The following is a 56445-nucleotide window of genomic DNA, read 5'->3' on the forward strand; positions in this document are numbered from 1 at the left end:
GACCTGCGCGATCTGGCACAACGACCACACCGGCCAGCCCGTCATGCGCTCGCTGACCGCCTACGACCACTAACCCTTCGCATCATTCATCTAGAGGGGGGCTCGCGCGTGAACGCTGGGTTGCGTGGACGGCGTGTGCGCCTCCGTGATCGCTCTACCTGCGGTTTCTTCGCCGAGCGTGGACGGTGTGAACGGCTTTCGCGGGGCTCTGCGCGGGAGACGGGCGTGGACGGTCCCGTGCACGGTCCACGCCCGGCGGCGTCTGGTGGCGGCGATGGTTTGCCCGTTCACCGGTGGCCGGGCACAACGGTCGGTGCTGTCCGCTGGCTCGTGCGGTCACCCCGGTCGGCCGGCGTGACCGCAGTGACCGGGAAGTCGGTCACTGCGGTCGGTCAGAACGACGGACTGACCGGGGACGCGGTCACTCGCGCTGTCCCGGTCACTCCGGTCGAGGTGGCGGTCAGGAGACCGCCGTGATGTGTCGGGCGGAGGGTCGGTAGCGGGCCTGCTGGCCGCCCCCGACACCACCAGCGGCCCCTTCGGCCTTCGCCGCCAGCCCGCTCTTGACCAGGCGGTCAAGATGGCGGCGGGCCTTCTCGATGTCGGCGCGGTCGGGGTTGGCTTCGCCGGTCAGGGCGGTCGCCAGGTCACGAGCGGTCAGACCGTCCGCGGCGGCGCGCAGGAGAGTGACCGGGTCCAGGGTCGGCTCGACGTAAGTCGTTCCGCGCTGGTGATCATGGACGACCGGCAGCGGGCCGATCTCACCGGTCACGGTCTTGAGGTGGTGAATGGTGACCGCCGGGTCGCTGGCTTCTCCGGCGATGAACAGGACACTGCCCGCTCCGGCGGTCAGCCAGGTCGAGCCGTACACCCGGTCCAGGGTGGGACGCTGGCCGCGTGGCGCGTCGGCGGTGGCCTTGCGCTGGTGGTGGAGCTCCATGATCTCGACGCCGGCGCGCAGGGCCCGCATGCGGGCGTTGTTGAAGGCGACGGCGAGGGAGTCGTCCACGAGGGTACTGACCGCGTCCTTGAGGCTGTCGATGACGATGGTGTCCGCGCGGTGGGCGGCGGCGAGTTCGGCGAGGAGGTCGGGTTCCTTGTCGAGGGTGGCGGGGAGCGGTCCCTGCCAGACGGCGAGGCGGTCGCGCAGGTGGGCCTCGTCGGCAGGCATGATGCGGCGGGCCATGGCTCGGGCGATCTGCTGGGGGCGGTCCATGGCGAGGTAGAGGACGCGTTCTCCCTCCGCGACGGGGAGGTCGAGGACGGCGGCCTGGAGACCGAGGCGGGCGAGGACGACCTGGTGGGCGATGGTGGTCTTGCCGACGCCCGGCGCGCCGACGATCATCAGGCTCTCGCCGGAGGCCCAGGCGGTCTGCTCCCGGGTGCCCCACAACGGTTCCTTGTCCGCGCCGGTCTTGGTGACGAAGTCCCAGCCGTTGACGATGTAGCGGGACAGACGGCTGCTGCCGGAGGCCAGCGCGCGTTCGCGCTCGGCACGGATCTCGGTCTCGACAGCCGTACGGATCTCGTCCGGGTCGGCGCCCGGAGCCAGCGCGTGCTGGACGGTGCGGATACCGGTGGCATGCAGAGTCCGCAGCTGGGCGGCTCGGCGCACGATCTGCGCGTAGTAGTCGGCGTTGTCCGTCGAGGGCGGCGCGACGGCGACCAGCGTGTGGAGGTAGGACGAGCCTCCGACGCGGGAGAGATCTCCCGCGCACTGCAGGTGATCGGTGAGGGCGATGGGGTCGGTGGGCGCGTCCTCGGCGCGCAGCGCGAGGATCGCGCGCCAGATGGTCTCGTGAGCGGGCCGGTAGAAGTCGCGTGCGTCCAACGTGCTGCGGACCTTCTCCACCGCCTGGTGGTTCACCATGCAGGCGCCGAGGACCGCCTGCTCGGCATCGATGTTGTGCGGCGGCTCCCCGGAGGGGCGGTCGGCGTGAGCATTCGACGCGTCGCTCTGCCGCTGGTCGTCGTGGGATGACGGCTTTGACGGCGGGGCCGTAGGCTTGTCCACAGCGGTGTCCTCACTCGGAGGCGCTGGGCGGCTACCCGGTTCCTCCGTTGTCGACTGTTCCAGGGATGGGCGGTTTTCGAGGTTCTGCTTCGGCCCTCGGCGTTCGTAGCGCCGGGGGCCTTTGTGTGTCGCGACGCCGGGTGGCTGGCCCGGCTCGATGCGGTTCGGCTTAGTTGCGTTTCATCTTGCATCACGTTAACGTCGTGCTCGGCGCATTGCAAATGGGGTTAACGACGATGCATGGAGGGTTGACCGTGGGTGGTGCGGATTCAAGACAGCGGCTGGAAGGGGAGGAGAACGTCGCTCGGCGCATCAAGATGGAGCGCGAGGCGCGCGGGTGGAGTACCGCCACGCTTGCCGAGCGCCTGACCGAGGCCGGCTATCCGCTCAACCAGTCGGCGGTGTGGCGCATCGAGAGCGGTGAACCGCGTCGCAGGGTGAACCTGGACGAGGCCATCGGCTTCGCCAAGGTCTTCGACATCTCCCTGGACAACCTGGTCGGACCGCCCGAGATCGCCGCCGATGCCCACGTGAAGCGGCTGCTGGCGGAGTTCGCTGAGAGCTGGCAGAAGGCCGTCGCCGCCCGCAAGGAGATGGACCGCGCCCGCGACGCGCTCGATGCCTATGGCGCCGCCCACCCGAACCTCGCCGAACTCATCAGCGCGATGATCACCCGGGTCGTCGCTGACGAGGCTGGCGGCGACTACGGCTTGCAGAGCCTTCCTCCTGGCTCGTCCGAGGCTCAAGGTCTCGCCGATCCAGGAGTCGCGACGTAACTCGTCGATCCTGAGTGCGGCCCTGGCCGCCCAGGGGCACCTGCTGCATGGTGCTGGGTCTGCACGCCGCTCCTGCCGCTGATCCGATGACGACCGGCATCATGCTGGATGTCCGGTGGTTTGGTGCGGCCGGAATCAACCGCTAACGTCCCCTCCCGCCAGTCGGACCACGGGCCTTGCCAGCCCATGGAGCTTCGACCAGCCATGCCTTCCGCAACCCCTCGGCGCTACGAACGCCGGAGGTCACAACGCGGACCCGTACAACCGAATCGCCCATCCCTGGAACATCGACAACGGCGGCGCATAGCCGAAAGCGCCGCTGGGATAGGACACGCATGTCCGAAACGCCGTTGGAGCTTGCCCGAGTGGCCCACGCCCTCGGCACCACAGAACCTGTCCTCCTGCGCCTGATCGCAGATCAGGGCGGTGCGGCGGACCCCACGCTCGTCGCCCTCACTGTCGAAGAGGCCGCTCGCCGCCTCGGCGTCGGCCGGACGACGATGTACGCCCTGGTCGCCTCCGGCGAAGTCCCGTCCATGACGATCGGCCGTCTCCGCCGAGTGCCCGCCGAGGCGCTCAAGGAGTACGTGGCCGCCCGGGCACAGGCCACCGCTCCGACCGTCGCGCTCGCGGCCTGAGGGGACCGATGTCGAAGACCCGCAAGCCCAACGGCGACTCCTCGATCTACGAGGGCAGCGACGGCCGCTGGCACGGCCGCGTCACCGTCGGGGTCAAGGACGACGGCACCCCCGACCGTCGCCACGTCAGCGCCAAGACCCGACCCGCGGTCACGACCAAGGTCCGCAAGCTGGAGAAGCTGCGCGACGATGGCGCCGTGCCCAAGGCCGGCCAGAAGTGGACGGTCGCCAAGTGGCTGACCCATTGGATCAAGGAGATCGTCCCCGGCGCCGTCGGCGAGAACACCTATGCCGGATACGAGGTGGCTGTCCGCGTGCATCTCGTTCCCGGCCTGGGCGCGCACCGCCTGGAGAAGCTGGAACCCGAGCACCTGGAGCGCTTCTACAAGAAGATGCAGGCCGCTGGCAGCGCCGCCGGAACCGCACACCAGGCCCACCGCACCATCCGTGTCGCCCTCGGCGAGGCTCTGCGGCGCGGTCACCTCACCCGCAACGTGGCCGCGATCGCCAAGGCCCCGAAGCTCGAAGAGGAGGAGGTAGAGCCGTTCGAGATCGAGGAGGTCCAGGCGCTCATGGACACGGCGCGCCAGCGCCGCAACTCCGCCCGCTGGATCTTCGCGCTCGCCCTCGGGCTGCGTCAGGGCGAGGTGCTCGGGCTCCAGTGGAAGGACGTCGACTTCGCCCGAGGCGTCGCCTGGGTGAAGCGCGGCCGGCTGCGGCCCAAGTACCGGCACGGCTGCGGCGACCGCTGCGGCAGGAAGCCCGGCTTCTGCCCACAGAGGGAGCCGATCCGACGCGAGACCAAGGACACCAAGTCCCGCGCCGGGCGCCGCGCGGTGCCGCTGCCCGAGCAGCTCGTCGTGATCCTCCGGCAGCACAAGGAGGAGCAGGATCGCGAGCGGGCCCTCGCTCGGGACCTCTGGACGGACAAGGGCTATGTCTTCACTTCGGAGACCGGAGCGCCGATCAACCCCAGCACCGACTACCACCACTGGAAGCGGCTCCTGCGCGAGGCCGGCATCCGGGACGGCCGCCTCCACGACGCCCGCCACACCGCCTCGACCGTCCTCCTCCTGCTCGGCGTGCCGGAGCGGATCGTCATGGCGATCATGGGCTGGTCCTCGACCTCGATGGCCCAGCGCTACCAGCACGTCACCGAACCGATGCTGAACGACGTCGGCAAGAAGATCGGCGGCCTGCTCTGGGGCGGAGCGGACATTGAGCATCGCGAGCCAGGCGAGGATGCCGCCTGAGCGGAAGCTCAGGTCGAGCCGATGGCTCCGACTGCGACGCCGTCGGAGCCATCCGCGATCAGGTCCTGGGTGGCCTCGGCCCGCAGAGCCGGGCGCGGCGCGGCCTCGGCGGCGGTTGGGCCAGCCGTGGCAGGCGCCCCTGGCAGTCGGGCGGGTTGAGCTCGCGAAACCCGCCCTGCGGACCTGGGGCTCAGCCGAGGGCGTGGGCCAGCACTCGCCCGACGTACTCGCCAAGGGAGGTCACACTGCCGGTCGCCAGCGCGACGGCCGCCACGTCGACCCAGCGGCGCCAGCGGCCCCAGGGGTCAGGTGCCGGGATGGCGATGGGGCCGGTGATGACGCGGACGGTGGCGTACGGGGCGAGGGTGAGCAGCACGAACACGCGCATGGTGAATCCCCATATGAGTGTGGGTGGTTGATCCCCGCGAGTGCGGGTTCAACGACGGTAGCGCCGACCGGGCGCAGCGCGCTTGCGGTCGGTCGGCGAAGTGTTTCTCTCGCGCGTTACGCGCGTGCACGCGCGACGCGCGCGTCACGCGCGAGGGTTTTGGGCTGTCGGCGACCTACTCCCGCCGCGAAAGTGTGATGTGAATCACTTAGACCCTCGGTGGGCTGATGGTGCCCCAATCCTGTTGCGCGTACCAGTGTTCGACGGTTCCTGGGCCGTAGCCGGTCGCCGCGGCGAACTCCTTGGAAGTGATGCCCACGAGGCGTCCCAGGATCGCGGCCCTCGCCGCGCGCTGAGCGGTGTTGCGTCCACCGGTGGCGGATGCCTTCCGGCGGCGGCCGATCAGTCGGAGTGCTCCCAGCGGGGATGCGAGGTCGGTGATCGTGGGGGCGTTCCGTCGGCGGTACCTCGCCCACTTTTCCACCGTGCTGAGCCCGTACCCGGTCTCCTTCACGATTACCGAGAAGGAGATGCCGCTGGCCGCCGCGAGACGGACCAACTCGCGGTGCTCGTCCAGGTCTTCTCGGTCTGCGTTCCTGCTGAGCGTGTGCTGCTCGCCGATGTTGGCCAGCGCCTCGCGGATGTGGGTCTCTGTCCGTACCCGCTCAGCCTCCGGGACGACTAGCTTTCCGGAGCCCGCACAGATCGGGGCGCGATCAGAGCCGGCGGGGTGGCGGGGCCTTGGTCCATGGGTGACGAAAGCCCAGACCCCGGGCAGGCGGAGGCCGATGGTGCGCCAGCCCGATCCATGGGTGCCGATTGGCCGCACAGCCACCTCGCGCCCGCATGTCTCGCAAAGGATGCGCGGGTATGGTCGCGCTGTCCGGCTCTGCTCTGGGTCCGTCACAGCACCTGCAGAGACCAGCGACCCGCTTCCCGAGCACAGAGATTCCGCTCCCGGAGCCTCGTGATAAACGATCGTGAAATTCCCTGTGCCGTCAGGGGCCACCGATACGTCCTGGTTGCATCCCCCGCATAGCGTGCGCGCCACTCTTGCCACCTATGCCTCCCTCCCAGCGGCTTCCGTTGTCACGGTAGCCGGAGGCCTGCGGCGGTCTCATCCGAACAGGGCGACCTGTGTCCGCGCCGGGGTGGATCAATGCCGACCCGGAGCGCTACGAAGGGCATCGGGGTCGACGGGTGACGCGTGCCCCTATTCAGCCTCTGGGCGGGGGAGAGCAGGCAGCACTCTGCGTTGCCGAAGGGCGGGCTGTGCTGCTGCACTCGGCAGTCCTCGTGATGCTGGCGGCCGGCTCTCAGGAGAGCACTGCTGGTGAGACTCGAGAACACCAGTAAAGGGCGGCTGGCCGGGCCCGAAATCGCAACTGAGACCAAAAATGAGACCACAGGACGACGAAGGCCCCGACTGCTGTGCAGTCGGGGCCTTCGTTATGGCTGGTCAGCCATGGCGGAGGATACGAGATTCGAACTCGTGAGGGGTTGCCCCCAACACGCTTTCCAAGCGTGCGCCCTAGGCCTCTAGGCGAATCCTCCGTGGGAGAGCTTAGTACATGTTTCGGGGTGCTCGCGACCAGCTATCCCGCAGGCCGAGGGGTGGGGGTGGCCTGTGGATCGTCGGGCCTGGGATCCGGTAGTGTGGGGGTCAGCCCCTCGTGTGGCGTCATCTCTCTGAACCCCCCCAGGGCCGGAAGGCAGCAAGGGTAGGAGGGCTCTGGCGGGTGCACGAGGGGTCTTTGCGTTCCCGGGGGCGTGCGGGCCGTGGGGAGAGTGGGGCCGGGGTGAAGGGGCGACGCGTTTGTCCGTCCGTCCCGATATCGTCGGTGGTGTGTCCCTAGCCCTGTACCGCCGCTACCGCCCCGAGACCTTCGCGGAGGTCATCGGGCAGGAGCACGTGACCGCTCCGCTCCAGCAGGCCCTGCGCAACAACAGGGTCAACCACGCGTACCTGTTCAGCGGGCCGCGCGGCTGTGGCAAGACGACGAGCGCGCGCATCCTGGCCCGTTGCCTGAACTGCGAACAGGGGCCGACGCCGACGCCCTGCGGGGAGTGCCAGTCCTGTCGGGACCTCGCGACCGGCGGGCCCGGCTCCATCGACGTGATCGAGATCGACGCCGCCTCGCACGGTGGTGTGGACGACGCGCGTGAGCTGCGCGAGCGGGCCTTCTTCGCGCCGGTGCACAGCCGGTACAAGATCTTCATCCTGGACGAGGCGCACATGGTGACCTCGGCCGGGTTCAACGCGCTGCTCAAGGTGGTCGAGGAGCCGCCGGAGCACCTCAAGTTCATCTTCGCGACCACCGAGCCGGAGAAGGTGATCGGGACGATCCGGTCCCGCACCCACCACTACCCGTTCCGGCTGGTCCCGCCCGGCACCCTGCGCGACTACCTGGCGGACGTCTGCGGCCGCGAGGGCATCCAGGTCGAGGACTCGGTGTTCCCGCTGGTCGTACGGTCCGGTGCGGGCTCGGTCCGGGACTCGATGTCGGTGATGGACCAGCTGCTGGCCGGTGCCGCCGAGGGCGGCGTGACCTACCAGATGGCGACGGCGCTGCTCGGGTACACCGACTCGGCGCTGCTGGACGAGGTGGTGGACGCCTTCGCGGCGCAGGACGGCGCGACGGTGTTCCAGGTGATCGACCGGGTGGTCGAGGGCGGGCACGACCCGCGCCGCTTCGTCACCGACCTGCTGGAGCGGCTGCGCGACCTGGTGATCCTCGCCACCGTGCCGGAGGCCGGGGAGAAGGGGCTGATCGACGCCCCGGCGGACCGGGTCGCGGTGATGCAGGCGCAGGCGGACGCCTTCGGCGCGGCCGAGCTGAGCCGGGCCGCGGACATCGTCAACACCGGGCTGACCGAGATGCGCGGCAATGCGGCGCCCCGGCTCCAGCTGGAGCTGATCTGCGCCCGGGTGATGCTGCCGGGCGCGTACAGCGACGAGCTGTCGTTGCAGGCGCGGCTGGACAAGCTGGAGCGCCGGGCCGCGGCGGGCGGTTTCGCGCCGCAGGCCGGGATGGCGCTGATGGCACCGATGGCCGGGACGGCACCGGCACCGGCACCGGCACCGGCACCGGCACCGGCGCCGGCGCCCGTGGCCGCCCCGGTGGCCCCGCAGGCGGCCCCGCCGGTCGAGGTGGCCGCGCCCGTCGCGGCGGCCCCGGCCCCCGCCCCCGTGCAGCCCCCGGCCCCGGCCGGGCCCGCCCCGGGCGCCTGGCCGATCGCGCGCAGCTTCCCGCCCGGCGGCGGCGCACCGGCCCCCGCCGCTGCTCCCGCCACCCCTGCCACCCCCGCGCCGCAGCCGCAGGCCGTCCCGCAGCCCGCGCCGACCCCGACCCCGCCCCCAACCCCGGCCCAGCCGGCCCCCGCCCCCGCCCCCGGCGGTCAGCCGTCCGCGGCCGCGCAGCAGGGTGCCGCGCAGGTCCGCCAGCTGTGGCCGCAGATCCTGGAGGCGGTGAAGAACCGCCGCCGCTTCACCTGGATCCTGCTCAGCCAGAACGGCCAGGTGGCCGGGTTCGACGGCAGCGTGCTCCAGGTCTCGTTCATCAATGCCGGTGCCCGGGACAGCTTCGTCGGCAGCAACAGCGACGACGTGCTGCGCCAGGCGCTGTCGGACGCGCTGGGCGTGGACTGGCGGATCGAGTGCATCGTCGACCCCTCCGGTGGCGCGGGCGCGCCGCCGGCGGCCCCGACCCCGGCCGGCGGCGGCTGGGGGGCCCCGGCCCGTCCGGCGGCCGCCCCGCCGGTGGCCGCTCCCGCCCCCGTGCAGGCCCCGCCGCAGGCGCAGGCCCCGGCCCCGGTCCCGGTCCAGGCGCCGCCCCGGCCGCCGGTGCAGGCGCCCGCGCCGGTGCAGGCCCCACCGCCGGTGGCGTCCCCGGCCCGCCCGGTGCAGTCGGTGCGGCCGGAGGACGACATCCCGGAGGAGGACGACCCGGACCTCAACGAGGAGACGTTCTCCGGCCAGGAGCTGATCATCCGCGAGCTGGGGGCCACGGTGCTGGAGGAGATCCACCACCGCGGCAACTGAGCACTCCCCGGGAGCGGGGCCACAGCGGCCGCCCCGGGCCCGTAGGCTCGACCGTGACGAACGACGAACCGTGTGACAGCAAGGAGTGAGCCGTGTTCCCCGGTGGTGGTCAGCCCAACATGCAGCAGCTGCTCAAGCAGGCGCAGAAGATGCAGGAGGAGCTCGCGAAGGCCCAGCAGGAGCTGGCCGAGGCGAAGGTGAACGGTACGGCGGGCGGCGGCCTGGTCGAGGCCACGGTGACGGGTTCGGGCGAGCTGGTGGCGCTGACCATCGCCCCGGCCGCCGTGGACCCGGAGGACACCGAGACCCTGGCCGACCTGGTCCTGGCGGCCGTGCGGGACGCCAACCAGGCGGCCCAGAAGATGCAGGCCGAGCGGATGGGCCCGCTGACCCAGGGCCTGGGCGGCGGCGGCATCCCCGGTCTGCCGTTCTAGGGAAACCCCAGGCAGGGACCCCGCCACGGGGGTCGACGGTCTGGAGTTCAGACGGTGGACCCATGTGATTTCTGTGGGAGTCGGGCGTCGGGCGGTGTGTCCGGCGCCCGATTCGTTGGATGATGGCACCGGGGCACCTCCGACCAGGAGCACCACCGGACCATCCGAGGGAAGGCGCGACGTTGTACGAGGGCGTGGTTCAGGACCTGATCGACGAACTGGGCAGGCTGCCCGGCGTCGGGCCCAAGAGCGCCCAGCGGATCGCCTTCCACGTGCTGCAGGCCGACCCGGTCGACGTGCGCCGCCTCGCGCACGCGCTGCTGGAGGTCAAGGACAAGGTCCGCTTCTGCGCGGTCTGCGGCAACGTCGCGGAGGCCGAGCAGTGCCGGGTCTGCCTGGACCCGCGGCGCGACCTCGGTGTCATCTGCGTGGTCGAGGAGCCCAAGGACGTCGTCGCCATCGAGCGCACCCGTGAGTTCCGCGGCCGCTACCACGTGCTGGGCGGCGCGATCAGCCCCATCGAGGGCGTCGGCCCGGACGACCTGCGCATCCGCGAGCTGCTCGCGCGCCTCGCGGACGGCACGGTCACCGAGCTGATCCTGGCCACCGACCCCAACCTGGAGGGGGAGGCGACCGCCACCTATCTGGCCCGGCTCTGCAAGCCGATGGGCTTGAAGGTGACCCGGCTGGCGAGCGGACTGCCCGTCGGCGGGGACCTGGAGTACGCGGACGAGGTCACCCTCGGTCGCGCCTTCGAAGGGAGACGACTGCTCGATGTCTGACCGGACGATCAACCAGCAGCCCCACGGCTCCCCGCAGCCGGAGGCCGGGGCGCCCGCCCCGCACATCCACGGCCACGGCTCCGAGCCGGACGACTTCGCCGTGCAGATCGCCGACTCGGTGGAGAGCTTCGTGCTCGCCGTCACCGAGGTCGCCAAGGGCGACGAACCGGGCAGCGCGGTTTCGCTGCTGCTCCTGGAGGTCTCACAGCTGCTGCTGGCCGGCGGCCGGCTGGGCGCGATCGAGGACGTCGTCCCCGAGGACCGCTTCGAGCCCGACGCCGGGCCGGAGCCGGACGGCGAGCAGCTGCGCGAGCGCCTCGCCGCGCTGCTCGCGCCGATCGACGTCTACCACGAGGTCTTCGACCCGTACGGTCCGCCGGAGAAGCCGAACGCCTTCCGGATCTCGGACGACCTGGCCGGCGTGGTCAGCGAGCTCCAGCACGGGCTGACCCACTACCGCGAGGGCCGGGTCAGCGAGGCGCTGTGGTGGTGGCAGTTCTCGTACCTCTCCAACTGGGGCACGACCTGCACGGCGGTGCTGCGGGCGCTGCAGTCGCTGATCGCCCACGTCCGGCTGGACAGCCCGATCGGTGCGGCGCCGGACGGCGCGGACACCGACGACGACGGGCTGACCGACGAGCAGCTGGAGCAGCAGGCGGGCGACCTGATGGCGGCCGAGCTCGGCCTCGGCCGGTAGGCGGCTCGGGCGGTCGGCGGTCCCTGGCGGTCGGCCACGAGGCCGCGAGCGAAGGCCGCCCACCCGAGCCGCGCACCAGAGCCGCCCACCCGGGCCGTAACCGGGGGTCGCGGCGGCCCATCCGTGATTGTGACGAATGCCTCAGCAATCCCCCCGGAAAAGAAATCCGGCCGGGGCACCCGGTATTCGTCCGAGGATTCTTCGGAACGGCGCCCGGTGCCCCGCAGACCTGCCGGTGGCACCGCCCGTACCGCCGCCCACGTGCTGAAACAGCCGTCTCATCATATGGAAAGCGCCGGTCAGGGCACCCCTGCTCGCTAGACTGGCGCGGACCGCACCCCCCTTTCCCCCGGGGGGTACGGGGGCCTGGCGCCCCCGGAAAACGACACTAGTCGAGGAGCGCACGTGGGCCTTGTCGTGCAGAAGTACGGCGGCTCATCCGTTGCGGATGCCGAAGGCATCAAGCGCGTTGCCCGCCGAATCGTTGACGCCAAGAAGGCCGGCCATGAGGTCGTCGTCGTGGTGTCCGCGATGGGCGACACGACGGACGAGCTCATCGAACTCGCGGAGCAGGTGTCACCGCTTCCTGCCGGCCGTGAGTTCGACATGCTGCTGACCGCTGGAGAGCGCATCTCCATGGCGCTGCTGGCCATGGCGATCAAATCCCTGGGGCACGAGGCCCAGTCCTTCACGGGGAGCCAGGCCGGTGTCATCACGGACTCCGTCCACAACAAGGCGCGCATCATCGACGTGACGCCGGGTCGCATCCGCACCGCCCTGGACGAGGGCAACATCGCGATCGTGGCCGGCTTCCAGGGCGTGTCCCAGAGCAGCAAGGACATCACCACGCTGGGCCGTGGCGGCTCGGACACCACCGCCGTCGCGCTGGCCGCCGCGCTCAAGGCCGAGGTCTGCGAGATCTACACCGACGTGGACGGCGTGTTCACCGCCGACCCGCGCGTGGTGAAGAAGGCGCGCAAGATCGACTGGATCGCGTACGAGGACATGCTGGAGCTGGCCTCGTCCGGCTCCAAGGTGCTGCTCGACCGCTGTGTCGAGTACGCGCGGCGCTACAACATCCCGATTCACGTACGCTCGTCCTTCTCGGGTCTTCCCGGGACGATCGTCAGCAACGACAACCCGAACAAGCCCGAAGGGGGCGAGATGGAGCAGGCCATCATCTCCGGAGTCGCCCACGACACCTCCGAAGCCAAGGTCACGGTCGTCGGCGTGCCCGACAAGCCGGGCGAGGCGGCGCGCATCTTCCGCGCCATCGCCGACGCCGAGGTCAACATCGACATGGTGGTGCAGAACGTCTCCGCCGCGTCGACCGGCCTGACCGACATCTCCTTCACCCTGCCGAAGACCGAGGGCCAGAAGGCCATCGACGCGCTCGGCCGGGTCAAGGAGGGCATCGGCTACGAGTCGCTGCGCTACGACGACGCCATCGGCAAGATCTCGCTGGTCGGCGCCGGCATGCGCTCCAACCCGGGCGTCACCGCGACCTTCTTCGAGGCGCTCTCCGCCGCGGGCGTGAACATCGAGCTGATCTCCACCTCGGAGATCCGCATCTCGGTGGTCACCCGCGCCGACGACGTGCCGGAGGCGGTCCGCGCCGTGCACAGCGCCTTCGGGCTGGACAGCGAGAGCGACGAGGCCGTCGTCTACGGCGGCACCGGTCGATGACCCGGGAGCCGGGCGGGGGCACCGGGCGGTGACCCGGCGGCCCAACCTCGCCGTCGTCGGCGCCACCGGCGCGGTCGGCGAGGTGCTGCTCGGCCTGCTCTCGCTCCGTCAGGACGTCTGGGGCGAGGTCCGACTCGTCGCCTCCCCGCGCTCGGCCGGCCGTACGCCGGTCGTACGCGGGGTGCCGGTCGAGGTGGTTCCGCTGACCGAGGAGGCCTTCGCCGGGATCGACGTCGCCGTGTTCGCCGTCCCCGACGAGGTCTCCGCCCAGTGGGCGCCGATCGCGGCGGCCAAGGGCGTCGTGGTGGTCGACGACTCGGCCGCCTTCCGCACCGTCGGGGACGTGCCGCTGGTCGTCCCCGAGGTGAACGCGGCCGCTCTGCGGATCCGTCCGCGCGGGATCGTGGCCAGTCCGGCCGGTCCCACGCTGGCGCTGGTCACGGCGGTCGGCGCGCTGCACGCCGAGTACGGGCTGGAGCAACTGGTGGTGGCCACCTACCAGGCCGCCAGCGGCGAGGGCCGGGCCGGCACCGCGGCGCTGCGCGAGCAGACCGCCCTGGTGGCCGGCACCGAGGTCGGCCGGCAGACCGGCGACCTGCGCGCGGTGATCGCCGACGAAGGGCCGTTCGCCGCCCCGCTCGCCCTGAACGCGGTGCCCTGGACCGGCGGTCTCCAGGACGGCGGCTGGTCCGCCCAGGAGCTCGGCCTGCGCGACGAGGCCCGCAAGGTCCTCGGCCTGCCCGCGCTCAAGGTCTCCGCGACCTGCGTGCGCATCCCGGTGGTGCGCACCCACGCGCTGGCCGTGCACGCCCGCTTCGAACGCGAGGTCAGCCAGGAGCACGCCCAGGACATCCTGCGCGAGACGCCCGGCGTGGTCCTCTACGACGACCCGGCGGCCGGGGAGTTCCCCACCCCGAACGACGCGGTCGGCACCGACCCGGTCTGGGTCGGGCGGGTGCGCCGGGCGCTGGACGAGCCGGACGCGCTCGACCTCTTCCTGTGCGGCGACAACCTGCGCAAGGGGGCCGCGCTTAACCTGGTGCAGATCGCCGAGCTGGTGGCCGCCGAGCTCACCGTCGCGCCGGACTGACGGCGGGACGGGCCAGGGGTAGGCCCAACTGACGGTGGGGGAGGCTCAGGATCCGTCATCGGCCCGGTTCTGCGGGTCCCTTGTGCCCGAGGACGTCCGGACCTGTGTCCGCTCCTCGACACAATCTGTCCGGAATCCCGTGGGAATCCCCTGGAGGCCGCTTCCGCCGATGCGGAAGAATGGCCCCCGGGCTGGGCAACCATGACAGGGGATCGAGTGTCCAACGGGCGTGGCGAACGCGATGGTGGGGGCAAGGGCGGGCATCGGGGCGAGAGCCGTGGTGGCCTTCCCGGCGCGTTCCCCGCGGCCTTCGAGTAGGCCGGAAGACGACCAGATGACGGCGGCCGCACCCGGTGCGGCGGACTCCGGCGCGGGTACCGACGCGGGTACCAGCGAGGACCTGCTCACCGAGACCTACCAGGCGCACTACCGCTCGCTGCTGCGCCTTGCCGCGCTGCTCCTGGACGACCTCTCCACCTGTGAGGACGTCGTGCAGGAGGCCTTCATCCGGGTGCACGCCGCCCGGCGCAGGGTGCGCGAGCCCGAGAAGACCCTGGCCTACCTGCGGCAGACGGTGGTCAACCTGTCGCGCTCCACGCTGCGGCGGCGGATCCTCGGCCTGCGACTGCTGCCCAAGCCGATGCCTGACATGGCCAGTGCAGAAGAAGGTGCCTACGATGCCTTGGAGCGCGACCAGCTGAAGGCCGCGCTGAAGGGTCTGCAACGCCGTCAGCGGGAGGTTCTGGTGCTGCGTTACTTCGTGGACATGACGGAGGCGCAGGTGGCCGAGACCCTGGGCATCTCGCTCGGTTCGGTGAAGGCGTACGGCTCCCGCGGACTCGCCGCCCTCCGGACCCAGATGGAGGCCGGCCATGGCTGACGGTGCCCGGCAGCGGCCCGGGGACGACCACCTCCCGGACCTCTCCGTCGAGGAACGGGCGCTGCGCGAGCTCATGCACCACGCGGTGGACCGGATCCAGCCCGGAGTCGGCGCCCTGCCGCGGATCCGTCAGGCCGTACCCCGGCGGCGGGCCGCCCGGCGCGGGGCCTGGACGGGCGCGGCGGCGCTGGCCCTGGCGGTCGCGATCGCGCTGCCCGTCCTGCACGAGGGCGACCACCTCGGCCTGTCCGGCGGGCCCGGCTCGGCGAACACCGGCGGCGCGACCCTCGCCGCCCCCACCGGCAGCGCGGTCGGCGGCAGCACCACCGGCGGGGGCGCGCGGTCCGGCCCCGGCGGGGTGGGCAGCAGCTCCCCGACGGGCTCCGGCAGCGCCTCGCCGAGCCCCGGCGCGGACGCCACCCGCACCGGTCCCGCCACCCCCACCGGGGCCCCCGGCACCGGGGACGGCGGGATCGTCCCGCTGTGCACCCGTGCCGACCTCGGCCAGGGCACCGCCCAGGTCGGCCCGGCGGACACCCAGGGCCGGATCTACGGCTCCTTCACCGTGTACAACGTCTCCGGCCGCAGCTGCCGCCTCGGCGGGCCGGGCGCGGTGGCCGTCACCGACGTCAACGGCACCGACCGCACCCGGGTCCGCTCCGCCGACCACACCCCCGGTGACCCGGCCGGCAACCTGCCCGCGATGGACGCCGAACCGCCGCTGCTCGCACCGCAGGCCGGGTACAAGGTGCCGTTCGCCTGGATCCCGGACCAGGGCTGTGGCTCCTCCGGCGGCGCCACCACCGCGCCGACCTCCGGCACCAACCAGGCGGCCCTGACCACCCAGGGCCCCGCCGGCTCCTCCGGCGCGGCCCCGAACTCCGGCACCGGCGCCTCGGTGGCGCCTAGCTCCAACCCGCAGGCCAGCCCCTCGGCCACCTCCGGGCCCACCGCGGCGCCGAGCCCGACCGCCACCCCGAGCGGCAACCCGACCGGCGCCCCGCCCACCGCGACCATCGCCCACACCCCGGCCCCCGGCAGCCCGGCGGTCGCCACGGTCTCGCTGCCGGTCGGGTGCGGGGGGACGCTCTACCGGGGCGGGGTCCAGCCGTCCGGCGGCGGGTCGGCGGCCCGGCCCTCGGGGACGCCCGCGGCGGGCTGACCGGGGGCCGGAGCGGGTGTCGTCGGCGTGGGGCTCGGGTTCGGCGCGGGCCGTCGCCGGCGTACGACTCGGGCTCGGCACGGCCGTCGATGGGGTGTTCCCGGGACGGGCGCGGCCGTCGTCGGCGTGGCGTTCCCGGGGCCGATCCGGCGGGCGGGGGCGGACCCTGTGGTCCGGCGCGGTGTGAGGAGTGGTTACCGTGGGGGGTGTGTACCGGTTCCTCCTGACTCCGCGCTGGCTGGGCGGCACCGCCCTGGCCGTGGCGGCCGTGGCGGTCTGCGTCTGGCTGGGTTCCTGGCAGCTCGGCCGGTTCGAGGACCGCGTCTCCACCCATCAGGAGACCAAGCAGTCGCTCACCGCTTCGGGTGAAGCCCGCCCGATCGACGCGCTGCTCGGCCCGGCCAGCCCGCAGGTGACCACGGAGACCGTCGGCAAGCCCGTCACGGTCGCCGGGGAGTACGACACCGAGCACCAACTCCTCGTCCCCAACCGGGTGTTGGACGGCAAACAGGGCTACTACGTGCTCACCCCGCTGCGCACCGCCGACGGACACGCCGTCGCCGTGGTGCGGGGCTGGGCACCCGGCAACCCGCCCGCCGACCCGGCCGGCGCCGCCCACGCGGCCGAGCCGGCCCCCACCGGACCGGTCACGGTGACCGGGCGGCTCCAGGCCAACGAGTCGGTCGGCAGCAACGGCGCGGTCGCGGGCGGCCTGCCCGCCGGGCAACTCGGCATGATCAACCGGGCCTCGCTGCTGAACGTGCTGGCGTACGACGGCTGGTACGACGGCTGGGTCTCCGCCGACCAGGTGCCCGCCGGGCTGACCGTCGTACCGACCGTGCAGCCGCAGGGCGGGGACGGGCTCACGCTGCGGGCCTTCCAGAACCTGGGCTACACGCTGGAGTGGTTCGTCTTCGGCGGGTTCGTGGTCTTCATGTGGTTCCGCCTGATGCGCCGGGAGGCGGAGGCGGAGCAGGACCGGGCCCTCGGGCTGGACCCGGTCCTGGACTGAGCCGCCGGTCAGCGGGTCGGCTTGCCGGGGGCCGGGGTGGTTGCCGGCGTGGTCGCCGGGGTCGGCTTGGGTGGTGCGGTCGGCGCCGCTGGGTTGGTCGGTGCCGGGGCGGTCGGGGTCCCCGACGGGGTCGACGAGCTGCCTCCGCTGCCTTCGTTGGCTCCGCTGCCGAACGGCGTCGCGGTGTCCTCGTCCACCGGCGCGCTCCCGCCGCGGCAGTGGCCGCGGCCGGCCGACCCGTTGTTCGAGCCGTAGTGGTCGATCTGGTGGTGTGTGGTGCGCCCGTTGCCCTTTGAACCGCTGGTGCCGCTCGAACCGGACGAGCCCTGGGAGCCGCTCGACCCGCCGGAGCCGTGCGACCCGCTGGACCCGCTCGACCCGCCGGAGCTGCCCGAACCGCTGGACCCGCTGGACCCGCGGGAGCCGTGCGAACCAGTGGACCCGCTCGACCCGCCGCGCTCGGCCACGTCCTCCTCCGCGCCCCGTTCGTCGGACGCCCGGAAGACCGTCGACCCGGCCACCGGCGCGCTCGCCCGGGTCGCCGAGCCGCTGGGCGCGGGCACCGAGGGCGCGGCGGCGGGTGCCGGGGGCGTGGCCGGAGCGGTCGACGACCCACCCGCCCCCGGCGTGGCCGTGGCCGTGGCTGTGGCCGAGGCCGAGGCCGGAGCCGGGGCAAGGGGCGGGCAGGCTGCCTCGCCCCCGTGCGAGCCCGAGCAGCCGCTCAGCACCAGCACCCCGGCCACCGCCGCCCCCGCGACCGTCAGCAGACGTCTCACCCAGCCGCTCCGGCCCCGCCGTCGGGGATCCCGAGGTGCCGCCGGACGAAGTCGATCTCCAGCCGCAGCTGCCGGATCCGCTCCTCCACCACCAGCGAGCCGTGCCCGGCGTCGTAGCGGTACACCTCGTGCGGCTTGTCGAGCTGCTCCAGCCGCTCGACGTAGTTCTCGATCTGCCGGATCGGGCAGCGCGGGTCGTTGACCCCGGCGCTGATGTACACCGGCACCCGCACCTGCTCGACGTAGGTCAGCGGCGAGGAGGCGGTGAAGCGCTCGGGCACCTCCTCGGGGGTGCCGCCGAAGAGGGTGCGGTCGAGCGACTTGAGCGCCTCCATCTCGTCGGCGTACGCGGTGTGGTAGTCCGCGACCGGTACCGCGGCGACGCCTAGCGACCAGCTGTCGGGCTGCACGCCCAGGCCGAGCAGGGTGAGGTAGCCGCCCCAGCTGCCGCCGGTGAGCACCAGCCGCTGCGGGTCAGCGAGGCCGCTGGAGACGGCCCACTCCCGGACCGCCGCGATGTCCTCCAGCTCGATCAGGCCGACCCGCTCGTGCAGCGCGTCCGTCCAGGCCTGGCCGTAGCCGGTCGAGCCGCGGTAGTTGACCCGGACCACCGCGAAGCCGTGGTCCAGCCAGGCGGCCGGCCCGGCCGCGAAGGAGTCGCTGTCGTGGTGGGTCGGGCCGCCGTGGACCTCGAAGACCGTCGGGTACGGCCCCGGGCCCCCCGTCCGCGGACGCTGCACCAGGGCGTGCACCCGCCCGCCGGGCCCGTCCACCCAGACGTCCTCGACCGGGACGGAGCCGGGCGGCACCGGGCCGGGCGCCCGCAGCACGACCGTGCCCGCGGTGGAGCGGACGGCGGAGGGCTCGGCGGCCGAGGACCACAGGTACTCGACGGTGCCGTCCGGGCGGGCGGTGGCGCCGCCGACCGTGCCGCGCGGCGTCTCCAGGCGGGTCAGCCGGCCGTCCGCGAGGTCGTACGTGAACAGCTCGCTGCGCGCCTCGTACTCGTGCTCGACCAGCAGCGCCGCGGCGCCGGGGCGCCACTGCGCGGAGACGTCGCCGGGCAGCTCGCGGCCCTGCTCGTCGCGGAGCGGGAGGGCGGTCTCGGCGCCGGTGGCGACGTCCCAGATCATCGGCTCCCAGCGCCCGGTGCGCTGGTGGGCGACCAGCAGCCGGGTGTCGCCCTCGACCGGGGCGAAGCCCAGGCAGGCGACGCCGCGCGGCTCGTCCCGGCCGGTGACCTCGTCCAGTTCGGCGACGGTCTCGATGCCGTCCCCGGTGAGCCGGACCACCCGGATGGCGGAGTGCATCGCGTCGCCGTGCTCGGTGTGGTCGATGGCCAGCAGGGTGGCGTCGTGGCTGAGGTCGCCGACGCCGCCGTACTCCTCGTGCCGGTAGATCTCGACCGGCTCGGCCGCGCCCGGGCGGCGCAGGTGCAGGGTGGTGCCGTCCTCGTCGGTGGAACGGCCGACGACCACCGTGCCGTCCCGGCCCAGCGCCAGGCCGGCCGAGTAGGAGGCGGCGAGGCCGGGCACGGCCTCCTCGTCCGGGCCGCCCGCGAAGGGCTGGCGGCGCCAGACGCCGAACTCGTCACCGTCGTGGTCGTCGAACCACCAGATCCAGGCGCCGTCCGGGGACAGCTCGGCGTCGGTGGTGCCGTTCGGCCGGTCGGTGACCTGGCGGTGGGTGCCGGTGGCACGGTCCCAGGCGTAGACCTCGTAGGCGCCGGTCGCGTTGGACACGTACAGCGCCCGGTCGGGGGCCTCCTCGGCCCAGTCGGGCAGCGACACCCGGGCCGCCCTGAACCGCTGCTCCCACGCCGGTACCGCGCTCTTCTCCTCGCTCATCCGACCATCCAACCCGATCGGGGGGACGGAACGGAACGGGCGGGCGGGGATCGCCCCGCCCGCCCGGCTTCCTCCGGCGGCTCGCCCGGCCGTGCTTGTACGGCGTTCACGGACGGCGCGGCACCAGCCGGACCAGGCCCACCAGCACCAGCTCCAGCACCGCGAGCACCACGGTGCTGCGGACGAAGGCCGCGGTAGGGTCGCCGGCGCCGTAGTAGACCAGGCCGATCAGTGCGACCCCGACGGCGCCGCCGACCTGCTGCACGGTGGCCACCGCGCCGGCCGCCGCACCGGCCAGCCCCGGCTCCACGACCGCCAGGGCGACGGTGGTGACCGGCGCGATCACCAGGCCCATGCCGAGGCCGTCCACGAACAGCCCGGGCGCCAGCCACCAGACGCTGCCGTCCGCGCCGGCCTCGGCGGCGAGCGCGAGCAGGACCAGCCCGACGGCCATCAGCAGCCCGCCGACGGTGATCGTGCGCGGCTCGCCGAGGCGCGAGGTGACCCGGTGGGTGGAGTGCGAGGTCAGCAGGTAGCCGAGGCCGATCGCGGTGAACACCAGCCCGGCGCCGAGCGCGTCCAGCCCGCGGCCCAGCTGCAGGTGCAGGGCGAGCACCAGGAAGAACGAGGCCTGGCCGAGCCAGAAGACCAGCTGTGCGAGCAGCCCGGTGCCGAAGGCGCGGCCGCGGAACAGCCGGGTGTCCACCAGTGGGGTGCCCCGGCCGGTGCTGCGGTGCTGGTGGACGGCGAACGCCACCAGCACGGCGACCGCCGCGCCGAGGCAGAGCACCGTCCACAGCGGCCAGCCGAGGCCGGGCCCCTGGATCAGCGGCAGCACCAGGGCGGTCAGCCCGACCGTCACCAGGACCACCCCGACCGGGTCCAGGCCCGGCCGCTGCGGCGCCCGCGATTCCGGGAGGCAGCGCCGGACGGCGGCCAACGCTGCCAGGCCGATCGGCAGGTTGATCAGGAAGCAGCTGCGCCAGCCCAGGCCGAGCAGGTCCGCGCGGATCAGCAGCCCGCCGATCAGCTGGCCGAACACCGCGCCGACGCCCATCGTCAGTCCGTACCGGGCGAAGGCCCGGGCCTGCGCGGCGCCGCTGAACGCCGTCCGCAGGATCGCCAGCACCTGCGGGCCCATCAGCGCGGCCGCCAGGCCCTGCGCCACCCGGGCGCCGACCAGCGCGGCCGCCGTGGGGGCGAGGCCGCAGCCCGCCGAGGCGAGGGTGAACAGCGCCAGGCCGAGCGCGAACACCCGGCGGCGGCCGTACCGGTCGCCGAGCCGGCCGGCGGTGACCAGTCCGACGGCGAGGGCCAGACCGAACCCGGCCACCACCCACTGGACGACCGCCGGGCCGGCACCCAGATCGGCCTGGACGGAGGGGACCGCGACGTTGACGACGAAGGTGTCGACGGCGGTCATGAAGGTGGCGGTCAGGATCACCGGCAGCAGACCCCGGGGAGCGGATGCGGCCGGGGCTGACGGGGTGGCCGGGGCAGCGGGGGTGGCCGGGGCAGCGGGGATGGGGGCTTCGGCGGGGGCTTCGGTGGGGGCTTTCAGCGCGGTGCCCAACTCGGGTCTCCTCTCGCGGGCGCCCCGCGTTCAGGGGGCGGGGCGGGGCGGGGCGCCGCCGTGGGGGTGCGGCGCCCCTGGGGCCGGTCCGCCGGACATTCGGACGGGCGTCTGGCACGGACGTACGTATGAGTTGAACGTCCGTCTGGGTCGGACGTACGTCTTGCTCGTACGTCCGTCCTGCCAGGCCATTCGCCTGGCTCGGTGTCCGTCTGAGTCGTACGTCCGTCCGACCCGGACGCTCGCGCCCGGCTCGTCCGTCCGTCCCGGGCTCAGGCGCCCGGCACGCGGTCCAGGAACCCGTGCACGGTGCCGATCCGGCCCTCCGGGGTGGCCGCCAGCACGTCGAAGCCGATCACCACCGGCTCGGCGCCGGCCGGGCCGAGGTTCCAGGTGAACCGGGCGATGTCGTGGTGGGCGTCCACCGGGCCGAGGGTGAACTCCAGCCCCGGGAACTGGGCCTGGGCCGCGCCGATCAGCGCGTCGATCGCGTCCCGGCCGGCCACGGCGGCCAGCGGGTCGGTGTAGCGGCCGTCCTCGGCCCACACCTCGTCGATCAGCTTGCGCCGGGCGGCCGGGTCGGTCTCGTTCCAGACCGCCAGGTAGCGCTCGGCGAGCTGCTGGAGAGCGGCGGTGGTGATCGCGGTGGTGATCTCGGGCATGGTCATCTCCCGTGTTCCGGTGGGCCGTTGGCGGGTCGTTCCCGCTGCTCACAAAGGTACGGACGGGCCGCCGCGGGCGAATCGGTCACGGATAGGCATGGGGGTGCGTAGGTATTCGTACACCCCTACGTAGCCGTTGTGTCGGAGCGTCGGCGGCCGGCTCGGTAGGGTCGGGGCATGCTCTACGGGAGGGAACACGAACAGGCCGCCGTGGACGGCCTGTTGGCGCGGGCGCGGGACGGCGGCGCCGGGGCGCTGCTGCTCCGTGGCGAGGCGGGCATCGGAAAGACCGCCCTGCTGGACGACGCAGTGGCCCGGGCCGGGACGGCCTTCCGGGTGATCCGGGCGGCCGGCGTCGAGTACGAGGCCGAACTGCCCTTCGCCGGGCTGAGCCTGCTGCTGGCCCCCGGCCTGGACCGGCTGGACGTCCTGCCCGGGCCGCAACGGCGCGCCCTGGAGGCGGCGTTCGGCCTCGGCGACGCACCCGTAGACCCGGCCGCGGCACTGCCCGCTGCCCCCGCCCCTGCCACCACCCCTGCCCCCGCCGACCGGCTGCTGGTCGGCCTCGCCACCCTCGGACTGCTCGCCGAACTCGCCGCCGACCAGCCGCTGCTGTGCGTGCTCGACGACGTCCAGTGGCTGGACCGGGCTTCCCTGGACGCCCTGCTGCTCGCCGCCCGTCGCCTCCAGGCCGAAGGGGTGGCCCTGCTGCTCGCCGCCCGCACCGAGCCCGGCGCCTCCGCCGAGCGCCAACTCGGTCTGCCCGAGGTGCGGGTGACCGGCCTCGCCGAGGCCGATGCCACCCGGCTGCTGACCGAGCGGGCCGGCCCCGACCTGCCCGCCGCCGTCCGCGACCGTCTGCTCGCCGAAGCCGCCGGGAACCCACTCGCCCTCACCGAACTCCCCGTCACCACCGGCCCGCAGGTGCACACCACGGGCGGGCTGCCGCTCACCAGCCGCCTGCTGATCGCCTTCCACGGCCAGGTCACCGGCCTGCCGCCGGCCACCCAGACCCTGCTGCTGGTCGCCGCCGCCGAGGAGAGCGGCGAACTGGACGTCCTGCTGCCCGCCGCGGCCGCGCTCGGCGTCGGCGCCGAACACCTCACCCCCGCCGAGGAATCCGGCCTGGTCACCGTCACCCCCGACCGCCGGATCGCCTTCCGCCACCCGCTGCTGCGCTCCGCGATTCTGCAGCGCGCCCCGCACCACCAGCGGCTGACCGTCCACCGCGCCGTCGCCGGGGCGCTCCCGGACGGCGACCGCCGCACCTGGCACCTCGCCCTCGCCGCCACCGCCCCCGACGCCGCCCTTGCCGACGCGCTGGAACGCACCGCCGTCCGCACCGGCCGGCGTGGCGGCCACGGCGGCGCGGCCGCGTACGAACGCGCCGCCCGGCTCACCCCCGACCGCGACGCGGCCACCCGCCGCCTCGTGCTGGCCGCCGAAGCCGCCACCGAGGAAGGCGAGTTGGCGCGCGCCGAGACCCTCGCCGACGAGGCCGCCGCCCGCACCGACAGCGTCCTCGCGCACGCCCTGCTGGACCATGTCCGGGCCACCGCGCACTTCTGGCGCGGCTCCTACCCGACCGCGTACCGGCTGCTGCTGGACGCCGCCCTCGCGCTCGCCACCGACGAAACGGCCGCCACCGCCGAGGCCACCCACGAAACCGCCGCCGAGGTCGTCGAACCCGCCCACGCCGCCCGGATGCTGTTCCAGGCCTTCCACGCCGCCTGGTACGTGGGTGAGGAGCCGGTGGCCGAGGTGCTCGACCGGCTCGCCGCCCTTCCACTCGCCGCCGACGACCCCGTCGCCCCGCTCGCCCGCTACCTCCCCGCCGCCGTCCTCCCGGCCCTCGGCCGACCTGCTGCCGCCCCGCCGTCCCCGGCACCGCCATCCCCGGTACCGCCATCCCCGGCACCGGCACCCGCCGTCCTTCCCCCGGCCCGGGAGGCCGTCGAAGCCGCGCGCCGGGCCGGCGCCGAGAGCCCCGCCGACCTGGTCCAACTCTGCGGCGCCACCCTCGTCCTGGGCCGTGACGAGGAGACCGTCGACCTCGGCGGCGAACTCGTCGCCGAGGCCCGCGCCAAGGGCGCCCTCGGCGTGATGCCCACCCTGCAGTTCTTCCTCGCCGAGGCCGAGCTCTTCCACGGCCGCCACGCCGACGCCGAACTCACCGCCACCGAGGCCCTCGACCTCGCCCGGGACACCGGCCAGCACCAGTGGGTCAGCCAACTCAGCGCCGTGCTCGCCTACCTGGCCGCCCTCGACGGCCGCACCGAACGCTGCACCGAACTGGCCACCACCGCGCTCGCCACCACCGGCCCGCAGACCGCCGCCCCCGCCGCCGGCCGCCCCTGGGCGCACTGGGCCCTCGCCCTGCTCGACCTCGGCCAGGGCCGCGCCGCAGGCGCCGCCGACCGCCTCCACGCCCTCACCACCGGCCCGCACCGGCACCACGTCAGTGCCACCCGCGCCGTCCCCGACCTGGTCGAAGCCGCCGTCCGCCTCGGCACCCCGGACCGCGCCGCCGAGGCCTACGAACGCTTCGCCCGCTGGACCACCGCCGCCGGCCGCCCCTGGGCCGAGGCACTACGCCTGCGCTGCCAGGCCCTGCTCGGCCCCGACGAACTCGCCGAACCCGCCTACCGCGCCGCCCTCGGCCTGCACGCCACCACCCACCGCCCCTTCGAACAGGCCCGCACCGCCCTGCTCTACGGCGAATGGCTCCGCCGCACCCGCCGCCGCACCGACGCCCGCCCCCACCTCACCGCCGCCCTGGAAGTCTTCGACCGCCTCGCCGCCCACCCCTGGTCCACCCGCGCCCGCACCGAACTCTCCGCCACCGGCGCCCCGGCCCCCACACCCCAGCCCTCCCGGGCCCTCCCGAACCCCCTGACCCCTCAGGAACTCCAGATCGCCCGCCTCGCCGCCCAGGGCCTCACCAACCGCGACATCGCCGCCCAACTCTTCCTCAGCCCCCGGACCGTCGCCCACCACCTCTACAAGGCCTACCCCAAACTCGGCATCACCTCCCGCACCGCCCTCCCCACCACACTCTGACCCAGGACCTGCAGCAGTCGTCGCGGCCCGACCCGGCCGCCCCGTCTCCGGCAGGGCCCGGACGAACACGGGCAGCGGGCGGGGTTCCGGAGCTCCTCCGGACACAACGTCAGAGGGCCCACCGGATCTCTCCGGTGGGCCCTCTGTACTGGGTCGGGGTGGCGGGATTTGAACCCACGGCCTCTTCGTCCCGGCCGGGCGGTGGTCGACCTGCACATACGAACGAATGCCCAGGTCAGGGCATCGGCTGCGCTTCGGCACCGCCAAGGTCACCAAGGCCCAGCGAAGCTGTGTCGCCCTGACCCGCGCGGCAGAACGATCAGTGGTCCGGCGCCCTGCGACGCTCGGTGGCGAGTGGGGCGGCGCCCCGGTCGACGGCCCACCGAGCCGCCGTTCTGCCAGAACCACTTCCCCGAGCAGCGCAAAAGCCCAGCAGCAGCTGGCAGACCTTGCTGGAAAAGCGGCTGCTGCGGGGTCCATTCGATCCCCTCGCAGCGACCGGAGGAATCCAGCATGCCCCGGCTCACCGATGGCACGCTCGTCATCGTCGACGACATGGCCGACCGGGAGGAAGCGAGTGACGGCCGCTCCCGTTTCGCCGCCCACCTCACCCACGGCTTCCAGTCCGACGGTGCCCCGCTCACCGCCGCCGAGTTCGCCGTCGCCTCCTGGACGACCGTGACCGGCCCCGTCAGGAGCTTCGCCTACGCCGTCGTGTGTCCCGACCTCGTCGCCGTAGTCCGCCGGCAGCCGGCGCCTGAACGATGCTTGCCCTAGGCGGGCGCGCACCGTCGCGCTGCGGCGGCCACCGGAGATGGCCTGTTCCTCCCTGGACCGACCGCCCTCCACAGCCGGCCGCGCGCTTTCGACGCGTGCTGCGGCGAGCCGGGCATCCCGGCCCGCGCCCGGCCGGCTACAAGGACGAGCGGATGGGCACGACGACGGCTCTGTCCAGGCCCGCTACTCCCACATCACGCCGGAGATCCGCCGGGACCTCGGAGAAGGGCCGACCCGGATGTGGTGCGTGTCACTCGAAGTGTTCAGGGGCGATGCGCCGGCTGGGTATCGGCCCTCAACTGAAAATCCTGCGAGCTGTGCAGTCAGGCTCAGATGGGGAAAGGGCAGGTGGCCGAAATGCCTTGAGTGTTCGTGGCTAAGCCTCTGATTTCGCATGCTTGATGGTGGGTGCCACAACAGGTTCGTCACCTGCCGACCAAAGGGCGTAGCGAATCCCGTTGATCAAGGTAGCCTTGCGCGGGCTGTCGTCGTCAACCACGCTGAGCCTGGCCGAGACCCAGGTTCCCTGGTCCGGGATCGGTAGCCCCAGGTCTGCGGCAATGTCAGGATCGGGCCGACGGTAGCCGAGGATAACTATGCCGCTCTTTCGTAGATGCTTCCGGGCGTCGCGTACACGCTTTGGGCTGTCATGTTGCGTTGCCACGGTTACGACGGTTGTCCGGTCGACCAGCCGACCTGTAACCTGCCTGAACAGCTCGTTGACTCGCAACTGTCCGCCATTGCCTCTTCCACGGTAGCCGTCGGATGCACGGAATATTGCTTCAACTTTCTCCGGCGATCTGTCCCGCAGGCGGAGAAGGAAGTTCTCGGGAAGCTCGCCGTGCTCGACGATCCAGCGAGTTCCGCTTCGGCTGGCAGCAGACGTCCCGCGCTTCTGGTCGCCGTTCAATCCGTTGTTCAGGACATCCGGGGTGATGCGAAGAAGACCGACCTGGAAGGTTTCGGTTCGGTCATCCGCCCGCATCACGAGGCAGATATGACCATCAGCCTCCTTCGGGATCGTCCATGATTTTCCCATCGTGAATTTGGCGTCCACGTGCTGGCCGCAAATCACGTAGTCCATTGGACTTCCATGGCCGAGATCGAATTCTGCGCGGGTGACGATCTCCACCTTGGTTCCGAGGTAGGTCTTCTCTGTCTTCTCGACTCTTCCTTCGCCCTCTTTGATGTAGAGGTCGAAACGAGCTGTCCGCTGACCGTCGAGTACTTCGTCGATGGACTTGCGGAAAACCTGCCCGAATCGAGCAGCAAGGTTTTCTTGACTCCGAAACCAGGACTCGACGGCATCGAGTCCTGGGTCTGGGCTCCGGCCGGCGAGCGGCGATGGGTTGGTCGTCATCTCGAACAGGGGTGGCTCGTCAGTCACGCCTTCACCCTATGAGCCATGGAATCGTTCACGCCAGGCCTCCTGGCCACTGAACCAGCGCGGTCATTCCATCCGCCTGTCCCGGTTCAGGCTGCCGGCGGGAATCTTCTGACGCACCCTCGAGGTCTGATGGGTTGGTCGGCGACAACGTCTGAGCCGCGACGGTGGTGCGATCGCGCTTGAAGTCTTATGCGTCCTGGCAAGTCTCGTCAGCCGACTGCTGACTCGTGGAGGTCCACGTGCTCAAGCTCTGAAGCTTCTCCTCGGTCGGCGTCGCCCATCCGAACGCAGCACTGAGGATGTGCATGGCCAGCCGCGGTGGCACTGCGTTGCCGATCTGCTGACCGATGTCACGTCCGGACCACGGGTAATTCGTCGGGAAGGTTTGGAGTCGACCTGCTTCGGAGGGGGAGAAGCGGTCGAGTTCGGAGCCGTCCGGGCCGACCACGCGATTGCGCGAGATCTTGCCGGTGACCGTGGCGGAGGGCTCCCCGGATCCCCTTCGTCCACGGGCCCTCGGATCGCCACCGGTTCCGTAGTTGGAGATGACCTCGAAGGCGGTCGGGCGGCTGACGACGTCGGCCATCGCCCTCCACGGCAGCAGGCTCATGTCCCCGGAGTCTCGAGCAACGCCCTTGCGGTAGATGCGGTGGGTCGCAGATGGCAGACTCACCGGATCCTTGCCGTGCCGAGCGACCAGGACGGCCCGCCGGCGGGTCTGCGGGACGCCGAACGCCTCGGTGTGCAGGATGCCGCAGTCCACCTGGTAGCCCTCATCCACCAGGGCCTTCGCGTATGCCTCCCAAACGGGAAGTACAGCGGGCACCTGCTCAAGAACGATCGCCCGGTAGGGGCGGTCGAGCTTGTCGATGGCGTCGAGCGCCCACATGAGAGGTTGCAACACGAGCCCGGTGCGTTCGTCGTCCAGCTTGGAGAGATCCTTCTCGATCTCCTCGCGGTCCTCGCGGGCGACAAGCCGTTCGACGAACCTCAGGACCTCGTCGAGTGCTTTGCGGCCGACGCCCGTACCTGCGACGGTGAAGGTCTGGCACGGGGGGCCTCCGGCCAGCACGTCGGCTTCGGGGAAGTCGGACGGCCCGTACAAGCGAACGTCGCCCTCGACGGTCTCCAGGCCCGCGGCACGGCGGGTGGTGCAAGCGGCGGAGTCCCATTCGACACCCACAGTGGGGATGCCGAGCTTCTCCGCTGCCACATCGAGCCCACCGGGGCCGGCGAACAGGTCCACGATCTTGGTGGGCTGCACTTGGATCTCCTGGTTGTCTAACGGGGCGACGGTGCGAGGGCTTGCTGAACCCGGGTGCCCGCTCTGACGGCCGCCTGCCAGCGACCATGCAGCGTACCGCGGCGCACTGACAGGGGAAGTTGTCCGCCCCGTGGCGCGGCGTCGCGCAGTGCGTGGCTGCCCCGCGCTGCTGTCGCGTATGAGGCTCTGCCAACCCACTGGTCCGGCTGCCAGTGATGGGTGGCCGATGGGATGGAGACGCCCAAAGCCAAGATTTTCTCTCAGGATTCCCCCGAGAGCGGTGTGAGAACCAGTCAGGGCCGGTCTCCCTTGCGGGATACCGGCCCTGAGCTGGTGTTACTGGGTCGGGGTGGCGGGATTTGAACCCACGGCCTCTTCGTCCCGAACGAAGCGCGCTACCAAGCTGCGCCACACCCCGGTCTTTCTGTTTGTCGCTCCGTCTCCTTCGCGACGAGTAGAACTCTACCGGACGCTCGCCGAGACACGAAATCCGGTTTCGGCGGGCGTCCGGTCGGGGTCAGCGGGGGCTGGGGTGAGGGTGAGGAGGGTGGCTTCCGGGGGGCAGGCGAAGCGGACCGGGGTGTAGCGGTTGGTGCCGCAGCCGGCGGAGACGTGGAGGTAGGAGTGGTGGCCGCCGGCCTTGTGGGTGGAGAGGCCCTTGACCCGGCGGGTGTCGAGGTCGCAGTTGGTGACCAGGGCGCCGTAGAAGGGGATGCAGAGCTGGCCGCCGTGGGTGTGGCCGGCCAGGATCAGGGGGTAGCGGTCGGCGGTGAAGGCGTCGAGGACGCGCAGGTAGGGGGCGTGCACGACGGCGAGCGAGAGGTCGGCGTCGGCGGAGGGGCCGCCGGCGACGGCGGCGTAGCGGTCGCGGCGGATGTGCGGGTCGTCGAGGCCGGTGAACTCGAGGTCGAGGCCGTTGACGGTGAGGCGGCCGCGGGTGTTGGTCAGGTCGAGCCAGCCGGCCGCGTCGAAGCCGTCGCGGAGCTTCTCCCAGGGGTTGTGGACGGCGCCGCTGATGCCGCGGTTGCCGGTGCCGTCGGGGTTGTTCATGCCGTGGACGCCGCTGCGCATGGCCTGGAGGTAGCGGGCGGGGTTCTTGCGGGCCGGCCCGTAGTAGTCGTTGGAGCCGAAGACGTAGACGCCGGGGAAGTCCATCAGCGGCCCGAGGGCGTCGAGGGTGGCGGGGACGCCGAGCGGGTCGGAGAGGTTGTCGCCGGTGTTGACCACGAGGTCGGGGCGCAGGCCGGCGAGGCTCTGCAGCCAGCGCTGCTTCTTGCCCTGCCCGGCCACCATGTGGATGTCGGACACCTGGAGGACCCGGATGGGCTTGGCGCCGTGGGGCAGGACGGGGACCTCGACACGGCGGAGCCGGAAGGCACGTACCTCGTACCCGACGGAGTAGGCGAGGCAGGCGGCGCCGGCGGCGGCGACACCGAGGGGGACGGAGTACAGCGGTCGCATCAGCCCATGCTCTCAGACGGTGGATCAGCTGGTGAACGTCCGGTGGCGCGGTGCGGACACGGCCTCCGTGACCTGCATCGCGTCGACCGGGTCGGTAGAGGTGTTCGGGGCGGAAGAGGTGCTCAGGGCGGCCGGGGCGACCGGATCGGTCGGGTCGGCCGGGTCGGCCGGGTCGGGGTCCCGGCGGGCGCGCAGGGCCCGGACCTTGTTGCGGTTGCCGCAGCGTTCCATCGAGCACCAGCGCCGCCGTCCGGGCCGCGAGGTGTCGACGAAGAGCAGCCGGCAGTCGTGCGCCCGGCATTCCCGGATCCGGTCGGCGTGCGGGCCGGTGAGCAGGGCGATGGCGTCCCGGGCGAGGGTGGAGACGAGCTGGGTGCCGTCGGCGGGCAGCGGGGCGGCCGCGGTGCCGTCCGGGGCGATCTGGGGGACGAGCGGGGGGTGGGCGGCGGCCCGGTTGAGGGCGGCGCGGTCCGCGGGGTCGCCGGGGCGGCCGTGGGCACGGTCGGCGGCCAGGCGCCAGAGGGCGTCGCGCAGGGTGCGGGCGGCGCCGAGCTGGTCGTCGGTGATCCGTACGGTGCCGACGGGCAGCCGCAGCCGGGAGCGCCGGAGCCAGTCGGTGAGGTCGGACGGGCGGTGCAGCACCTCGTACCGGGCGTACGGGCCGGGGCCGCCGGTGGTGAGCAGTTCCAGGCAGAGGGCGCCGGGGTCGAAGTGGAAGCGGGTGCCGGTGGCGGTGGTGAGGACCAGGCCGGTCGGGTGTTCCGCTGCGCCGTCTCCGTCGGTCATGTAACCAGGGTAGGCGGTTACGGATCCGGCGTTGGCGGCCGACCACTGACGGCAGCCGTTGACAGCGACCGCCGACGGCAACCGTTAATGGCAAGCGACGGAACGCCCCAGGTGGGAGACTCGGGCCCATGACGACGCTCAAGGCGCAGCTGCAGGAGGACCTCACGGCTGCCATCAAGGACCGGGACGAGCTGCGCTCGTCCACCATCCGGCTCACGCTGTCCGCCGTCACCAGCGAGGAGGTGGCGGGTAACGAGAAGCGCGAGCTGTCCGACGACGAGGTGCAGCGGGTGATCGCCCGCGAGGCGAAGAAGCGCCGGGAGGCGGCCGAGGCCTTCGACAAGGCTGACCGGGTCGAGCAGGCCGCGCGCGAGCGCGCCGAGGGCGAGGTGCTGGCGGGCTACCTGCCGAAGCAGCTCTCGGACGAGGAGCTGGCCGCGATCGTGGCCGCCGCCGTGGCCGAGAGCGGAGCGAGCGGTCCGCAGGCGATGGGCGCCGTGATGAAGCTGGTGAAGCCGAAGGTGGACGGACTGGCCGAGGGCGGCCGGGTGGCCGCCGCGGTGAAGGCCGCGCTGCGCTGAGCCGCACGCCGGCGCGATGACGGCCGCGCTGCGCTGAGCTGCACGCCGCCGCCGTGAAGGCCACGCTGCTCCGACGCGGCACACCGCCGCCGTGACGGCCGTACCGCCGGCACGGCGAAGGGGCGCCCTCCGGAAGATCCGGAGGGCGCCCCTTCGCCGTCGTACCGGGGTCGGGTCGGTCAGCCGTGCCTGCCGCCGTTGCCGTTCCCGTTGCCATTGCCGTTACCGCCCCCGCCGATCATGCCCGGCGGAAGGGTGAACCCTCCTCCTATCACCCCACCGGGGTTACCGGGGTTCCCGCCGCCCGGTGCGGGCGGCGGCGGGTTCTGGGCGCCCGGCTGCTGGGCGTTCGGGTCCGGCGTCGGGCCGGTGCCCGCCGGCGGGGTGGCCGGCTGGGGGTCCGGGATGTTGGTGGTCTGGATGGGCTCCAGCGGCGAGCCCTTGAGCGCCTGGTTCATGGCCATCTGCCAGATCGGGCCGGGGCCGTCGGCGCCGAACACCTCGTCGAAGTGCTTGCCGCCGATGTTGATGTTCTTCATCTTGACGCCGCCGGCGGGGCCGCCGAGCCAGACCGCGGTGGCCAGCGACGGGGTGTAGCCGTCGAACCAGGCGGCCTTCTTCTCGTCGGTGGTACCGGTCTTGCCCGCGATCTTGCGGCCGTCGTCGAGGCCGAGGGCGGCCGCGGTGCCCTTCTCGGTCACGTTGAGCAGGACGGTGTTGAGCGAGTCCGCGGTCGACTCGGAGAAGGCCTGGCTGCACTGGGACTGCGGGACCTTGAGGTCCTTGCCGTCCACCGTGGTGATCTTGTTGATCGCGATCGGGGTGCAGTACTTGCCGCGGGCGGCGAAGGTCGCGTAGACGTTCGCCATGGTCAGCGGGGAGAGCTCCAGGGTGCCGAGGACCATCGAGGGCACCTCCTGGAACTGGTCGCCCTTCGCCGACTGGGTGATGCCCAGCTTGTTGGCCATCTGCTTCATCGCGCAGAGGCCGACCTGCTGCTCCATCTGCACGAAGTAGGTGTTGACCGACAGCGCCATGGCCTGCTTGAGCTCGTACGGGCCGACCTCGCCGGTCGACTCGTTCTTCACCGTGGCCTTGGGCTTGTCGGTGTTCTTCCAGGTGCCGTTGCAGGTCGACATCTGGGGGTAGTCGATCTTGTTCTCGGACGGGAACGACTGGGTGTTCGACATGCCCGCCTCCAGCGCCGCCGCGGCGAGGATCGGCTTGAAGGTCGAACCGGTCTGGAACCCGTTGCCGCCGCCCATCGAGGCGTCGACGTTGAGGTTGACGACGGTCTGGTTCTTGTTCGGGTCCAGGCCGTACGGGCGGGTCTGGGCCATCGCCAGGATCTTGCCGGTGCCGGGCTCCATCATGGTCGCCGCGGCCGACACCTGGTCGGTCACGTTGACCTTCTTGGTGACGGCGTTCTGGGCGGCGGCCTGCTTGTCCGGGTCCAGCGTGGTGTAGATGTTCAGACCGCCGGTGTCCCACAGCTTCTTGCGGTCGTCGGCGTTCTTGCCGAAGGCCGGGTCCTGCTTGACCACGTGGCGGACGTAGTCGCAGAAGAAGCCCATGCCCGCCTGGGCGGTGATGCAGCCGTTCTGCGGGTCCTTGTACTTGAGGCCCAGCGGGGCGGCCTTGGCCTCGGCCGCCTGCTGGGGGGTGATGTGCTTGTTCTCCAGCATCTTGTCGATGACGACGTTGCGGCGCTTCACCGTGTTGTCGGGGTAGCGCACCGGGTCGTACTGCGACGGGTTCTGGACCACGCCGGCGAGGGTGGCGGCCTCGGCGACGGTCAGGTCCTTGTTGCTCTTGCTGAAGTAGCGCTGGGACGCGGCCTCGACCCCGTAGGCCTGGTGGCCGTAGAAGGTGATGTTGAGGTAGTTGGTGAGGATCTGATCCTTGGTCAGGTCCTCCTCCAGCTTGATCGCGACCTTGAGCTCCTGGATCTTGCGACCCAGGGTCTTGCGCTGGGCCTCCAGGACGGCCGCCTGGTCGTCGCCGGCCTTCTCCACGTTGACGTTCTTGACGTACTGCTGGGTCAGCGTGGAGGCGCCCTGGGAGGCGGTGCCGCTCTCCGCGTTCTTGCCGACGGCGCGCAGGATGCCCTTGAGGTCGACGGCGCCGTGCTCGTAGAAGCGGGCGTCCTCGATGTCCACCTGGGCGTGCCGCATGAAGGGCGACATCTGGTCGGCGGTGAGGACGGTGCGGTCGCGCTCGTAGACCTTGGCGATCAGACCGCCCTTGGCGTCGAAGATCTGGGTCGCCTGGGTGAGCGGCGGGGTCTTGAAGTCGTCGGGGATGTTCTGAAAGCTCTCCGCCGTGTCCTTGGCGGTCAGGCCCATGGCGCCGACGGCGGGCAGGGCGAGGCCTGCCAGCAGGACTCCGGAGAGCACGCTGACGCCCAGGAACTTCACGCCGTTGCCGACGTGGTCCATTGGTGATCCGCCGCTCTTGCGTCGCGGAGCTCCGGGGTTGCCTGGGGGCTGGGGTGCCAGTGGGCGCTTCGGTGCCATGGGGAGAACCCTACGTCCCCGATTCCCGTACACCGGGGCAGGTGTTCGCCTAGGCTTGTCACAAGCTTGCGACAGCTTCGGTGCGTCAACATCACTCACTCTTGTGAGTGCGGAGACTTGCCCGAATTGCTCACCCTTGTCCGGGTTTTGAGGCGGCTGTGGCCTGTTGTGTTCGAGTAGACGGTTGCGCTGCGTGACGGCGCCTGCGGCGAGAGTGGGGGCCTCGCGGCTCGCAAGTGCCGCGACCTGCGATCACTCCAACGAGTGAGATGACCGATACCCATAGTCCGATCGGGTCATTCGAGATTGAGCCCGAAGGGGCTGTTGCAAGCAGTCCTTCTTCCGTAACGTCCTCAACTGGCAACGGTGAATATGCCGTTGCCGCCGTGGGGGAGCCTCGAATCATCGGGAGAGGACGGCGCCGGCATGGGCTGGGTTGACGACTGGAGTGCGCAGGCCGCCTGCCGCACGAGTGATCCGGACGAACTGTTCGTCCAGGGGGCGGCACAGAACCGGGCGAAGGCGGTGTGCAGCGGGTGCCCCGTCCGGACGGAGTGCCTGGCGGACGCGCTGGACAACCGGGTGGAGTTCGGGGTGTGGGGCGGGATGACGGAACGCGAGCGCCGAGCGCTGCTGCGCCGCCGCCCGACGGTCATGTCGTGGCGGAGGCTGCTGGAGACCGCCCGCACCGAGTACGAGGAGTCCCTCGCTACCGGCGTGATACTGACGGACTACGCCCAGGCGGGCTGACCCCGGCCGCACCTCGCGGTCCGGGGCTCCCCCCGTTCCGGCCCGGACCACCCGGCCGGAGTGCCCGGGCCACTCGGCCCCGTTCCGGCCCGGACCACTGACTCGTATCGGCCCCCACCCGGCTCGGAACACCGGCCCCCACCTGGCCCGGACTACGCCGCGCGGCCCGGACTACGCCGCGCCGCTGAGCCGCCCCCCGATGGCCCGCAGCCCGTCCAGGTCGTGGACGTCCCCCGGCAGCGCGGCCACCTCCACGATCGGCACGTCCGGGTACACCGAGACGAACCGGTCCCGGGTGCGCCGTTCGCGCCCCATGATCTGCATCCGCTCGGCGTGCAGCCGCAGCAGTCCGGCCGCCAGCAGCTCCGCCTCCGGCGAGGAGTGCTCCGAGCCGTTCTCCTCCAGGGCCTCGGCCGCCGCCAGCGCCCGCTCCGCGGTGAGCTGCGGCGCGCCCGTGCTGTGCACCCGGTTGAGCACCAGTCCGGCCAGCGGCATCCGGTCCGCGGCGAGCCGGTCCACGAAGTACGCCGCCTCGCGCAGCGCGTCCCGCTCCGGCGCCGCCACCACCAGGAACGCCGTACCCGGCGCCTTCAACAGCTGGTAGGTGCGGTCGGCGCGCTCGCGGAAGCCGCCGAACATCGAGTCCATCGCGCTGACGAAGGTCTGCACGTCGGTGAGCAGCTGGGCGCCGAAGATCTTGCCCAGGGTGCCGGTGAGCAGGCCCATCCCGGCGTTGAGGAAGCGCATCGCGCTGCGGCCGCCGACCTTGGCGGGCGCGGTCAGGATCCGGATCACCCGGCCGTCCAGGAAGGACCCGAGCCGGTTGGGGGCGTCCAGGAAGTCCAGCGCCGAGCGGGACGGCGGGGTGTCCACGACGATGAGGTCCCACTCCTCGGCGGCGCGCAACTGCCCGAGCTTCTCCATCGCCATGTACTCCTGCGTGCCCGCGAAGCCGGCCGACAGGGACTGGTAGAACGGGTTCTCCATGATCGCCCTGGCCCGCTCGGGCTCGGCGTGGGCCAGCACGACCTCGTCGAAGGTCCGCTTCATGTCGAGCATCATGGCGTGGAGCCGGCCCTCCCCGTCCACCCCCTTGACGACCCGGGGGGTGTTGTCCAGCTCGGTCAGACCCATGGACTGGGCCAGCCGCCGGGCCGGGTCGATGGTCAGCACCACGACCTTGCGGCCGCGCTCGGCGGCCCGCAGGCCGATCGCCGCGGCGGTGGTGGTCTTGCCGACGCCGCCGGAGCCGCAGCAGACGATGATCCGGGTCTTCGGGTCGTCGATCAGCTCGTCCACCGCGAGCCGGCTGCCGTTGCCGCTGCCACCGCGGCCGACGCCACCGCCACCACTAACGCCACCGCCACCGCCACCGCCACCGCTGCCGCCGTTCGCCGGAGTCACGCCGCCCCCTGCCGCTTGAGTTCGCCCGCCAGCCGGTACAGCCCGCCGAGGTCCACGCCCTCGCCCAGCAACGGGAGTTCGTACGTCGGGAGCCGCAGCTGTTGCAGGTCGGCACGCTGCGCGCGCTCCAGCTCGACCCGCTCGGCGTGCTCCCTGGCCTGCTCCAGCAGCGGGTCGATCAGCGGCTCGACCGCCGCCCGTACCGTCTCCGCCTTGCGCGAGCGCCCGCCCAGCCCGGCCTCGCCGAGGGCCAGCGCGACCTCCTCGCGGTGGTCCCCGTCCACCGCGGCCACCGCGGCCGCGTCCAGCAGCGGGGGCCGGACCATGTTGACCATCACCCCGCCCACCGGGAGCTTCGCCTCGCGCAGCTCCGTGAAGCCGTCGACCGTCTCCTGCACCGGCATCTCCTCCAGCAGGGTGACCAGGTGCACCGCGGTCTCCGGGGACCGCAGCACCCGCATCACGGCCTGCGCCTGGGTGTGTATCGGGCCGATCCGGGCCAGCCCGGCGACCTCGGAGTTGACGTTCAGGAACCGGGTGATCCGCCCGGTCGGCGGCGCGTCCATCACCACCGCGTCGTAGCGCCGCCGCCCGTCCGGGCCCTTGCGGCGGGCCGCCTCGCAGGCCTTGCCGGTGAGCAGCACGTCCCGTACGCCGGGGGCGACGGTGGTGGCGAAGTCGACGAAGCCGACCTTCTGCAGTGCCTTGCCGGCCCGGCCGAGCTTGTAGAACATCTCCAGGTACTCGAGCAGCGCCTGCTCGGTGTCGATCGCCAGCGCGAGCACCTCCCCCGGCCCGCCCTCGCCGGCCGGCAGCCCCAGTTGGGGGCGGGAGACCGAGGCGATCCGGCGCTCCTCGTACGGGAGGGCGGCGATCCCGAACAGTTCGGCGATGCCCTGCCGCCCCTCGACCTCGATCAGCAGCACCCGGCCGCCGTCGGCGGCCAGGGCCAGGGCCAGCGCGGCGGCCAGCGTGGTCTTCCCGGTGCCGCCCTTGCCGCTGACCACGTGCAGCCGGACCCCCTCCCAGTCGGGGTCGCGCCGGGTCGCCTGGCCGGGGGTGCGTGCCACGCTGCGTCTCCGTCCGTCTCCGTCCCTGCGGGCGCCCCTCCTGCGGGGTGCCCCTGCCGAGGGGGCCGCTCGCGGACGAGGGCGCCCCTCCACGAGGATGCCGCTCCGTACGGACGCCCCTCCCTGCGGGTGCCCCCTCGCGAGGACGCCCTCTCGCGAGGGTAACCAGGGAGCGCTCCCGATGCCCGGAGCACCTGGGGCGCCAGGACTGAATCATGCCCCCTTTGTGCCCCACCTCACACGCCGGTCGGCGAGGGCCGGTACGGCTGCGCGTGCAGGGCCCGCACGGCGGCCCGGGCGGCGGCGATCGCCGGGACACCTCGTCTAGAGTCTGGCCATGACCAAGTGGGAATACATGACGGCGCCCCTGCTGGTGCACGCCACCAAGCAGATCCTGGACAACTTCGGCGAGGACGGCTGGGAGCTCGTCCAGGTCGTGCCCGGCCCGAACACCGAGCAGCTGGTGGCCTACTTCAAGCGGGAGAAGAACGCATGAGCAAGGTCGAGTCGAAGCTCGCCGAGCTGGGCCTGACCCTGCCGCCGGTGGCCGCCCCGGTCGCCGCCTACGTGCCGGCCGTCCGGTCCGGTGAGTTCGTGTTCACCTCCGGCCAGCTGCCGGTCGTCGGCGGCAAGCTGGTGAGCACCGGCAAGGTCGGTGCCGAGGTGTCCCCGGAGGAGGCCAAGGAGCTCGCGCAGACCTGCGCGCTGAACGCCCTGGCCGCCGTGAAGTCGGTGATCGGCGACCTGGACCTGATCGAGCAGGTCGTGAAGGTGGTCGGCTTCGTCGCCTCCGCCCCCGACTTCATCGGCCAGCCCGCCGTGATCAACGGTGCCAGCGAGCTGCTCGGCACGGTGCTGGGCGAGGCCGGCGTGCACGCCCGCAGCGCGGTCGGCGTCGCGGTGCTGCCGCTGGACGCCCCGGTCGAGGTCGAGCTCCAGGTGCGCGTCAAGAGCGCCTGAGTCCGAGCGTGATCACGAAGGCGGGGTCGGGCCTGTCCAACCCCGCCTTCGTGCGCTTAGCATCCGGGCATGGACCATCGAGCAACGACGCTCCCGATGCCGCCCGGCTGGCCCGCCCGGATCCGGGCGGTCGACTCCGGCCTGCTCACCCCGGCGGTGGCCAGACCCGCCGCGACGGTCGTGCTGCTGCGCGACGCCGCCGACGGGCCGGAGGCCTACCTGCTGCGCCGTCGCACCTCGATGGCCTTCGCGGCCGGGATGTACGCCTACCCGGGTGGCGGGGTGGACCCGCGGGACGCCGAGGTCGAGACCGGCTGGGCCGGGCCGTCGCCCGAGGAGTGGGCGCAGCGGCTCGGGGTGGACGCCCGGACGGCGCGGGCGGTGGTCTGCGCGGCGGTGCGCGAGACCTTCGAGGAGGCCGGCGTGCTGCTGGCCGGGCCGGACCCGGAGAGCGTCGCCGCACCGCGTGACTGGTCCGCGGAGCGGGCCGCGCTGGAGGCCCACGAGCTGTCCTTCGCCGAGTTCCTGCGGGACCACGGCCTGGTGCTGCGCAGTGACCTGCTGGGCGGCTGGGCCCGCTGGATCACCCCGGAGTTCGAGGAGCGGCGCTACGACACCTGGTTCTTCGTCGCCGCCCTGCCGGCCGGGCAGCGCGCGGCGCTGGAGGTCGGCGAGGCCGACCGGGTCGCCTGGCTGACGCCCGCCGAGGCGGTCCGGGGCCACCGGGAGGGCCGGTTCGGCATGCTGCCGCCGACGGTCACGGTGCTGCGCGAGCTGTCGTCGGTGCGGACCGCCGCCGAGGCGCTGGCCGCGGCCGCCGACCGGGTGCTGGAGCCGGTGCTGGGCCGGGCCGAGGTCCGCGGCGACCGGATGACGGTCCGCTGGCCCGGGTACGACGAACTGACCATCGACGGGGAGTTCCCCGCCGAGGAATCCTGACCTCCTCCGTACGAGGACCCCTCCGTGCGGAGACCCCGTCGTACGAACACCCTCCGTGCGAGGACCCGTCGTACGAACCCCCCTCGTACGAACCCCCCTCGTGCGAACCCGTTGCACGACGACTTCGAGAGATGCCGACCGGAAAGGACCGACGACCGATGGACCACGACGATGTGGCTCGCCGGACGGCCCCCGAGCTGCCCGCCCGCCGAGTGATCCCCCGTTCCGCGGCCTGTGACGGTCCGGTCCCGTTCGTCGAGGTCGCCCAGCGCGCCCTCGTCCGGGTCCTGCCCCTGCGGGCCCTGCACCGCGAACTGGAGGGTGGCCGGTGAGCGGGCGAACCGTCGAGAGGTGGGTGGGCGCATGAGCGGAGTCCTGCCGGGCGACCCCGCCGCGGCGGTGGGCGGGGAGGCCACCGCGCGGGCGCTGTGCGTGCTGGCGCCGAACCCGTCGCCGATGACCCTGGACGGCACCAACACCTGGCTGCTCTCCGAGCCCGGCTCGGACCTCGCGGTGGTGGTCGACCCCGGCCCGCTGCACGAGGGCCACCTGCGCCGGGTGCTCGACCTGGCCGAGGAGCGCGGCAAGCGGATCGCGCTCACCCTGCTGACCCACGGCCACGCCGACCACGCCGAGGGCGCGGCCCGCTTCGCCGAGCTGACCGGCACCGAGGTACGGGCCCTGGACCCGGCGCACCGGCTGGGCTCCGAGGGCCTGGTCGGCGGCCAGCGGCTGGACGTCGGCGGCCTCGACCTGCGGGTGGTCGCCACCCCCGGCCACACCTCGGACTCGCTGACCTTCCACCTGCCGGACGACGGCGCGGTCCTCACCGGGGACACCGTGCTCGGCCGCGGCACCACCATGGTCGCCCACCCGGACGGCCGGCTCGGGGACTACCTGGACTCGCTGCGCCACCTGCACACGATGGCCTCCGCGCACGGCGTGCGGACGGTGCTGCCCGGCCACGGCCCGGTGCTCGCGGACGCGCTGGGCGCGGTCGACTACTACCTGGCGCACCGGGCCACCCGGCTCGCCCAGGTGGAGACCGCGGTCGAGGCGGGCTGCCGGACGGCCGCCGAGGTGGTCGCCCGGGTCTACGCGGACGTGGACCGGGCGCTCTGGCCGGCCGCCGAGCTGTCGGTGCGGGCCCAGCTGGAGTACCTGGAGGATCACGGGCTGATCCCTGACCAGGGCTGATCCTGGGCCGATCCGCCCGGGAACGCCGAAGGGCCCGTCCGGCTGACGGGCCCTTCGCGGTGCTCGGAGCGTCAGCGCGAGCGGCGCGACAGCCGCTCGACGTCCAGCAGGACCACCGCGCGTGCCTCCAGCTTCAGCCAGCCGCGGCCGGCGAAGTCGGCGAGCGCCTTGTTGACCGTCTCGCGGGAGGCGCCGACCAGCTGGGCCAGCTCCTCCTGGGTGAGGTCGTGGGCGACGTGGATGCCCTCCTCGGACTGCACGCCGAAGCGGCGGGAGAGGTCCAGCAGGGCCTTGGCGACGCGGCCGGGCACGTCGGAGAAGACCAGGTCGGACATCACGTCGTTGGTCCGGCGCAGTCGGCGGGCGATGGCCCGCAGCAGCGCGATGGAGACCTCGGGGCGGGCGTGCAGCCAGGGCTGCAGGTCGCCGTGGCCGAGGCCGAGCAGCTTGACCTCGGTCAGCGCGCTGGCGGTGGCGGTGCGCGGGCCCGGGTCGAACAGCGACAGCTCGCCGATCATCTCGCTGGGGCCGAGCACGGCCAGCATGTTCTCGCGGCCGTCCGGCGAGGCGCGGTGCAGCTTGACCTTGCCCTCCGCGACGACGTACAGCCGGTCGCCCGGGTCGCCCTCGTGGAACAGCGACTCACCACGGGCGAGGGTGACCTCGGTCATGGAAGCGCGCAGCTCGCCGGCCTGTTCGTCGTCGAGTGCCGCGAAGAGTGCGGCGCGCCGCAGAACGTCGTCCACGTGCTTCCTCCTTCTCGGCCGTCCGGCGGGTGGGCCGTCCGGCGCAAGTTTCCGTTCAGTGTTCTGCATCACCAAGCATGGCGCATGTCGCTCCGATCATATGAGGAGGGGGTGTGTCCGGGTGTGCCGTGCGGGGCCATTCGCACCGGCGGGTCACGGGGCGGGGCGCCCGGCGGCGGCCGCCCGGCCGAACTTCCGTCCGTCCGGATCGAACAGGGAGTCGCCCACGGCGGTGCGGGCGGAGAGGACGGCGTGCCCGGCCCGGTGGGCGCTGGTCAGGCCCGCCGTACGCAGGGCGGTGAGGTGCTGGGAGACGGCGGCGGGGGACAGCCCCGTCCGGCGGGCCAGCTCGGTGGTCGAGGCCGGGGAGTCCAGCTCGGCCAGCAACTGGGCCCGGGACCGGCCGAGGACGGCGGCCAGCGCGTCGGTGCGCGCGGCCGAGCCCGGGCGCTCCTCCCAGAGCGCGGCCGTGCCGCGCGCCGGGTAGACCAGCTGCGGCGGGTCCGGCGGCAGCACCCGGGTGAGCACCCGCGGCCAGGCGAAGGCCGAGGGGATCAGCAGCAGTCCGGCCGCGGTGTTCAGCCGGTTCACCGCGCAGTGGCGGTGCTCCAGGCGCAGTGCGGTGCCGTCCCAGCGGATCGTCTCGTGCAGGTCGTCCAGCATCCGCGCGCTGCCGTGTTCGGCGGCCTGCCGGGAGCGGTGGAAGACGTCCGCGGCCAGCAGCGCGCTGATCCGGGCCCAGTACGGGGCGAGCGCCAGCTCCCAGTACGCCTCGATCTCGGCGGCCAGCCGGGGCAGCTGGCCGGCCGGGTCGCGGTGCAGCGGTTCCAGGGCGGCGGGCAGCCGGCCGCCGGCCTCGGCGGCCAGGATGTCGAGGTCGGCGCGGACCTGCTCGTCACCGGTCGCGGTGATCGCGGACAGCTCCTCGGCGAGCGTGGTCGAGCAGCCCGCCGGGGCGGGGTTGAGGAAGTCGGGCAGGTGGCCCTCGGGCGGGACCATCGCGGCCAGTCGGCCCCGGTCCAGTCCGGCGGCGGCCAGCCGCTCGCGCACCTGGTCGGCCCAGCGGCGGTGCAGCGCCGGGACGGGGGAGCGGGCCAGCGCGCGCAGGCTGGTCACCACCTCCTGCATCGGGCTGACCGCGAACCGGGTCAGCGCCAAGTCCTGGGTGGAGAAGTGGAGTTCCGTCCGCATGCCGCGGCCCCCTTCGGAAGATTCGGCCCCAGCTTAATCACTGGTGGTCGGCCCGGAGCGGGGCGCAGGATGCCTGCGTTCCCACCGTTCCGTACGAAAGCCGGTGACCCACCATGTCCACCACCCCCGAGGCCCGCGAGCGGGCGCTGCGGCTGCGCGAACTCCTCGCGGAGGGCGTGCTCGTCCTGCCCAACGCCTGGGACGCGGGCAGCGCCGCGGTGATCGCCTCGGCCGGCGCCCGGGCCATCGCCACCACCAGCGGCGGCGTCTCCTGGTCGCTCGGGCACGGCGACGGCCAGCGGATGGACCGGGCGGCGGCGGTCGCGGCGGCCCGCCGGGTCGTCGCCGCGGTGGACCTGCCGGTCACCGTCGACGCCGAGGGCGGCTACGGGCCGCTGCCCGCCGACGTGGCCGAGACCGTCACCGAACTGGTCGGCGCCGGCGCGGCCGGGGTCAACCTGGAGGACTCGACGGCCGTCGGCGGGCCGCTGTTCCCGGTGGCCGAGCAGGCCGAGCGGCTGCGCGCGGCCCGTACGGCGGCCGCGGCGGCCGGACTGCCCGAGCTGCTGGTCAACGCCCGGACCGACGTCTTCCTGTTCGGGCTGGGCGGGCTCGATGACGTGCTGGTCCGGGCCGAGGCCTACGCCGAGGCGGGCGCCGACGGCCTGTTCGTCCCGGGCCTGCTGGACCTCGACCTGCTCGCCGAGCTGTGCCGGCGCTCCCCGCTGCCGGTGAACGCGATGGCCGGGGCGGGCGGGCCGAGCGTCGCCGAACTCGCCGCCACGGGGGTGCGGCGAGTCAGCGTCGGCACCGGCCTCGCCCAGGCCGCGTACACCACGGCCCACCGGGCCGCCGTCGAGCTGCTCGGCGCCGGGACGCTGACGGAGCTCGACGGGGCGCTCGGCTTCGGGGAGCTGAACGGGCTGTACTGACGCGGGGTTCCGGAGGCGTCAGCCGGTGAAGCCCAGCTCGGCCAGGCTCTGCTCGATCCGGGCGTGGTGGGCGGCCTCCCAGTCGTCCAGGGTCTCGGCGGACTCCTTGGCCAGCTTCGCCCGGGCCGCCTCCAGGGCCCTCGCCCGCTCGGCGGCGGGCACCACCACGACGCCCTCCTCGTCGGCCACCACGATGTCGCCGGCGGCCACCAGCACGCCGCCGCAGCGCACCGGTGCGCCGTGGGTGCCCAACTGCTTCTTGGCCCCGGGGATCGGGATGACGCCCCGGGCGACCACCGGGAAGCCCAACTCCCGTACCTCACCGAGGTCGCGGATCAGCCCGTCGGCCACGAAGGCGGCGACGCCCCGGCGCTGCGCCACGGCACAGACGTTGCCGCCGGCCAGCGCGTAGTCCAGGTCGCCGGACTCCACCACGATCACCGAGCCGGGCTCGGCCCGGTAGATCGCCGCGTGCAGCATCAGGTTGTCGCCGGGCGGGCACTGCACGGTGAAGGCCGGTCCGGCCACCCGGGGCATGCCCGCCCAGAGCGGGCGCAGGCCGATGTCCATGACCTGGGCACGGCCCAGGACATCGGCCAGGGTGGTGGTGGGAATGTCCGCGAAGTCCTTGAAGTCCCCGTGCATGCTTCCTCTTTCCTCGATCTTCTCGACGGTCGGCCCGTGGGAAGACTAGGACGCGGAGGTGGACGGGGGTTCAGGGGGCGCGGGCCGGGGCCCGCCGCAGAACTCATCGCTCCGGGGAAACACATTTGCCCGGTCCCACGAGCATATGTTTCACGGGTAAATTACCTGCTAATCTTTTTTCATGGCCACACCCGCCCAGTTCCGGCAGGCCCTCCGGGTCGGCCCGCCCGGGGACATCTGGCACAAGCCCGCGCTCAGCGCCGTGGTGACCCTCGGCCTCCTCAACCTCACCCTGCTCGCCCTCGGCCGACTCGACCTCGCGCTCTACACCTCGGCCGGCGGCCTCGGCGCGCTGTACGGCCACGGCCTGCCCTACCGGGCCCGGGCCCGCACCCTGGCCGGCGTGCTGCTCGGCACCCTGCTCAGCACCGCCGCCGCCCTCACCGCCGCCGCGCTGACCCGCGACGCCGTGGTGCTGGTCGCGGTCGCGGCCGTGCTCGCCGCGCTGCACAAGCTGGGCTGCGACGCCGCCCGGATCGGCCCGCCCGGCAGTCTGATCATCACCTTCACCACCGCCAGCTGCGCGTTCGTCCCGCAGCACCCCACCGACCTCCCGCCGCACCTGGCGCTCACCGCGCTCGGCGCCGCACTGGCCTGGCTGGTCGGCATGGCCCCCGCGCTGCTGCGCCCGTACGGGCCCGAGCGGATCGCCACCGCCCGCGCACTGGAGGCCGCCGCCCGGCTGGCCCGCACCGCGCCCGGCACCCCGGACGCGGCCGCCCGCACCGCACTGGTCGGCGCGGTCGCCGCGGCCCGGCAGAGCCTCGCCCTCTCCTCCCCGGCACGGTGGCGCACCCTCGGCGACGCGCCCGAGCGGCTGCTCGTCCGCGCGGAATCGGCCCTGGCCGCGCCCGCCGGGCGGGCCGACGACTCCGCTGCCGCCGCCGTCGCCGTCGCCGAGCGGTACGAGGCCTGGGCCCGTGACCTGCGCCGGGGCCGCCGGTTGCCGCTGCTCGACCTCACCGAGGCCGAGGCCGCCGAACTCCGCGCCCACCGCCCCGGCTCCCGCCCTGGCCCCCGCCCTGGCTCCCGCCCTGGCTCCCGCCCTGGCCCCCGCCCGCCGCTGCGCCGGGCACTGCGTCGGGCACTGTTTCGGGCGTTGGGGCCGGGCTCGGCGCTGTTGCCGATCGCCCTGCGGGTCGCGGTGGGCTGCGCCGCCGCCGGGTGGCTCTCGCTGGCCCTCGGCGTCGGCCGCCCCTACTGGGCGGTGGTCACCGCGGCCTCGGTGTTCCAGGCCAACAGCACGCTCTCCTGGCAGCGCGCGCTGCAGCGGGTGCTGGGCAACCTGATCGGCCTGGTGCTGTTCACCGCCGCACTGCCCCTCGCCCACTCGGGGCAGCCGGCGATGATCGGGCTGGGGCTGCTCTGCCAGTTCGGCGCCGAGGCGACGATCGCCCGCAGCTACTGGCTGGCCACCGTCTTCGTCACCCCGATGGCCCTGCTGATGACCGAGTTCGCGGGCCTCCAGCCCGCCCGGACCCTGGTCGCCGACCGCTGGCTGGACACCTGCGTGGGCGCGCTCACCGGCCTCGCCGCCTGCCTGCTGGTCACCAACCGCCGCACCGCCACCCGGCTGTCCCGCGCCCTGGCCGGGGCCGAGACCGCCGCCCGGGAGGCCCGGGCGGCGGTCGCCGCCGCTGCGGCCGTCGGCTCCGAAGCCTTGGCGGCCCGGACCGGACTGGCCACCGCCCTGCTGGAACTGCGCGAGGCCGCCGACACCGCCACCGGTGAATGGCGCCGCCCCGCCCTCCCGCACCGCCGCACCGCCGACACCGAGCAGCACGCCCACCACCTGCTGGCGGCCCTCCTGGCGCGACGCGGCACGCCGGACACGTCCGAGGGCCTGCTCCGAACTGCCGCCTGCCGGGCGGGCGGACGGCGCGAGTCCGAAGACACGCCCTAGGATCGACGGACGGTCGGTCGCAGAACGGGAGCAGCGCACGTGGAGGACGTCGTCGCAGGTGTGCTGCGCCAGTGGGAGCGCGCGTACCCGGGACTGGACACCGGCCCGATCGCCGTCCTCGGCCGGATCAACCGCTGCGCCGCGCTGCTCCAGCAGACGCCCGACCCGCTCACCCGGGCCGGCCTCACCCGCGCCGAGTTCGACATCCTCGGCGCCCTGCGCCGGGTCGAGGTCGAGCTGACGCCCACCCAGCTGGCCCGCGAGAGCTTCGCCTCCGGTGCTGCCGTCACCAAGCGCCTGCGGCTGCTGGAGGAGCGCGGGCTGGTCAGCCGCCGCACCGACGACCGGGACCGCAGGGTCGCCCACCTCTCGCTCACCGACGCCGGGCGGGAGCTGGTCGACGGCCTGGTCCAGGAGCTCGTCGCCTACGACCGCGCCCTGCTCTCAGGCCTCACCCCCGACGAGCAGGACCGCCTCGCCGAGGCCCTGGCCGGCCTGCTCAACACCCTTGAGGGCACCATCGGCCGCACACTTCGGTGAACGCCACCCGCCCCGGCAGCCGCTTCTTCCCTCACTTCTTCCCTCACTTCTTCCGTCACATCGTTCGTCACTTCTTCCGTCCTTGATCGGCCCCAAGTGGTCCGCCGGGCGGCGTAGCCTTCGTGCATGGCAGAGAGCAAGGCCCGGAAGACCGCGACCGATCCGGCCGCGACGCAGGCCGTGAAGTCGGCCTTGAAGCCGGACGTGAACCAGGCAGCAGCGAAGCCGCCCGTGAAGCGGGCTGCGAAGGCCGCGAAGGCTGCGAAGCCTGCCGCGAAGCCGGCGGCAGTGAAGCCGAGGAAGCCCGAGTCGCACCTGGCGATGGTGCGGCGGGCCCGGCGGATCAACCGCGAGCTGGCGGAGCTGTACCCGTACGCCCACCCGGAGCTGGACTTCGAGAACCCGTTCCAGCTGCTGGTGGCCACCGTGCTGTCGGCGCAGACCACCGACCTGCGGGTGAACCAGACCACCCCGGCGCTGTTCGCGAAGTACCCGACGCCCGAGGACATGGCGGCGGCGAACCCGGAGGAGCTGGAGGAGATCATCCGCCCGACCGGCTTCTTCCGGAACAAGGCGAAGTCGCTGATCGGCCTCTCGACCGCGCTGCGCGACGAGTTCGGCGGTGAGGTCCCGGGCCGGCTGGCCGATCTGGTGACCCTGCCCGGGGTCGGTCGCAAGACCGCCAACGTGGTGCTCGGCAACGCCTTCGGAGTGCCCGGCATCACCGTGGACACCCACTTCGGGCGGCTGGCCCGCCGGTTCGGCTGGACCACCGAGGAGGACCCGGTGAAGGTCGAGCTGGCCGTCGCCGAGATCTTCCCGAAGTCGGAGTGGACGATGCTGTCGCACCGCGTGGTCTTCCACGGCCGCCGGATCTGCCACTCCCAGAAGCCCGCCTGCGGGGCCTGCCCGATCGCCCCGCTCTGCCCCGCGTACGGGGAGGGCGAGCTGGATCCGGAGAAGGCCCGCAAGCTGCTCAAGTACGAGATGGGCGGTCAGCCCGGCCAGCGGCTCAAGCCGCCGTCGGACTTCCCCGGCGAGGCCGCCGCCCGCGCCGATGCGGCCGCCCACCAGGGGCGGGTCGCGGACCTGGGGGTGGACGCGTGATCGGCGGAGCCATCGAGCGGAGCGGCCTGCCGGGCTGGCTGGAGCCGGTCCGGGACGCGGCCGAGCGGGTGCTGCCGGAGCAGCTGAGCCGCTTCCTGCCGCCGAGCGAGGGCGGTCGGGCGGCGGCGGTGCTGATGCTGTTCGGCGAGGGCCCGGACGGGCCGGACCTGCTGCTGATCGAGCGGGCCCGCTCGCTGCGCTCGCACGCCGGCCAGCCGTCCTTCCCGGGCGGCGCGCTGGACCCGGAGGACGGTGACCCGGACGGCTCCGGCCCGATCGCGGCGGCGCTGCGCGAGGCCTGGGAGGAGACCGGCCTGGACCCGGCCGGGGTGCAGGTCTTCGCCGCGCTGCCTCGGCTGTACATCCCGGTGAGCCGCTTCGTGGTCACCCCGGTGCTGGGCTGGTGGCGCGAGGAGTCGCCGGTGCGGCCGGTGGACCAGGGCGAGACCGGCGCGGTGTTCCGGGTGACGATCACCGACCTCGCCGACCCGGCGAACCGGGTCCGGCTGCGGCACCCGTCCGGGCACGTCGGGCCGGCCTTCGCGGTGGCCGGGCGGCTGGTCTGGGGGTTCACCGCCGGGGTGATCGACCGGGTGCTGCACCACAGCGGGCTGGAGCGGCCGTGGGACCCGTCCCGGGTCGTCGACCTCTCGGACGACGCCCTGGCGCTCGTCCAGGGCGACCTCGAACACTCCCGGGCCCTGCCGGGCGGCGGCGCCGACAGCTCGTGACGGACCGTCGGCGCGGCACGGTCGCGAAGCGTGGGAGGGTGTCGGAGTGAACGTGCTGGATGTGCTGCTGGTCCTCGCCGCCGTCGGATTCGCCATTTCGGGCTACCGGCAGGGCTTCGTGGTGGGCGTCCTGTCGCTCGTCGGCTTCCTCGGCGGCGGCCTGCTGGCCGTCCAGCTGCTGCCGCTGCTGCTCGACCACCTCAGCCCCGGCACCACGGCCTCGGTGGTGGCCGTGGTGGTGGTGATCGTCTGCGCCGCGATCGGCCAGGCGGTCACCGCGCACTACGGCTGGAAGCTGCGCGGCCACATCGACCGCCGTCCGGCCCGGGTGCTGGACGCGTCCGGCGGCGCGGTGGTCAACGTGATCTCGATGCTGCTGGTCGCCTGGCTGATCGGCTCCGCGCTGGCCGGCACGTCCCTGCCGACGGTCTCCAAGCAGGTCCGCTCCTCGGCGATCCTCAGCGGCGTCCAGGAGGCGCTGCCGGGTGACGCGCCGAACTGGTTCTCCGACTTCTCCAAGGTGCTCGCCCGCAACGGCTTCCCGCAGGTCTTCAACCCCTTCGAGCACGAGCCGATCACCCAGGTCGACACCCCGGACCCGGCGCTGGCCAACAGCCCGGCGGTGGCCCGGGCGCGGCAGAGCCTGGTCAAGGTGGTCGGCACCGCGACCTCCTGCGGCAAGACCCTGGAGGGCAGCGGCTTCGTCTTCGCCCCGCACCGGGTGATGACCAACGCCCACGTGGTGGGCGGCGTCGACGAGCCGACCGTGCAGATCGGCGGCGTCGGCCAGCTGTACGACGCCACGGTGGTCCGCTACGACTGGCAGCGGGACATCGCCGTCCTGGACGTGCCCAAGCTCAACGCGCCCCCGCTGACCTTCGCGGGCGAGGCGAGGACCAACGACAGCGCGATCGTCGCGGGCTTCCCCGAGAACGGCGCCTTCAACGTCCAGCCCGCCCGCATCCGCGGCCGGATCCAGGCCAACGGCCCGGACATCTACCACCGCGGCCAGGTGGTGCGGGACGTCTACTCGGTGCGCTCGCTGGTCCGCCAGGGCAACAGCGGCGGCCCGCTGCTCACCCCGGACGGGCAGGTGTACGGCGTGGTGTTCGCCAAGTCCCTGGACAGCGCCGACACCGGATACGTGCTGACCTCGGCCGAGGTGCGCGAGGATGCAACGGCGGGCAGCAGCGCGAGCGGCCGGGTGGACACCCAGGGCTGCGCGCTCTGAAGCCTCGCTCCCAGGGCGCACTCCGAGGGCGAGCGCTGAGGGCGCGCTCCCAGGGCGCGTTCAGAATCGGCGGCGGCCCGCCGGTGCGGGATCCGTCGTACCGTCAGGCCGCCCTGGTAGCCTCGGCCGCGCTCACCCGTTCGGCTCAACCGGGTTGCCGTCCCGGAGTGAGTCAACGGGAGGTCGTGGTAGTCCGATGATGGGTCATTCGCACGCGGTGAGTGGGGCGATGCTGTACGCGGCCTCCGCCCCCTTCCTGCCCCCGCTGCTGCTGCACACCACGCTCCAGCCGGCGGACATACTGATGGGCACGGTGCTGTGCGCGGGCGCGGCACTGCTGCCGGACCTCGACCACCACGACGGTTCGATCGCCAACTTCCTCGGCCCGCTCTCCAAGGCGCTCTGCCGCTTCGTGGCCTGGGCCTCCGGCGGGCACCGGCATGCCACCCACTCGCTGCTGTTCGTCGCGCTGATGGGCGGCGGCACCTGGGCCGGCGTCACCTTCCTGGGGCGCTACTTCACCCTCACGGTGACGTTCTTCCTCCTGGCACTGGCGATCAAGGCGCTGCGGCTCTGCCCGCCGAGCAACGGCCCGGAGGCGTGGATCACCGTCATAGGCCTGGCCGCGCTCGGCACCTTCGGGATGAACACCTGGATGCCCAACGCGCCCGGCTGGCTGCCGTACGCCGTCGGGCTGGGCACGCTGGCGCACCTGTTGGGCGACTGCCTGACCAAGAAGGGCGCGCCGCTGCTGTGGCCGCACAAGGAGCGCTACGAGATCGTGCTGATCAAGCGCAGCGGCAACAACGTCGAGACCAAGGTGCTGGTGCCGGTCATGTCGGTGGCGACCTTCGTGCTGCTCTGGTTCACGGCGCTGTCACCGCAGATCGTGAACTGACCGGCCGCCGTACGACCTCCGTGCGGAACTGACCGGCCGCCCGGACGTCGTACGTCAGGCGGGCGCGGCGCGGGGCCTCAGGTCTCGCGCCGCAGCCGTGCGCCCACCCAGCGGGCGCGCCGGCCGAGGATCCGCGGGATGCCCATCTGCCGCTGCGCCCCGCGCTGGCGGCGGTCGAGGCCCTCGAAGCCGAGGTCCTCCGCCCAGTCGGGGAGGTGTGCGGGGCGCTGGGGACTGTTGTGGCGTCGGCCGCGCGGGGCGTCGTCGCGATCGGGCATCCAGGTCATACCGGAATGGATGCCCCTGGGCCGGAGGGAGTAACCGCCTCTGGTGCGCCGAACCTGGCCCATGCGCATGTCATATGAGCGTAACATCAAGGGAGTTGGGACTTTCGGCCCCTTCCGGGAGTCCTGGGAAGGGCCCTCCCGTCGTCACTCCTTGTGGCGACCGACCCAGTCCAGCAGCTCCGCGGTGAACTCCTCCGGAGCCTCCTCGTGCGGGAAGTGCCCGACCCCCGGCAGCAGCCGCCAGCGGTACGGCGCCGCCACGTACTCGCCGCCGCCCAGCGCGGTGTGCGACAGCAGCACCGGGTCCGCGGCACCCTGGACGTGCAGGGTCGGTGCGGTGATCGGCTTCTTCATCCGACGGGCGAACTGGATGCCGTCCGGCCGGGCCATCGAGCGCAGCAGCCAGCGGTAGGGCTCGATCGAGCAGTGCGCGGTGCTGGGGATCTGGATCGCCTGCCGGTACGCGTGCACCGACGCCCCGTCCAGCTTGTTCGGCCCGGTCCACTCGTCCAGGTAGCGGCCCACCAGCGCCGCGTCGTCGGCGACCAGGCGGCGTTCCGGTATCCACGGCCGCTGGAAGCCCAGGACGTGGTCGAAGGCGGCGATCTGCTTGCGGTCCGTCAGCAGCGCCCGGCGCAGGTCCCGGGGGTGCGCCGCCGAGACCACGGTGAGGCTCTGGATCACCGAGGGGCGCATCACCGCCGCCACCCAGGCCAGGGTGCCGCCGGAGGCGTGCCCCACCAGGTGCGCGCGGCGCTCGCCGAGCGAGCGGATCACCCCGGTGATGTCCAGGGCGAGGTTGCCCGGGTCGTAGCCGCGCGGGGTGCGGTCGCTGCCGCCGATGCCGCGCAGGTCGAGCGCCACGGCGCGGTAGCCGGCCTCGGCCAGCGCGGTCAGCTGGTGGCGCCAGGCCCACCAGTACTCGGGCCAGCCGTGCACCAGCAGCACCAGCGGGCCGGAGCCCAGCTCGGTGATGTGGAAACGGGCACCGTTGGCCGCCAGGTCGCGGTGCGTCCACGGACCGGACTGCCGGATGCTCCACGCCTCGGCAGCGGCGTCGTCGGACCGTCCGGGGGCGGCGGCGCCCCCGCCGGCCTCCGGGCCGGCCCCGGGGCCCGAGGCGGGGCCGGAGACGGCGGACGGCTGCGCGGGAACGGGCTTCTGGTCGAGCGGCATACCGAGAGCGTGTCACATCCGTGCGAAGGACACGTGCCCGGCACTCGCTGCGGGCGGGTCCGGGCACGTACGGGCGGGGTCGGCTACGGGATGCGGCCCAGGCCCCGGTCGATCTCCTCCTGGGTGGCCGGGCGCGGCCGGGCGTTCTTCAGCACCTCGGCGGTCCGCTGGACGCCCTCGATGGTGCGCTCCGGCTTCTGGATCTTCTTGAAGAAGCGCCGCGCCAGCACGAAGAGGATGGCGGCCAGCACCCAGTAGGCGCCCGCCACGATGAGGAAGGACCAGCCGAGCGACAGGCCCAGTGCGTGGATGCCGAAGGCGAACGCGGCACTCAGCATCGGGACGGAGAACAGGAGCACCACGGCGGCGACGGCGACCGAGACACCGCCGGAGACGCCGCGCTTGACGTCCGCCTTGATCTCGGACTTGGCGAGCGCGATCTCGTCGTGGACGAGGGCGCTCAGGTCGGCGGTGGCCGCCGCGAACAGCTGCCCCACCGAACGCTCGCCCTCGTAGGGCGCCCGGCCGTTGCTGGACGGGTCTGCGGCTCCTGTGGGCATCAGCGGTTCTCCTCTGCGGCTGTTGCGGCGTGACGCCGTCGCGGTGCGCGGTTTCCGGGGCCGGTGGGGGGTCCGGAGGCGTCAGTGGTGTGTCGACAGCTCAGAATCATGCCCCTACCGGTCAGTCGGACACCACTCCGGGGCCCCGCCCGAGGGACGTGTCCGGGCCTCGGAAGGCGGCTGCGGGGTGCGGTGCGGGGTCCCTCGGCGGGGTTCGGCGGGGTCCGTTGGCGGGGTTCGGCGGGCCCCTCGGCGGGGCTCAGCGGTCGGTGCCGGGGCCTTCGCCCGGCAGGGGCCGGGGTGCCTCGGCGAGCGTCGCCGGGTCGGCGGTACGGGCCCGCCAGGCCGGGTCGTCCTGCTGGTAGACGTCCGGGATGCCGTCGCCGTCCTCGTCCCGGTCCTCCTCCTCGCACAGGGCGCGGTAGTGCCGGTTGCGCAGCTTGAGCAGCGCGGTGGCGACCACCGCGCAGAGCAGCGAGCCGACCAGGACGGCCGTCTTGGAGCGGTCGGCCAGCGCCAGGTCGTCCGGGAACGCCAGTTCGCTGATCAGCAGCGAGACGGTGAAGCCGATCCCGGCGAGCACCGAGACGGCGAACAGGTCGGCCCACTTGAGCTGGGGGTTCAGCTCGGCCCGGGTGAACCGGGCGGCCAGCCAGGTGCCGCCGAATATGCCCACCGTCTTGCCGACCAGCAGGCCGATCACGATGCCGAGCGGGGCGGCCTGGGTGAACACCTCGCGCAGTGCCGGGCCGGAGATCGTCACCCCGGCCGCGAACAGCGCGAACACCGGGACGGCCAGTCCGGCCGAGAGCGGGCGGACCAGGTGCTCGATGTGCTCGCCGGGGGAGTGCCGCTCGTCGCCCTCGCGGTGGCAGCGCAGCATCAGGCCCATCGCGACGCCGGCGACCGTGGCGTGGATCCCGCTCTCGTGCATCAGCGCCCAGACCACGAGGGCCAGCGGCACGAACAGGTACCAGCCCTTCACCCCGCGCCGGTGCAGGAACCAGAACAGCACCAGGCCGGCGAAGGCCAGGCCGAGTGCCCAGAACTTGATCCCGGAGCTGTAGAAGACCGCGATGATCAGGATCGCGATCAGGTCGTCGACCACGGCCAGGGTCAGCAGGAACGCGCGCAGTGCGGAGGGCAGGTGACTGCCGACCACGGCCAGCACCCCGAGGGCGAAGGCGATGTCGGTGGCGGTCGGGATGGCCCAGCCGCCGGGGTGGCCGCCGCTGCCGGAGTTGACCAGGGCGAACAGGATCGCGGGCAGGGCGACGCCGCAGACGGCGGCGATCACCGGCAGCAGCGCGGCGCTCGGGGTGCGCAGCTCGCCCGCGACGAACTCGCGCTTGAGCTCGATGCCGGCCACGAAGAAGAAGACCGTCAGCAGGCCGTCCTTGGCCCAGTTGGCCAGGGTGAGGTCTAGGTGGAGCGGGGCGGAGGGGCCGATCCGGTGGTCGAGCACGCTCTCGTACGCGTTCGGCCAGACGTTGGCCCAGATCAGTGCGACCACGGCGGCGGCCAGCAGCAGCATGCCGCCGACGGTCTCGGTGCGCAGGGCGTCGGTGACGAAGGTGCGCTCGGGCAGTGACAGCCGGCCGAGGAACTGCCGGCGGCGGGTCGTCGGCTCGTGGGCGGGCGGCTGGTCGGTCACGGGGACCTCCTGGGGCTGGGAGCGGCAAACGGATGCACGGGTGGTGCAGTTGCCGACCAGACTTCCCGGCGCGCCCTGTGACGCCCCGCGGATCCTGTCAAGGGCCTTGATGCGTCCTTAACAGTCTAACGGGACGTTCGGGTGACATCCGGATTGTCCTAGTAAAGGACTTAAGCCCTGCGGGCCGCTTCTGCACTCCCGAGGAGCAATGGACCGGTACCCGAACGGCCCAGGCCGAGTGCAGTCGGGTGAACGGCTCCCTAAGGTCGATCGCAGGCGCCCGCCCGATCCGGGCCGGTGCGCGCCCCCTTCCGTTCCTGCTCTTCCTGCCCTTCCTCCTGTTCATGCTGTTCCCGCTGTTCCTGCTGGAGGCACGACCATGCCCCGTGGCGGCACCACCCTGCCCCAACCGCCCCTCTTATCCGGGGAGCCCGCTGAGGACGTCCCGGAGTTCCGCGCGGAGGCTGCCGAGGACATCCCGGCGGACCTCGAGCGGCTGCTCCGTCCGCTGTTCCGCTCCGCCGGGCCGGACGGCGGCGTCGCCGTCGTGGTGATCCGCGGCGACGAGCGGACGGTCGCCTGCCGGGGGCACTCCGACCGCTCCGGCCGCCACCCGGTCCGCGCCGACACCCGCTTCGAGCTCGGGTCCGTGACCAAGACCTTCACCGGACTGCTGCTCGCCGAGATGGCCGCCCGCGGCGAGGTCCGCTACGACGACCCGATCGACCGTTACCTCCCCGCGAACGCCGTCCCCGGCTACCCGCACGAGCGGCCGATCACCCTGCTCCACCTGGCCACCCACACCTCCGGCCTGCCCCGACTTCCGGTCGGCCTGCTGCCGGCCGCGGCACCCCGGTGGTACACCCGCCCGTACGCCACGTTCGGGCCGACCCACCTGCTCGACGCACTGTCACGGACCCCCGTCCGGGGCACCCCGGGGACCCAGGTGCGGTACTCCAACCTCGGCTCCGGGCTGCTCGGACTGCTGCTGGCCAACGCGGCCGGACAACGCTACGACGACCTGCTGGCCGCCCGGATCTGCGGGCCGCTCGGCCTGGTGGACACCTCCAGCGGCCCCGGCCGGGAGGACGTCAGCGGATACCGGCGCGGCCGGTGGGTGCCGTCCTTCCGGCTGCCCGCCCTGCCGGGCGCCTCGGCCCTGCGCTCCACCGCGGACGACCTGCTCCGCTACCTCCAGGCGCACCTGTCACTGGACGCCGTCCTGCTGCCCGGGCGGGCCGACGCGCCGGCGCTGCGCACGGCGCTCGGCGAGGTCCGGCGGCCGAGGGTGGGGCGGCTCCGGGGCGGTACCCGGCTCTGCCTGGGCTGGAACCAGTGGGGGCCGGGTGGTGGGCCGGGCGGGGTCGGCGCGGATGGTGACGACGGTGCGGCGGTCGGCGCGGTGGGGGTGCCGGTCGAGGGGGCGGGCGCCGAGGGGGAGGGCGCCGAGGAACTGGTCTTCCAGGCCGGGTCGACCCGGGGGTTCAGCGCCTTCGTCGGGTTCAGCCCGCAGGCCCAGGTCGGGCTGGCGGTGCTGGTCGGAGCAGGGACGGGAGTGCGGGCCCTGCGCGGCCGGGGCATCGTCCGGGGCGCGTACGAGACCCTGCGCACCCTGGCCGGTGCCGCAGCGGCGGAGGGGTGAGCCCCGTACGGCATGACGGCATGACGGCGTGACGGCGGCGGGGCCCCGGGCGGTGTTTCACCGCCCGGGGCCCCGCTCCGCAAGGCTTCTGGCTTCTGACGCCTCGATCAGCCGTTGTTGCCGTTGCCGTGCGGCGGCAGCTGGGCCTGGATCTGGCTCATCACCGTGCTGTCCGCGAGGGTGGTGGTGTCACCGACCTCGCGGCCCTCGGCGATGTCGCGCAGCAGACGGCGCATGATCTTGCCGGAACGGGTCTTCGGCAGCTCGCCGACGACCTTGATCTGCTTCGGCTTGGCGATCGGGCCGAGCGTGCGGCCGACGTGGGCGCGCAGCTCCTCGACCAGCTCGGGGCTCTCGGTGGCGCCGCCGCGCAGGATCACGAACGCGACGATGGCCTGGCCGGTGGTGGGGTCGGCGGCGCCCACCACGGCGGACTCCGCCACGGACGGGTGGCCGACCAGGGCCGACTCGACCTCGGTGGTGGAGATGTTGTGGCCCGAGACCAGCATGACGTCGTCCACCCGGCCGAGCAGCCAGATGTCGCCGTCCTCGTCCTTCTTGGCGCCGTCACCGGCGAAGTAGCGGCCCTCGAAGCGCGACCAGTAGGTGTCGATGTAGCGCTGGTCGTCGCCCCAGATGGTGCGGAGCATGGACGGCCACGGCTCGGTGAGCACCAGGTAGCCGCCGGAGCCGTTCGGGACCTCGTTGGCCTCGTCGTCCACCACGGTGGCCGCGATGCCCGGCAGGGCGCGCTGGGCCGAGCCCGGCTTGGTCTCGGTGACGCCCGGCAGCGGGCTGATCATCATGGCGCCGGTCTCGGTCTGCCACCAGGTGTCGACGATGGGGGCCTTGCCGCCGCCGATGTGCTCGCGGTACCAGACCCACGCCTCGGGGTTGATCGGCTCGCCGACGCTGCCCAGCACCCGCAGCGAGGACAGGTCGAACTTCGCGGGGATGTCGTCGCCCCACTTCATGAAGGTGCGGATCGCGGTCGGCGCGGTGTAGAGGATCGTCACGCCGTACTTCTGGACGATCTCCCAGAACCGCCCCTGGTGCGGGGTGTCCGGGGTGCCCTCGTAGATGACCTGGGTGGCGCCGTTGGAGAGCGGGCCGTAGACGATGTACGAGTGGCCGGTGACCCAGCCGATGTCGGCGGTGCACCAGTAGACGTCGGTCTCCGGCTTGAGGTCGAAGACCGCGTGGTGGGTGTAGCTGGCCTGGGTGAGGTAGCCGCCCGAGGTGTGCAGGATGCCCTTGGGCTTACCGGTGGTGCCCGAG

The 56445-nt window shown here is 72.9% G+C and carries 50 protein-coding genes, 2 tRNA genes, 1 other RNA gene and 1 pseudogene (1 of these 54 only partly in view); 30 read left to right on the forward strand and 24 right to left on the reverse strand.

The window, feature by feature from the left end:
- Window positions 1-460: 460 nt before the first annotated feature.
- The gene (locus tag ACIQWA_RS31170) at window positions 461-2014 is read right to left on the reverse strand and encodes a DnaB-like helicase N-terminal domain-containing protein (RefSeq protein WP_402488014.1); all 1554 of its coding nucleotides are present in this window, start codon (window positions 2012-2014) and stop codon (window positions 461-463) included.
- 185 nt (window positions 2015-2199) lie between these two features.
- Here ACIQWA_RS31170 and ACIQWA_RS31175 point away from each other — a divergent pair, with 185 nt between their 5' ends.
- The 3 genes from ACIQWA_RS31175 (at window position 2200) to ACIQWA_RS31185 (ending at window position 4681) form a co-directional block, all read left to right on the forward strand.
- The gene (locus tag ACIQWA_RS31175) at window positions 2200-2790 is read left to right on the forward strand and encodes a helix-turn-helix domain-containing protein (protein WP_402488015.1); all 591 of its coding nucleotides are present in this window, start codon (window positions 2200-2202) and stop codon (window positions 2788-2790) included.
- Window positions 2791-3125: 335 nt separating this feature from the next.
- On the forward strand, window positions 3126-3428 hold the full coding sequence (locus ACIQWA_RS31180) for a helix-turn-helix domain-containing protein (protein WP_402488017.1): 303 nt from the start codon (window positions 3126-3128) through the stop codon (window positions 3426-3428).
- A gap of 8 nt (window positions 3429-3436) precedes the next feature.
- Window positions 3437-4681, forward strand: coding sequence for a tyrosine-type recombinase/integrase (locus ACIQWA_RS31185; protein ID WP_402488019.1), 1245 nt, complete (start codon window positions 3437-3439; stop codon window positions 4679-4681).
- A gap of 190 nt (window positions 4682-4871) precedes the next feature.
- Here the strand turns inward: ACIQWA_RS31185 and ACIQWA_RS31190 are convergent, their stop codons facing one another.
- The 3 genes from ACIQWA_RS31190 to ACIQWA_RS31200 form a co-directional block, all read right to left on the reverse strand.
- On the reverse strand, window positions 4872-5069 hold the full coding sequence (locus ACIQWA_RS31190; protein ID WP_402488021.1) for a hypothetical protein: 198 nt from the start codon (window positions 5067-5069) through the stop codon (window positions 4872-4874).
- Window positions 5070-5277: 208 nt separating this feature from the next.
- Window positions 5278-5898, reverse strand: a complete 621-nt coding sequence (locus tag ACIQWA_RS31195; RefSeq protein ID WP_402488023.1) for a hypothetical protein — start codon at window positions 5896-5898, stop codon at window positions 5278-5280.
- A gap of 637 nt (window positions 5899-6535) precedes the next feature.
- A tRNA-Ser gene (locus ACIQWA_RS31200) sits at window positions 6536-6623 on the reverse strand.
- A gap of 111 nt (window positions 6624-6734) precedes the next feature.
- Between ACIQWA_RS31200 and ffs the strand changes: the two genes are divergently transcribed.
- The 10 genes from ffs to ACIQWA_RS31250 all read left to right on the forward strand — a co-directional run bounded on the left by ffs (window position 6735) and on the right by ACIQWA_RS31250 (window position 16854).
- Window positions 6735-6825, forward strand: an RNA gene (gene ffs / locus ACIQWA_RS31205) — signal recognition particle sRNA small type.
- Between the two features lie 90 nt (window positions 6826-6915).
- The gene (locus ACIQWA_RS31210; protein WP_402488025.1) at window positions 6916-9111 is read left to right on the forward strand and encodes a DNA polymerase III subunit gamma and tau; all 2196 of its coding nucleotides are present in this window, start codon (window positions 6916-6918) and stop codon (window positions 9109-9111) included.
- 92 nt (window positions 9112-9203) lie between these two features.
- Entirely contained in the window at window positions 9204-9545 is a 342-nt protein-coding gene (locus tag ACIQWA_RS31215; RefSeq protein ID WP_360227091.1) for a YbaB/EbfC family nucleoid-associated protein, read from the forward strand.
- Between the two features lie 182 nt (window positions 9546-9727).
- Complete coding sequence (gene recR / locus ACIQWA_RS31220) at window positions 9728-10327, forward strand: recombination mediator RecR (protein WP_344345751.1); 600 nt, start codon at window positions 9728-9730, stop codon at window positions 10325-10327.
- On the forward strand, window positions 10320-11024 hold the full coding sequence (locus tag ACIQWA_RS31225) for a DUF5063 domain-containing protein (RefSeq protein WP_360227087.1): 705 nt from the start codon (window positions 10320-10322) through the stop codon (window positions 11022-11024). The genes recR and ACIQWA_RS31225 overlap by 8 nt, the downstream gene beginning before the upstream one ends.
- A 405-nt stretch (window positions 11025-11429) precedes the next feature.
- On the forward strand, window positions 11430-12710 hold the full coding sequence (locus ACIQWA_RS31230; RefSeq protein ID WP_030288196.1) for an aspartate kinase: 1281 nt from the start codon (window positions 11430-11432) through the stop codon (window positions 12708-12710).
- 28 nt (window positions 12711-12738) lie between these two features.
- Window positions 12739-13800 carry an aspartate-semialdehyde dehydrogenase gene (locus tag ACIQWA_RS31235; RefSeq protein ID WP_360227084.1) on the forward strand — a complete coding sequence of 354 codons (1062 nt, stop codon included), beginning with the start codon at window positions 12739-12741 and terminating at the stop codon, window positions 13798-13800.
- Window positions 13801-14134: 334 nt separating this feature from the next.
- Window positions 14135-14680 carry a SigE family RNA polymerase sigma factor gene (locus ACIQWA_RS31240; protein WP_254802531.1) on the forward strand — a complete coding sequence of 182 codons (546 nt, stop codon included), beginning with the start codon at window positions 14135-14137 and terminating at the stop codon, window positions 14678-14680.
- Entirely contained in the window at window positions 14673-15842 is a 1170-nt protein-coding gene (locus ACIQWA_RS31245) for a hypothetical protein (RefSeq protein ID WP_402488028.1), read from the forward strand. Before ACIQWA_RS31240 ends, ACIQWA_RS31245 begins: the two co-directional genes overlap by 8 nt.
- 208 nt (window positions 15843-16050) lie before the next feature.
- A complete protein-coding gene (locus ACIQWA_RS31250; protein ID WP_402488030.1) occupies window positions 16051-16854 on the forward strand; it encodes an SURF1 family protein in 804 nt (267 codons plus the stop codon).
- A gap of 8 nt (window positions 16855-16862) precedes the next feature.
- Here the strand turns inward: ACIQWA_RS31250 and ACIQWA_RS31255 are convergent, their stop codons facing one another.
- The 4 genes from ACIQWA_RS31255 to ACIQWA_RS31270 all read right to left on the reverse strand — a co-directional run bounded on the left by ACIQWA_RS31255 (window position 16863) and on the right by ACIQWA_RS31270 (window position 21712).
- Window positions 16863-17630, reverse strand: a complete 768-nt coding sequence (locus ACIQWA_RS31255) for a hypothetical protein (protein WP_402488032.1) — start codon at window positions 17628-17630, stop codon at window positions 16863-16865.
- Window positions 17627-19477, reverse strand: coding sequence for a S9 family peptidase (locus tag ACIQWA_RS31260; protein WP_402488034.1), 1851 nt, complete (start codon window positions 19475-19477; stop codon window positions 17627-17629). Before ACIQWA_RS31260 ends, ACIQWA_RS31255 begins: the two co-directional genes overlap by 4 nt.
- 106 nt (window positions 19478-19583) lie before the next feature.
- Window positions 19584-21050, reverse strand: a complete 1467-nt coding sequence (locus ACIQWA_RS31265; protein WP_402488036.1) for an MFS transporter — start codon at window positions 21048-21050, stop codon at window positions 19584-19586.
- Window positions 21051-21322: 272 nt separating this feature from the next.
- A complete protein-coding gene (locus ACIQWA_RS31270) occupies window positions 21323-21712 on the reverse strand; it encodes a nuclear transport factor 2 family protein (RefSeq protein ID WP_402488038.1) in 390 nt (129 codons plus the stop codon).
- A gap of 177 nt (window positions 21713-21889) precedes the next feature.
- Between ACIQWA_RS31270 and ACIQWA_RS31275 the strand changes: the two genes are divergently transcribed.
- Entirely contained in the window at window positions 21890-24772 is a 2883-nt protein-coding gene (locus tag ACIQWA_RS31275) for an ATP-binding protein (protein ID WP_402488040.1), read from the forward strand.
- A gap of 513 nt (window positions 24773-25285) precedes the next feature.
- On the forward strand, window positions 25286-25549 hold the full coding sequence (locus ACIQWA_RS31280; protein ID WP_402488042.1) for a hypothetical protein: 264 nt from the start codon (window positions 25286-25288) through the stop codon (window positions 25547-25549).
- A gap of 376 nt (window positions 25550-25925) precedes the next feature.
- On the opposite strand, the gene ACIQWA_RS31285 is transcribed toward ACIQWA_RS31280, so the two are convergent.
- The 5 genes and pseudogenes from ACIQWA_RS31285 to ACIQWA_RS31305 all read right to left on the reverse strand — a co-directional run.
- Complete coding sequence (locus ACIQWA_RS31285) at window positions 25926-26936, reverse strand: NaeI family type II restriction endonuclease (protein WP_402488044.1); 1011 nt, start codon at window positions 26934-26936, stop codon at window positions 25926-25928.
- Window positions 26937-27123: 187 nt separating this feature from the next.
- Window positions 27124-28200 carry a DNA cytosine methyltransferase gene (locus ACIQWA_RS31290; RefSeq protein ID WP_402488046.1) on the reverse strand — a complete coding sequence of 359 codons (1077 nt, stop codon included), beginning with the start codon at window positions 28198-28200 and terminating at the stop codon, window positions 27124-27126.
- A gap of 344 nt (window positions 28201-28544) precedes the next feature.
- Window positions 28545-28618, reverse strand: a tRNA-Pro gene (locus ACIQWA_RS31295).
- A 44-nt stretch (window positions 28619-28662) separates the two neighbouring features.
- Window positions 28663-29661 carry a metallophosphoesterase gene (locus ACIQWA_RS31300; protein WP_402488048.1) on the reverse strand — a complete coding sequence of 333 codons (999 nt, stop codon included), beginning with the start codon at window positions 29659-29661 and terminating at the stop codon, window positions 28663-28665.
- A 171-nt stretch (window positions 29662-29832) separates the two neighbouring features.
- Window positions 29833-30447, reverse strand: a pseudogene (locus ACIQWA_RS31305) (CGNR zinc finger domain-containing protein); the annotation flags it as partial.
- A 128-nt stretch (window positions 30448-30575) separates the two neighbouring features.
- Between ACIQWA_RS31305 and ACIQWA_RS31310 the strand changes: the two are divergent.
- Window positions 30576-31028: a GatB/YqeY domain-containing protein gene (locus tag ACIQWA_RS31310; RefSeq protein ID WP_360227053.1), complete on the forward strand. Its 453-nt coding sequence runs from the start codon at window positions 30576-30578 to the stop codon at window positions 31026-31028.
- A 179-nt stretch (window positions 31029-31207) separates the two neighbouring features.
- Here ACIQWA_RS31310 and ACIQWA_RS31315 read toward each other — a convergent pair whose 3' ends face one another.
- Window positions 31208-33466, reverse strand: coding sequence for a transglycosylase domain-containing protein (locus ACIQWA_RS31315; protein WP_360227050.1), 2259 nt, complete (start codon window positions 33464-33466; stop codon window positions 31208-31210).
- A gap of 504 nt (window positions 33467-33970) precedes the next feature.
- Here ACIQWA_RS31315 and ACIQWA_RS31320 point away from each other — a divergent pair.
- Window positions 33971-34294, forward strand: coding sequence for a WhiB family transcriptional regulator (locus ACIQWA_RS31320; RefSeq protein WP_033333275.1), 324 nt, complete (start codon window positions 33971-33973; stop codon window positions 34292-34294).
- Between the two features lie 171 nt (window positions 34295-34465).
- On the opposite strand, the gene ACIQWA_RS31325 is transcribed toward ACIQWA_RS31320, so the two are convergent.
- The gene (locus ACIQWA_RS31325; RefSeq protein WP_402488264.1) at window positions 34466-35593 is read right to left on the reverse strand and encodes an ArsA family ATPase; all 1128 of its coding nucleotides are present in this window, start codon (window positions 35591-35593) and stop codon (window positions 34466-34468) included.
- Between the two features lie 101 nt (window positions 35594-35694).
- Complete coding sequence (locus ACIQWA_RS31330) at window positions 35695-36768, reverse strand: ArsA-related P-loop ATPase (RefSeq protein WP_360227047.1); 1074 nt, start codon at window positions 36766-36768, stop codon at window positions 35695-35697.
- Between the two features lie 337 nt (window positions 36769-37105).
- Between ACIQWA_RS31330 and ACIQWA_RS31335 the strand changes: the two genes are divergently transcribed.
- The 5 genes from ACIQWA_RS31335 to ACIQWA_RS31355 all read left to right on the forward strand — a co-directional run bounded on the left by ACIQWA_RS31335 (window position 37106) and on the right by ACIQWA_RS31355 (window position 39864).
- A complete protein-coding gene (locus tag ACIQWA_RS31335; protein WP_360227045.1) occupies window positions 37106-37264 on the forward strand; it encodes a DUF4177 domain-containing protein in 159 nt (52 codons plus the stop codon).
- Window positions 37261-37728 carry a RidA family protein gene (locus tag ACIQWA_RS31340; RefSeq protein WP_360227042.1) on the forward strand — a complete coding sequence of 156 codons (468 nt, stop codon included), beginning with the start codon at window positions 37261-37263 and terminating at the stop codon, window positions 37726-37728. Before ACIQWA_RS31335 ends, ACIQWA_RS31340 begins: the two co-directional genes overlap by 4 nt.
- Before the next feature lie 69 nt (window positions 37729-37797).
- Window positions 37798-38667 (forward strand): NUDIX hydrolase, encoded by an 870-nt coding sequence (locus ACIQWA_RS31345; RefSeq protein ID WP_360227040.1) that lies wholly within the window; start codon window positions 37798-37800, stop codon window positions 38665-38667.
- Between the two features lie 158 nt (window positions 38668-38825).
- Complete coding sequence (locus ACIQWA_RS31350) at window positions 38826-38999, forward strand: hypothetical protein (RefSeq protein ID WP_360227037.1); 174 nt, start codon at window positions 38826-38828, stop codon at window positions 38997-38999.
- Window positions 39000-39030: 31 nt separating this feature from the next.
- A complete protein-coding gene (locus ACIQWA_RS31355; RefSeq protein WP_360227034.1) occupies window positions 39031-39864 on the forward strand; it encodes an MBL fold metallo-hydrolase in 834 nt (277 codons plus the stop codon).
- A gap of 71 nt (window positions 39865-39935) precedes the next feature.
- Here ACIQWA_RS31355 and ACIQWA_RS31360 read toward each other — a convergent pair whose 3' ends face one another.
- Together ACIQWA_RS31360 and ACIQWA_RS31365 are read right to left on the reverse strand one after the other, a co-directional pair.
- Window positions 39936-40610, reverse strand: a complete 675-nt coding sequence (locus ACIQWA_RS31360; RefSeq protein ID WP_030288117.1) for a Crp/Fnr family transcriptional regulator — start codon at window positions 40608-40610, stop codon at window positions 39936-39938.
- Between the two features lie 153 nt (window positions 40611-40763).
- Entirely contained in the window at window positions 40764-41801 is a 1038-nt protein-coding gene (locus ACIQWA_RS31365; protein ID WP_402488052.1) for a DUF5937 family protein, read from the reverse strand.
- 113 nt (window positions 41802-41914) lie between these two features.
- Here ACIQWA_RS31365 and ACIQWA_RS31370 point away from each other — a divergent pair, with 113 nt between their 5' ends.
- Window positions 41915-42733 carry an isocitrate lyase/phosphoenolpyruvate mutase family protein gene (locus ACIQWA_RS31370; protein ID WP_402488054.1) on the forward strand — a complete coding sequence of 273 codons (819 nt, stop codon included), beginning with the start codon at window positions 41915-41917 and terminating at the stop codon, window positions 42731-42733.
- Between the two features lie 18 nt (window positions 42734-42751).
- On the opposite strand, the gene ACIQWA_RS31375 is transcribed toward ACIQWA_RS31370, so the two are convergent.
- On the reverse strand, window positions 42752-43378 hold the full coding sequence (locus tag ACIQWA_RS31375; protein WP_402488056.1) for an RraA family protein: 627 nt from the start codon (window positions 43376-43378) through the stop codon (window positions 42752-42754).
- A gap of 181 nt (window positions 43379-43559) precedes the next feature.
- Between ACIQWA_RS31375 and ACIQWA_RS31380 the strand changes: the two genes are divergently transcribed.
- The 6 genes from ACIQWA_RS31380 (at window position 43560) to ACIQWA_RS31405 (ending at window position 49848) form a co-directional block, all read left to right on the forward strand.
- Window positions 43560-45341, forward strand: coding sequence for an FUSC family protein (locus ACIQWA_RS31380; protein WP_402488058.1), 1782 nt, complete (start codon window positions 43560-43562; stop codon window positions 45339-45341).
- A gap of 39 nt (window positions 45342-45380) precedes the next feature.
- Window positions 45381-45881, forward strand: coding sequence for a MarR family transcriptional regulator (locus ACIQWA_RS31385; RefSeq protein ID WP_360227019.1), 501 nt, complete (start codon window positions 45381-45383; stop codon window positions 45879-45881).
- 126 nt (window positions 45882-46007) lie between these two features.
- Window positions 46008-46988, forward strand: coding sequence for an endonuclease III (gene nth, locus ACIQWA_RS31390; protein WP_402488060.1), 981 nt, complete (start codon window positions 46008-46010; stop codon window positions 46986-46988).
- Entirely contained in the window at window positions 46985-47719 is a 735-nt protein-coding gene (locus ACIQWA_RS31395; RefSeq protein ID WP_360227013.1) for a CoA pyrophosphatase, read from the forward strand. Before nth ends, ACIQWA_RS31395 begins: the two co-directional genes overlap by 4 nt.
- 46 nt (window positions 47720-47765) lie before the next feature.
- On the forward strand, window positions 47766-48950 hold the full coding sequence (locus ACIQWA_RS31400) for a MarP family serine protease (protein WP_360227010.1): 1185 nt from the start codon (window positions 47766-47768) through the stop codon (window positions 48948-48950).
- Window positions 48951-49146: 196 nt separating this feature from the next.
- Complete coding sequence (locus ACIQWA_RS31405; RefSeq protein WP_402488062.1) at window positions 49147-49848, forward strand: metal-dependent hydrolase; 702 nt, start codon at window positions 49147-49149, stop codon at window positions 49846-49848.
- A gap of 77 nt (window positions 49849-49925) precedes the next feature.
- Here the strand turns inward: ACIQWA_RS31405 and ACIQWA_RS31410 are convergent, their stop codons facing one another.
- From ACIQWA_RS31410 to nhaA, 4 genes are all read right to left on the reverse strand, one after another.
- On the reverse strand, window positions 49926-50135 hold the full coding sequence (locus tag ACIQWA_RS31410; RefSeq protein WP_360227004.1) for a hypothetical protein: 210 nt from the start codon (window positions 50133-50135) through the stop codon (window positions 49926-49928).
- 144 nt (window positions 50136-50279) lie between these two features.
- A complete protein-coding gene (locus ACIQWA_RS31415) occupies window positions 50280-51311 on the reverse strand; it encodes an alpha/beta fold hydrolase (protein ID WP_402488064.1) in 1032 nt (343 codons plus the stop codon).
- Between the two features lie 83 nt (window positions 51312-51394).
- On the reverse strand, window positions 51395-51871 hold the full coding sequence (locus ACIQWA_RS31420) for a phage holin family protein (protein WP_360226998.1): 477 nt from the start codon (window positions 51869-51871) through the stop codon (window positions 51395-51397).
- A gap of 259 nt (window positions 51872-52130) precedes the next feature.
- Window positions 52131-53525, reverse strand: a complete 1395-nt coding sequence (nhaA, locus tag ACIQWA_RS31425) for a Na+/H+ antiporter NhaA (RefSeq protein WP_402488066.1) — start codon at window positions 53523-53525, stop codon at window positions 52131-52133.
- A gap of 379 nt (window positions 53526-53904) precedes the next feature.
- On the opposite strand from nhaA, the gene ACIQWA_RS31430 reads away from it, so the two are divergent.
- A complete protein-coding gene (locus ACIQWA_RS31430) occupies window positions 53905-55167 on the forward strand; it encodes a serine hydrolase domain-containing protein (protein WP_402488068.1) in 1263 nt (420 codons plus the stop codon).
- A 107-nt stretch (window positions 55168-55274) separates the two neighbouring features.
- Here the strand turns inward: ACIQWA_RS31430 and acs are convergent, their stop codons facing one another.
- A protein-coding gene (gene acs / locus ACIQWA_RS31435) for an acetate--CoA ligase (RefSeq protein ID WP_360226992.1) crosses the window boundary here: on the reverse strand, window positions 55275-56445 show its 3' portion. Its footprint extends 791 nt past the window's final position; 1171 of the gene's 1962 nt are visible here — the last part of the coding sequence; the start codon falls outside the window, past its right edge; its stop codon occupies window positions 55275-55277.

Origin of the sequence: Kitasatospora sp. NPDC098652 (assembly GCF_044760155.1) — a bacterium.
In the GTDB taxonomy this organism is placed as follows: Bacteria; Actinomycetota; Actinomycetes; order Streptomycetales; family Streptomycetaceae; genus Kitasatospora.

Excerpts from the sequence above, each read along its gene's own strand:
- ACIQWA_RS31430 (WP_402488068.1), top strand. The coding sequence starts at position 53,905 with ATGCCCCGTGGCGGCACCACCCTGCCCCAACCGCCCCTCTTATCCGGG.
- ACIQWA_RS31405 (WP_402488062.1), top strand. The coding sequence starts at position 49,147 with ATGATGGGTCATTCGCACGCGGTGAGTGGGGCGATGCTGTACGCGGCC.
- ACIQWA_RS31245 (WP_402488028.1), top strand. The coding sequence starts at position 14,673 with ATGGCTGACGGTGCCCGGCAGCGGCCCGGGGACGACCACCTCCCGGAC.
- ACIQWA_RS31300 (WP_402488048.1), bottom strand. The coding sequence starts at position 29,661 with ATGCGACCGCTGTACTCCGTCCCCCTCGGTGTCGCCGCCGCCGGCGCC.
- ACIQWA_RS31350 (WP_360227037.1), top strand. The coding sequence starts at position 38,826 with ATGGACCACGACGATGTGGCTCGCCGGACGGCCCCCGAGCTGCCCGCC.
- ACIQWA_RS31380 (WP_402488058.1), top strand. The coding sequence starts at position 43,560 with ATGGCCACACCCGCCCAGTTCCGGCAGGCCCTCCGGGTCGGCCCGCCC.
- ACIQWA_RS31345 (WP_360227040.1), top strand. The coding sequence starts at position 37,798 with ATGGACCATCGAGCAACGACGCTCCCGATGCCGCCCGGCTGGCCCGCC.
- ACIQWA_RS31410 (WP_360227004.1), bottom strand. The coding sequence starts at position 50,135 with ATGACCTGGATGCCCGATCGCGACGACGCCCCGCGCGGCCGACGCCAC.
- ACIQWA_RS31420 (WP_360226998.1), bottom strand. The coding sequence starts at position 51,871 with ATGCCCACAGGAGCCGCAGACCCGTCCAGCAACGGCCGGGCGCCCTAC.
- ACIQWA_RS31280 (WP_402488042.1), top strand. The coding sequence starts at position 25,286 with ATGCCCCGGCTCACCGATGGCACGCTCGTCATCGTCGACGACATGGCC.
- ACIQWA_RS31260 (WP_402488034.1), bottom strand. The coding sequence starts at position 19,477 with ATGAGCGAGGAGAAGAGCGCGGTACCGGCGTGGGAGCAGCGGTTCAGG.
- ACIQWA_RS31310 (WP_360227053.1), top strand. The coding sequence starts at position 30,576 with ATGACGACGCTCAAGGCGCAGCTGCAGGAGGACCTCACGGCTGCCATC.
- ACIQWA_RS31365 (WP_402488052.1), bottom strand. The coding sequence starts at position 41,801 with ATGCGGACGGAACTCCACTTCTCCACCCAGGACTTGGCGCTGACCCGG.
- nth (WP_402488060.1), top strand. The coding sequence starts at position 46,008 with ATGGCAGAGAGCAAGGCCCGGAAGACCGCGACCGATCCGGCCGCGACG.
- ACIQWA_RS31375 (WP_402488056.1), bottom strand. The coding sequence starts at position 43,378 with ATGCACGGGGACTTCAAGGACTTCGCGGACATTCCCACCACCACCCTG.
- ACIQWA_RS31340 (WP_360227042.1), top strand. The coding sequence starts at position 37,261 with ATGAGCAAGGTCGAGTCGAAGCTCGCCGAGCTGGGCCTGACCCTGCCG.
- ACIQWA_RS31415 (WP_402488064.1), bottom strand. The coding sequence starts at position 51,311 with ATGCCGCTCGACCAGAAGCCCGTTCCCGCGCAGCCGTCCGCCGTCTCC.
- ACIQWA_RS31240 (WP_254802531.1), top strand. The coding sequence starts at position 14,135 with ATGACGGCGGCCGCACCCGGTGCGGCGGACTCCGGCGCGGGTACCGAC.
- ACIQWA_RS31355 (WP_360227034.1), top strand. The coding sequence starts at position 39,031 with ATGAGCGGAGTCCTGCCGGGCGACCCCGCCGCGGCGGTGGGCGGGGAG.
- ACIQWA_RS31180 (WP_402488017.1), top strand. The coding sequence starts at position 3,126 with ATGTCCGAAACGCCGTTGGAGCTTGCCCGAGTGGCCCACGCCCTCGGC.
- ACIQWA_RS31185 (WP_402488019.1), top strand. The coding sequence starts at position 3,437 with ATGTCGAAGACCCGCAAGCCCAACGGCGACTCCTCGATCTACGAGGGC.
- ACIQWA_RS31320 (WP_033333275.1), top strand. The coding sequence starts at position 33,971 with ATGGGCTGGGTTGACGACTGGAGTGCGCAGGCCGCCTGCCGCACGAGT.
- ACIQWA_RS31315 (WP_360227050.1), bottom strand. The coding sequence starts at position 33,466 with ATGGACCACGTCGGCAACGGCGTGAAGTTCCTGGGCGTCAGCGTGCTC.
- ACIQWA_RS31335 (WP_360227045.1), top strand. The coding sequence starts at position 37,106 with ATGACCAAGTGGGAATACATGACGGCGCCCCTGCTGGTGCACGCCACC.
- ACIQWA_RS31370 (WP_402488054.1), top strand. The coding sequence starts at position 41,915 with ATGTCCACCACCCCCGAGGCCCGCGAGCGGGCGCTGCGGCTGCGCGAA.
- ACIQWA_RS31275 (WP_402488040.1), top strand. The coding sequence starts at position 21,890 with ATGCTCTACGGGAGGGAACACGAACAGGCCGCCGTGGACGGCCTGTTG.
- ACIQWA_RS31270 (WP_402488038.1), bottom strand. The coding sequence starts at position 21,712 with ATGCCCGAGATCACCACCGCGATCACCACCGCCGCTCTCCAGCAGCTC.
- ACIQWA_RS31225 (WP_360227087.1), top strand. The coding sequence starts at position 10,320 with ATGTCTGACCGGACGATCAACCAGCAGCCCCACGGCTCCCCGCAGCCG.
- ACIQWA_RS31190 (WP_402488021.1), bottom strand. The coding sequence starts at position 5,069 with ATGCGCGTGTTCGTGCTGCTCACCCTCGCCCCGTACGCCACCGTCCGC.